The organism is Streptomyces sp. XM4193 (assembly GCF_023072595.1).
Taxonomy (GTDB): Bacteria; Actinomycetota; Actinomycetes; order Streptomycetales; family Streptomycetaceae; genus Streptomyces.
Window position 1 is genome coordinate 341,756 of sequence record NZ_JALLGK010000005.1, and the last position, 48,219, is coordinate 389,974.

38 protein-coding genes (1 of these 38 running past the window's edge) are annotated in these 48,219 nt (G+C 71.0%); 28 read left to right on the top strand and 10 right to left on the bottom strand.

Annotated features, from left to right (window positions below; translation table 11 throughout):
• Positions 1 to 111, bottom strand: the start of a protein-coding gene (ligD, locus tag MTQ01_RS16700; protein ID WP_247491211.1) for a non-homologous end-joining DNA ligase. 780 nt of this gene lie to the left of the window's left edge; only the first 111 of its 891 coding nucleotides appear in the window; it begins with the start codon at positions 109 to 111; its stop codon lies off the left edge, out of view.
• Between the two features lie 40 nt (positions 112 to 151).
• Between ligD and MTQ01_RS16705 the strand changes: the two genes are divergently transcribed.
• Positions 152 to 1,216 carry a Ku protein gene (locus MTQ01_RS16705; RefSeq protein ID WP_247491213.1) on the top strand — a complete coding sequence of 355 codons (1,065 nt, stop codon included), beginning with the start codon at positions 152 to 154 and terminating at the stop codon, positions 1,214 to 1,216.
• 83 nt (positions 1,217 to 1,299) lie between these two features.
• On the opposite strand, the gene MTQ01_RS16710 is transcribed toward MTQ01_RS16705, so the two are convergent.
• The 3 genes from MTQ01_RS16710 to MTQ01_RS16720 all read right to left on the bottom strand — a co-directional run bounded on the left by MTQ01_RS16710 (position 1,300) and on the right by MTQ01_RS16720 (position 3,838).
• The gene (locus MTQ01_RS16710) at positions 1,300 to 1,941 is read right to left on the bottom strand and encodes a DUF1963 domain-containing protein (protein WP_247491216.1); all 642 of its coding nucleotides are present in this window, start codon (positions 1,939 to 1,941) and stop codon (positions 1,300 to 1,302) included.
• Positions 1,942 to 2,151: 210 nt separating this feature from the next.
• The gene (locus tag MTQ01_RS16715; protein WP_247491311.1) at positions 2,152 to 2,625 is read right to left on the bottom strand and encodes a Dps family protein; all 474 of its coding nucleotides are present in this window, start codon (positions 2,623 to 2,625) and stop codon (positions 2,152 to 2,154) included.
• Between the two features lie 190 nt (positions 2,626 to 2,815).
• The gene (locus tag MTQ01_RS16720) at positions 2,816 to 3,838 is read right to left on the bottom strand and encodes a rod shape-determining protein (RefSeq protein WP_247491217.1); all 1,023 of its coding nucleotides are present in this window, start codon (positions 3,836 to 3,838) and stop codon (positions 2,816 to 2,818) included.
• Between the two features lie 178 nt (positions 3,839 to 4,016).
• On the opposite strand from MTQ01_RS16720, the gene MTQ01_RS16725 reads away from it, so the two are divergent.
• The 10 genes from MTQ01_RS16725 to MTQ01_RS16770 all read left to right on the top strand — a co-directional run bounded on the left by MTQ01_RS16725 (position 4,017) and on the right by MTQ01_RS16770 (position 18,238).
• Complete coding sequence (locus tag MTQ01_RS16725; protein WP_247491219.1) at positions 4,017 to 4,730, top strand: SDR family oxidoreductase; 714 nt, start codon at positions 4,017 to 4,019, stop codon at positions 4,728 to 4,730.
• A 173-nt stretch (positions 4,731 to 4,903) separates the two neighbouring features.
• Positions 4,904 to 5,926, top strand: coding sequence for a methionine synthase (locus tag MTQ01_RS16730; protein WP_308294408.1), 1,023 nt, complete (start codon positions 4,904 to 4,906; stop codon positions 5,924 to 5,926).
• Positions 5,927 to 5,941: 15 nt separating this feature from the next.
• Positions 5,942 to 8,119, top strand: a complete 2,178-nt coding sequence (ligA, locus tag MTQ01_RS16735; RefSeq protein ID WP_247491221.1) for an NAD-dependent DNA ligase LigA — start codon at positions 5,942 to 5,944, stop codon at positions 8,117 to 8,119.
• Between the two features lie 224 nt (positions 8,120 to 8,343).
• A complete protein-coding gene (locus MTQ01_RS16740) occupies positions 8,344 to 10,629 on the top strand; it encodes a putative bifunctional diguanylate cyclase/phosphodiesterase (protein ID WP_374207770.1) in 2,286 nt (761 codons plus the stop codon).
• 134 nt (positions 10,630 to 10,763) lie between these two features.
• The gene (gene gatC / locus MTQ01_RS16745) at positions 10,764 to 11,060 is read left to right on the top strand and encodes an Asp-tRNA(Asn)/Glu-tRNA(Gln) amidotransferase subunit GatC (protein WP_211038694.1); all 297 of its coding nucleotides are present in this window, start codon (positions 10,764 to 10,766) and stop codon (positions 11,058 to 11,060) included.
• 5 nt (positions 11,061 to 11,065) lie between these two features.
• Entirely contained in the window at positions 11,066 to 12,568 is a 1,503-nt protein-coding gene (gene gatA / locus MTQ01_RS16750) for an Asp-tRNA(Asn)/Glu-tRNA(Gln) amidotransferase subunit GatA (protein ID WP_247491223.1), read from the top strand.
• Complete coding sequence (locus MTQ01_RS16755; RefSeq protein WP_247491225.1) at positions 12,565 to 12,813, top strand: hypothetical protein; 249 nt, start codon at positions 12,565 to 12,567, stop codon at positions 12,811 to 12,813. The genes gatA and MTQ01_RS16755 overlap by 4 nt, the downstream gene beginning before the upstream one ends.
• Before the next feature lie 66 nt (positions 12,814 to 12,879).
• A complete protein-coding gene (gatB, locus tag MTQ01_RS16760) occupies positions 12,880 to 14,388 on the top strand; it encodes an Asp-tRNA(Asn)/Glu-tRNA(Gln) amidotransferase subunit GatB (protein WP_247491227.1) in 1,509 nt (502 codons plus the stop codon).
• 486 nt (positions 14,389 to 14,874) lie between these two features.
• Positions 14,875 to 15,045, top strand: a complete 171-nt coding sequence (locus MTQ01_RS16765; protein ID WP_211039594.1) for a hypothetical protein — start codon at positions 14,875 to 14,877, stop codon at positions 15,043 to 15,045.
• Positions 15,046 to 15,115: 70 nt separating this feature from the next.
• Positions 15,116 to 18,238, top strand: a complete 3,123-nt coding sequence (locus tag MTQ01_RS16770; protein WP_308294410.1) for an AAA family ATPase — start codon at positions 15,116 to 15,118, stop codon at positions 18,236 to 18,238.
• Here the strand turns inward: MTQ01_RS16770 and MTQ01_RS16775 are convergent.
• The 3 genes from MTQ01_RS16775 to MTQ01_RS16785 form a co-directional block, all read right to left on the bottom strand.
• The gene (locus MTQ01_RS16775; protein WP_247491317.1) at positions 18,138 to 18,368 is read right to left on the bottom strand and encodes a DUF6191 domain-containing protein; all 231 of its coding nucleotides are present in this window, start codon (positions 18,366 to 18,368) and stop codon (positions 18,138 to 18,140) included. The two genes, MTQ01_RS16770 and MTQ01_RS16775, sit on opposite strands and share 101 nt — an antisense overlap.
• Positions 18,369 to 18,455: 87 nt before the next feature.
• On the bottom strand, positions 18,456 to 19,634 hold the full coding sequence (locus tag MTQ01_RS16780) for a PQQ-dependent sugar dehydrogenase (protein WP_247491230.1): 1,179 nt from the start codon (positions 19,632 to 19,634) through the stop codon (positions 18,456 to 18,458).
• Positions 19,635 to 19,925: 291 nt separating this feature from the next.
• Positions 19,926 to 20,963 carry an aldo/keto reductase gene (locus MTQ01_RS16785; RefSeq protein WP_247491232.1) on the bottom strand — a complete coding sequence of 346 codons (1,038 nt, stop codon included), beginning with the start codon at positions 20,961 to 20,963 and terminating at the stop codon, positions 19,926 to 19,928.
• 152 nt (positions 20,964 to 21,115) lie between these two features.
• Between MTQ01_RS16785 and MTQ01_RS16790 the strand changes: the two genes are divergently transcribed.
• The 7 genes from MTQ01_RS16790 (at position 21,116) to MTQ01_RS16820 (ending at position 32,103) form a co-directional block, all read left to right on the top strand.
• Positions 21,116 to 22,054 (top strand): 2-hydroxyacid dehydrogenase, encoded by a 939-nt coding sequence (locus MTQ01_RS16790; RefSeq protein WP_247491234.1) that lies wholly within the window; start codon positions 21,116 to 21,118, stop codon positions 22,052 to 22,054.
• Positions 22,055 to 22,537: 483 nt separating this feature from the next.
• On the top strand, positions 22,538 to 25,462 hold the full coding sequence (locus tag MTQ01_RS16795) for a putative bifunctional diguanylate cyclase/phosphodiesterase (protein WP_374207771.1): 2,925 nt from the start codon (positions 22,538 to 22,540) through the stop codon (positions 25,460 to 25,462).
• A gap of 530 nt (positions 25,463 to 25,992) precedes the next feature.
• Entirely contained in the window at positions 25,993 to 27,849 is a 1,857-nt protein-coding gene (locus MTQ01_RS16800) for an acetolactate synthase large subunit (RefSeq protein ID WP_247491236.1), read from the top strand.
• A gap of 24 nt (positions 27,850 to 27,873) precedes the next feature.
• Positions 27,874 to 28,398 carry an acetolactate synthase small subunit gene (gene ilvN, locus MTQ01_RS16805; RefSeq protein ID WP_247491238.1) on the top strand — a complete coding sequence of 175 codons (525 nt, stop codon included), beginning with the start codon at positions 27,874 to 27,876 and terminating at the stop codon, positions 28,396 to 28,398.
• A 179-nt stretch (positions 28,399 to 28,577) separates the two neighbouring features.
• The gene (ilvC, locus tag MTQ01_RS16810; protein WP_247491240.1) at positions 28,578 to 29,576 is read left to right on the top strand and encodes a ketol-acid reductoisomerase; all 999 of its coding nucleotides are present in this window, start codon (positions 28,578 to 28,580) and stop codon (positions 29,574 to 29,576) included.
• 215 nt (positions 29,577 to 29,791) lie between these two features.
• Entirely contained in the window at positions 29,792 to 31,381 is a 1,590-nt protein-coding gene (gene serA, locus MTQ01_RS16815; protein WP_247491242.1) for a phosphoglycerate dehydrogenase, read from the top strand.
• A gap of 233 nt (positions 31,382 to 31,614) precedes the next feature.
• Positions 31,615 to 32,103, top strand: a complete 489-nt coding sequence (locus tag MTQ01_RS16820; RefSeq protein WP_247491244.1) for a glutathione peroxidase — start codon at positions 31,615 to 31,617, stop codon at positions 32,101 to 32,103.
• A gap of 50 nt (positions 32,104 to 32,153) precedes the next feature.
• Here the strand turns inward: MTQ01_RS16820 and MTQ01_RS16825 are convergent, their stop codons facing one another.
• Entirely contained in the window at positions 32,154 to 33,341 is a 1,188-nt protein-coding gene (locus MTQ01_RS16825) for a CdaR family transcriptional regulator (RefSeq protein WP_247491245.1), read from the bottom strand.
• Positions 33,342 to 33,523: 182 nt separating this feature from the next.
• Between MTQ01_RS16825 and MTQ01_RS16830 the strand changes: the two genes are divergently transcribed.
• Together MTQ01_RS16830 and pruA are read left to right on the top strand one after the other, a co-directional pair.
• The gene (locus tag MTQ01_RS16830; protein ID WP_247491247.1) at positions 33,524 to 34,450 is read left to right on the top strand and encodes a proline dehydrogenase family protein; all 927 of its coding nucleotides are present in this window, start codon (positions 33,524 to 33,526) and stop codon (positions 34,448 to 34,450) included.
• A 149-nt stretch (positions 34,451 to 34,599) separates the two neighbouring features.
• Positions 34,600 to 36,231 (top strand): L-glutamate gamma-semialdehyde dehydrogenase, encoded by a 1,632-nt coding sequence (gene pruA, locus MTQ01_RS16835; protein WP_247491249.1) that lies wholly within the window; start codon positions 34,600 to 34,602, stop codon positions 36,229 to 36,231.
• Positions 36,232 to 36,403: 172 nt separating this feature from the next.
• Here pruA and MTQ01_RS16840 read toward each other — a convergent pair whose 3' ends face one another.
• Complete coding sequence (locus MTQ01_RS16840) at positions 36,404 to 36,922, bottom strand: GNAT family N-acetyltransferase (protein WP_247491251.1); 519 nt, start codon at positions 36,920 to 36,922, stop codon at positions 36,404 to 36,406.
• Positions 36,923 to 36,987: 65 nt separating this feature from the next.
• On the opposite strand from MTQ01_RS16840, the gene MTQ01_RS16845 reads away from it, so the two are divergent.
• The 7 genes from MTQ01_RS16845 (at position 36,988) to MTQ01_RS16870 (ending at position 45,045) form a co-directional block, all read left to right on the top strand.
• Positions 36,988 to 37,812: an HAD family hydrolase gene (locus MTQ01_RS16845; RefSeq protein ID WP_247491253.1), complete on the top strand. Its 825-nt coding sequence runs from the start codon at positions 36,988 to 36,990 to the stop codon at positions 37,810 to 37,812.
• Between the two features lie 201 nt (positions 37,813 to 38,013).
• Positions 38,014 to 38,142 (top strand): hypothetical protein, encoded by a 129-nt coding sequence (locus tag MTQ01_RS24985; protein ID WP_268980880.1) that lies wholly within the window; start codon positions 38,014 to 38,016, stop codon positions 38,140 to 38,142.
• 97 nt (positions 38,143 to 38,239) lie between these two features.
• Positions 38,240 to 39,283: a 3-isopropylmalate dehydrogenase gene (locus MTQ01_RS16850; protein ID WP_247491255.1), complete on the top strand. Its 1,044-nt coding sequence runs from the start codon at positions 38,240 to 38,242 to the stop codon at positions 39,281 to 39,283.
• A gap of 274 nt (positions 39,284 to 39,557) precedes the next feature.
• Complete coding sequence (locus tag MTQ01_RS16855; RefSeq protein WP_247491257.1) at positions 39,558 to 40,661, top strand: branched-chain amino acid aminotransferase; 1,104 nt, start codon at positions 39,558 to 39,560, stop codon at positions 40,659 to 40,661.
• Between the two features lie 421 nt (positions 40,662 to 41,082).
• Positions 41,083 to 42,711, top strand: a complete 1,629-nt coding sequence (gene cimA / locus MTQ01_RS16860; RefSeq protein WP_247491259.1) for a citramalate synthase — start codon at positions 41,083 to 41,085, stop codon at positions 42,709 to 42,711.
• A 397-nt stretch (positions 42,712 to 43,108) separates the two neighbouring features.
• On the top strand, positions 43,109 to 44,692 hold the full coding sequence (locus tag MTQ01_RS16865) for an acyl-CoA carboxylase subunit beta (protein WP_247491261.1): 1,584 nt from the start codon (positions 43,109 to 43,111) through the stop codon (positions 44,690 to 44,692).
• Between the two features lie 143 nt (positions 44,693 to 44,835).
• Positions 44,836 to 45,045: an acyl-CoA carboxylase epsilon subunit gene (locus tag MTQ01_RS16870; RefSeq protein ID WP_247491263.1), complete on the top strand. Its 210-nt coding sequence runs from the start codon at positions 44,836 to 44,838 to the stop codon at positions 45,043 to 45,045.
• Between the two features lie 132 nt (positions 45,046 to 45,177).
• Here MTQ01_RS16870 and MTQ01_RS16875 read toward each other — a convergent pair whose 3' ends face one another.
• A complete protein-coding gene (locus MTQ01_RS16875; protein WP_211039610.1) occupies positions 45,178 to 45,360 on the bottom strand; it encodes a hypothetical protein in 183 nt (60 codons plus the stop codon).
• A 540-nt stretch (positions 45,361 to 45,900) separates the two neighbouring features.
• On the opposite strand from MTQ01_RS16875, the gene MTQ01_RS16880 reads away from it, so the two are divergent.
• A partial coding sequence (locus MTQ01_RS16880; protein WP_247491265.1) for a nitrate- and nitrite sensing domain-containing protein occupies positions 45,901 to 48,219 on the top strand: 2,319 nt, incomplete at its 3' end.

The window sequence follows — 48,219 nt, forward strand, 5'->3', positions numbered from 1 at the left end:
GGCGGCATGGAAATGCAGCAGCTCCCCCTTGGTGGTGCCGTCCGGATACAGCACCTTCTCCAGGTTGCTCAGCGCAACCCGTCGACCCTCCACGACCGTCATCGGCGACATACCCTGAGAATCGCACAAAGCGGTCAAGTGAGGTGATCTCGTGCGATCGATCTGGAAGGGGTCTCTCTCCTTCGGGCTGGTCAGCATCCCGATCCAGCTGTACGGCGCCACCGAGAACCATCGGGTCAGCTTCCACCAGGTGCACACCAAGGAGGGCTGCGGCGGCCGTATCCGCTACCGGAAGTTCTGCGATCTGGAGGACGTCGAGGTCCAGTCCGACGAGATCGGCAAGGGCTACACGGCTGACGACGGGTCCACCGTCGTGCTCACCGAGGAGGACCTGGCCTCGCTGCCGCTGCCCACCGCCAAGACCATCGAGATCCTGAGCTTTCTGCCGGCCTCCGAGATCGACCCGATCCAGCTGGACAAGCCCTACTACCTGGCGACCGACCACGCGGCCGCGGCGAAACCGTACGTGCTGCTCCGCTCGGCACTGACCCGCTCGGGCAAAGCCGCCGTCGCCAAGTTCGCGCTGCGGGGGAGGGAGGCGCTCGGCCTGCTGCGGGTGGTGGACGACACGCTCGTACTGCACTCGATGCTCTGGCCCGACGAGGTCCGCTCCGCCGGCGGGATGGCGCCCGATGCCTCCGTGACCGTGCGCGAGGCGGAGCTGGACATGGCGGAGACGCTGATGGAGTCGCTCGGCGAGCTGGACTGGAGCGAGCTGCACGACGAGTACCGGGAGGCGGTGCAGGAGCTCGTCGCGGCCAAGCAGCAGGGCCGCTCGCCCTCGGAGCCGGCAGCGGCGCCGAGCGGCGGCAAGGTGATCGATCTGATGTCCGCGCTGGAGAGCAGCGTCGCCGCCGCGCGGGAGGCCAGGGGCGAGTCCGAGGCGACCGTGACGGAGCTGAAGTCGCCGCAGAAGAAGGCGACTTCGGCGCTGCCCTCGGCCGGCGGGTCGGGCGGGCGCGGGAAGAAGGGGGCGTCCGCGAAGACCGCCAAGCGGCCCGCCGCGAAGGCGTCCAAGGCGGCGAAGAAGTCCGCGACAGGCGGCGGGCGCTCCGCGACCACCAAGAAGGCCGCTGCCCGCGGCAGCGCCAAGAAGACCGCGGCCAAGCGCACCGAGCCGGCGAAGAAGGCCGCGAGCCGCAAGCGGGCCTCCTGACCGTGCGCCGCCGCGGCACACCTCCCGCCGAGGCTGCCGCCGGAGCGCCGGCGGGACGCCTCGCAGGATGCCCCCGCGGGCCGTCAGCACTGCCAGAGGAACGCGGCCTCGCCGCACGGCGAGCAGAAGAACGCGTAGCCGCACCCGCCACCGCCGAACCCCAGGTCCGACTCGTGGTCGTGGCCCTCCTCCAACTGCGCCGCGAAGGACATCCGACCCTCGCACGCCGGACACTCGGGCACTTCCTCGCCCTGGAGCCAGCTGGGCTCGCCGCCCCACGCTCCGAGCACCTGCCGCGGCGACACGCCTCGGCTCTCGGCCCAACTGCCTCTCGCCTCGTCGTAGTTGGCGGCCTCCACCTGCTGGTGGGCGACGGCGGCGCTCGCGGCCACCAGCGTCTCCCCCCGAGGCGGCTCGGCGGCCGTGAGCGCCGCCTCGGCAGGGAAGAGCCTCGCGGTGTTGCCGCCCGAGGCCGGGTCCCACTCGTCGCACATCCCGGGGTCGTTCTGGCACATCCAGACGGCGAGCGTGCCGCTGCCCTCGGCGGATCCCTTCGGGCCCTGCTCCGCCAGCTCGTCCAGGCGCAGTTGGGCGATGAACCGCATGGGCAGCCCGCACTCGCCGCAGGACGGCCACTCGAACCCCGGGGGCACCAGCGGGACACCGCCGGTGCGGGTCACATGGGCGGTGTCCTCGGGGCCTGCGTAAGTCATCAGTGTGAACACGCGACCCAACCTAGCCACCGCCACTGACAACGGCCCCGACGGGCGGTCGGCTCGCGCCGTCGTTTCCCGTGCGCCCCTGACGCCTCTGTCACTCCTGACGTCTCTGCCGCCGACCGCCCGCACGACCGCGCCCGGCGGCCGTGGTGTAAGCACGGCCGCCGGGCGCGGTCTCGTATCGGCCCGGCCGCTCTCGACGCGGCGAGCGCGGCGTCAGCTGCCGTTCTCGGCCTGGAACATCCAGTGGTGCTTCTCCAACTCGCCGGTGAGGCTGATGAAGATGTCCTCGGTGACCGGGTCGGCCTTGCCCGCGGCCTTCATCCGGTCGCGCATGCGGCTGACGACCCCGCTCAGCGAGTTGACCATCGCGTCGACCGCGTCGGTGTCCTGCTGCCAGCCCTCCGCGACGGTGCTGATGCCCGTCGTCGCGGCGACGGTCCCCACCCGGCCGTCGGGGGACACCCCGAGGGCCGAGGCGCGCTCGGCGACGGTGTCGCTGTACTGGCGCGCGGTGTCGACCACCTCGTCGAGCTGGAGGTGGATCGAGCGGAACCGCGGGCCGACGATGTTCCAGTGGGTCTGCTTGGCGACCAGCGACAGGTCGACGAGGTCGACCAGCGCGCCCTGCAGGACCCCGGCCACCACCTTGAGGTCTTCGTCCGGAAGCGTGCTCTTGACGGCGTACATCCTTGGACCACTCACTTTCGTGCTGCTCGTGGATTCTCGGACCCCGTTCGCCAGCGTACGACCTGCCGACGGCACGCGCGTGTGCGCGGCTCGTGCACCGGGCGCGCGGCGAGGGGGCCCGGGCCGGCGGGACGCAACCGGGGGAACGGCACGTCGGGGGACGGGGGCGGAGAGGCCGGGCGGTGGCGGCTCAGGCGGCGTGTGCCAGCAGTCGCGGACGGCCGAAGAGAGCGGCCAGTTGGTCGTACTCGGCCAGGCAGCGCGCGGTGCCCAGGGCCACGCAGGTCGTCGGATCGTCGGCGACCACCACCGGCATCCCGGTGGTGCGGGAGATGCGCTCGTCCAGGCCGCGCAGCAGGGCGCCGCCGCCGGTGAGGACGATGCCGCGCTCCATGATGTCGCTGTAGAGCTCGGGCGGGCACTCGTCGAAGGCCGAGGTGACCATCTCGGTGATGGCCTCCAGCGCCGGCTCGACGACCTCCAGCAGTTCGGCGGTGCTGAGGTCGGCGTACTTGGGCATGCCGGTCGACTTGTCGCGTCCGTGCACCTGGACGCCCGCGCCGCGGCCCAGCTCCAACTTGACCCGTTCGGCGGTGCTTTCGCCGATGGTCACGGAGTGCTCGCGGTCGGCGTGCGCGACGATCGCCGCGTCCAGCGAGTCGCCGGCGATCCGGCAGGACCGCGAGATGACGGTGCCGCCCAGCGAGATGATCGACAGTTCGGTGGTGCCGCCGCCCAGGTCCACGACCATCGACCCCTGGGGCTCGTACACCGGCAGACCGGCGCCGATCGCGGCGGCCATCGGCTGCTCCACCAGATGGACGGACCTGGCCCCGGCCCGTGCGGTGGTCTGGAGCACGGCCTGTCGTTCGACCTCGGTGATGCCCCGGGGGACCGAGACGATCGCACGGGGTGCGCGGGCGCGGGCGGTGCGGGCCCTGCGCAGACAGCGCCTCAGCAGCGCCTCCGCCGCGTCCAGATCGGTGATGACTCCTTTGCCGAGCGGCCGGGACGCGACCACCGAGCCCGAGGCGCGGCCCACCGCGTCCGCTGCTTCCCTGCCGACGGCCCTCACCTTGCCGTTCGCGGAGTCGACCGCGACGACTGACGGTTCGTTCAGGATGATCCCTCTGCCTCGGCTGCAGACCAGGGTGTTGGTGGTGCCGAGGTCTATGCCGATGTCCCGGGTGCTGAACGACGTGCGCTTTGCCATTTCGACCCCGCTACTCCGTGGGATTTGCGCTTTATGTCGGAACTGCTCGTGCAGCATACCGAGCGGGCCCGCGACGCGCTGGCTGACCAGCAAGTTGCTCCGCCTCCCGCACTCCGACGCCGCGCTCGCATATGGGTGCCCGTCACGACGCCGGCTGCCGGTGCGTCATCATGTGGACATGGCAACGCATCTGATCACGGGAGCCGGCTCGGGCATCGGAGCGGAGGTGGCGCGCGCACTGCTGGAGCGGGGCGACGAGGTCTGGCTGCTCGCCAGGGACGCCGGTCGGGCGAAGGAGACGGCGGCGCAGTTCGCGCCGGTGGCCGAGGAGCACGGCGGGCGACTGCGCACCCTCGTCGGCGATCTGGCCCAACCGTCCCGGCTCTCCTGGGCGTTCGGCCACCAGACGATGCCCGCCGAGCTGGACTCGCTGCTGCACATCGCGGGAGTCGTCGACCTCGGCCGGGTGGACGAACTCACCCCGAAGGTGTGGGACGCGACGCTTGCCGCCAATCTGGTGGCGCCGGCCGAGCTGACCCGCCTGATGCTCCCGCAGGTGCGACTGGTCCGCGGTCACGTCGTCTTCGTCAACTCCGGCGCAGGCCTCCACGCGCACCCGCACTGGAGCGCCTACGCCGCGAGCAAGCACGGGCTCAAGGCGCTCGCCGACTCGCTGCGGGGCGAGGAGGCAGCCGCGGGCGTACGTGTCACCAGCGTCTATCCGGGTCGCACCGCCACCCCCATGCAGGCCAAGGTGCACCGGCAGGAGGGCAAGGAGTACGACCCGCAGTCGTGGATCGACCCGGCTTCGGTGGCCAGGACCGTCCTCGCCGCGATCGACCTGCCGCGCGACGCTCACCTGACCGACCTCACGGTGCGCCCCGGCTCCTGACGGCGTCCGGCCGGATGGCCCGGCAGCGGGCGACCGTAGGCGCCCGGGCCGGCCGAACCGGTGGCGGCGTGCGTTCGGCGGGGCCCCGGCTGCTGCCGCGACCGACTGCCGGCGGGCCGGCCGAAGGGGCCGGTGGGGACGGGGCCGCTGCGGGATTCCGTAGGCTTCCGGGCGTGAGTGAGACAGGGAAGTTCAGCTGGGGCCCCGGCGCCGCCACCGGGATCGGTTCGATGCCGGGCGAGGACGTCAGAGAGTCGGTCAGGACCGTCGTCGAGAGCCTCGAGGCGCTGCCGTATCTGCCCGAACTGCCCTCCCGGGGGCCGGGCGCCGACATGGTGGGCCGGACCGCGGGGCTGCTGGTGGAGCTGTACGCGCACCTCCAGCCCAGCGGCTGGCGGATCGCCGACCGGCCCGGGCGGGACACCCGGCGGGCGCGCGCCTGGCTGGGCGAGGACCTGGACGCGCTGGAGGAGTTCACCCAGGGCTACCGGGGCCCGCTGAAGGTCTCCGCCGTCGGACCGTGGACGCTCGCCGCCTCGATGGAGCTGCGCGGCGGGGAGGCGATGCTCTCGGACGCCGGCGCCTGCCGGGACCTGGCCGGTTCGCTCGCCGAGGGGCTGCGCGGCCACCTCGCCGAGCTGCGGCGCCGGGTGCCCGGCGCCGAGCCCGTGCTCCAGCTCGACGAGCCCTCGCTGACCGCGGTGCTGGCCGGTCGGGTGGCGAGTGCGAGCGGCTACCGCACCCACCGTGCGGTGGACCGCGCGGTGGTGGAGGGCGTGCTGCGGGACTTCGTCGCGGTGGCCGACGGGGCGCCGGTGGTGGTGCACTCCTGCGCTCCGGACGTGCCGTTCGCGCTGCTGCGCAGGGCTGGGGTCACCGGCATCTCCTTCGACGCGGCTCTGCTGACCGAGCGTGACGACGAGGCGCTGGGCGAGGCCGTCGAGGGCGGCACTGCATTGTTCGCGGGCGTCGTACCGGGCGCCGGGAGCGACGCGGCGGAATTGTCAGACCCGGACGGTAGCGTCTCGGGAGTCAGGTCGCTGTGGCGCAGGTTGGGCCTGTCACCGGGGCTGCTCACCGAATCGGTGGTGGTCTCCCCCTCGTGCGGGCTCGCCGGAGCTTCTCCGGCGTACGCCCGGCGTGCCCTCGCCCACTGCGCCCGGTCGGCGAGATCCCTCGCCAACGACCCTGAGTAACGGGAGGAACAGACGGTGGCTGCCGAAGAGACAGGTGTACCGGCCGAGGCACAGCAGCGGCACGCGGCCCTGGCCGAGGAGGTCGACGAGCACCGCTTCCGGTACTACGTGAAGGACGCCCCGGTCGTCAGCGACGCCGAGTTCGACCGGCTGCTGCGGGAGTTGGAGGCGCTGGAGGAGCAGTACGGCTCGCTGCGCACCCCGCAGTCGCCGACCCAGCAGGTGGCCCGCCGCTACGAGACGGAGTTCACCGAGGTCGCCCACCGCGAGCGGATGCTCTCGCTGGACAACGCCTTCGACGAGGAGGAGCTCGACTCCTGGGCGGACCGGATCGCCCGTGAGCTGGAGGGGCTGTCCTACCACTTCCTCTGCGAGCACAAGATCGACGGACTCGCGGTCAACCTCACCTACGAGCAGGGCCGGTTGGTGCGCGCCGCCACCCGGGGCGACGGCCGCACCGGCGAGGACATCACCCCCAACGTCCGCACGCTGGAGGACATTCCGCACCGGCTGAGCGGCGAGCGGGTGCCCGACCTCGTCGAGGTGCGCGGCGAGGTCTACTTCCCGATGGAGAGCTTCGCCGACCTCAACGCCCGGCTGGTCGGCGAGGGCAAGACCCCCTTCGCCAACCCGCGCAACGCCGCGGCCGGTTCACTGCGCCAGAAGGACCCGAAGGTCACCGCCACCCGCCCGCTGCGCATGCTGGTGCACGGCATCGGGGCGCTGGAGGGCGAGAGCATGAGCCGGCTCTCCGAGGCGTACGAGCTGCTGGCCGAGTGGGGACTGCCGACCTCGCGGTACAACCGCGTGGTCGATTCGCTCGAAGGTGTGCGGAAGTTCATCAAGGACGCCGCCGCCAACCGGCGCGGCATGGCGCACGAGATCGACGGCGCGGTCGTCAAGCTCGACGAGATCCCGCTGCAGGGGCGGCTGGGCTCGACCTCCCGGGCGCCGCGCTGGGCGATCGCCTGGAAGTTCCCGCCCGAAGAGGTGAACACCAGGCTCGTCGACATCAGGGTCGGTGTCGGCCGGACGGGCAGAGTCACGCCGTACGCCGTGGTGGAGCCGGTGACGGTGGCCGGCAGCGAGGTGGAGTTCGCCACCCTGCACAACCAGGAAGTGGTGCGCGCCAAGGGCGTGTTCATCGGTGACACGGTGGTGCTGCGCAAGGCGGGCGACGTCATCCCGGAGATCCTCGGGCCGGTGGCGGACCTGCGGGACGGCAGCGAGCGCGAGTTCGTGATGCCCTCCCACTGCCCGGACTGCGACACCGAGCTGCGGGCGATGAAGGAGGGCGACATCGACCTCCGCTGCCCCAACGCCCGTTCCTGCCCGGCCCAGTTGCGCGAGCGGCTCTTCTACCTCGCCGGGCGCAAATCGCTGGACATCGAGCACTTCGGCTATGTGGCCGCAGCCGCTCTGACCCAGCCGCTGGAGCCCGCCGAGCCCCCGCTGCGCGACGAGGGAGGGCTGTTCGACCTGACGGTGGAGCAGCTGCTGCCCATCAAGACGTACGTGCTCGACCAGGACAGCGGGCTGCCCAAGCGCGACCCGGAGTCCGGCGAGCCGAAGGTCGTCACCCTGTTCGCCAACCAGAAGGGCGAGCCCCGGAAGAACACCCTGGCCCTCCTGGAGAACATCCGCGCGGCCAAGGAGCGTCCGCTCGCGCGGGTCATCACCGGGCTCTCCATCCGGCACGTCGGCCCGGTCGCCGCCGAGGCGCTGGCGCGCAAGTTCCGTTCGCTGGAGCGCATCGCCGAGGCGGAGGAGACGGAGCTCGCCGTCACCGAGGGTGTCGGACCGACGATCGCGGCGTCCCTCAAGAGCTGGTTCGCGGAGGAGTGGCACCGAGAGATCGTGGAGCGCTGGCGGGCCGCCGGAGTGCGCATGGAGGAGGAGGGCGGCGAGGAGAGCGGGCCGAGACCGCTGGACGGCCTGACCGTCGTGGTGACCGGCACCCTGGACTCCTACACCCGCGACGCGGCGCGGGACGCGCTCCAGCAGCAGGGCGCGAAGGTGACCGGATCGGTGTCGAAGAAGACCCACTTCGTCGTCGCCGGCGCCAGTCCGGGCTCCAAGTACGACAAGGCCGTCCAGCTCAAGGTGCCCCTTCTGGACGACGCCGGCCTCGGCGTCCTGCTGGCCGAAGGGCCCGATGCGGCCAGGGAAAGTGCGGTAAACCCGACTGAATAGCCTGGGCAGTTGGGTAACGTTCGACTGAACGGCCGTACGGAGCGCCCTGGTTGACTCGCCGTCACCTTTTTCGGTGGACGCGGGAGAGGGGCCTGGTGGAGCGCGTGTCCGGGTCCGCGGGGCCGGGCTTTCGGACACCCGGCGACTGCTGCCCCGAAGCGGGCGCCACCAGCAGCTTCCGCGCGCCCGCCGTGGCATGGCACTGAAGGCCGGGAGAGGGACGCATGCAGCAGAATCCGCAGGACCGGGCGGCGCGAGCGAGAACTCGCCCTCCCCGTCCCGGTTTCGCGGGTCCCCAGGAGCGGCACTCACAGAGAGTGAAGCCTTCTCGGTTGTACGGCGCGCGGGAGGATCAGCGCTTCGCGCTGCCCGCTCTGGTGGTCGTCGGTGCGCTCCTGGCGCTGCTGGTCGGCGTCCTCCGGGTGCTCGACGACGGCCGGGCGCTCTTCCCCGGCAGCACGGTCGGCTGGGGCCTGGCGATCCTGACCGGCATCATCGTCGGCCATCTCGTCGCGCTCGGGCGCGACCGCTGGTGGGGCGGCACCGGTTCGGGTGCCGCCCTCACCCTGGCGGTGCTGCTGCTGTACGGCTGGGTGCCGGCCGCGCTCGTCAGTCTTGTCCTGGTCGTCCTGGTCGCGGTCGCGCGCCGCAGTCGCCGTCGGGAGGCGCTGGTGCACGGCGCCGCGGACATCCTCGGCATCGGCGCCTCGGCGCTCACCATGGCAGCGTTCGGCACCTCCCACTCCGTGGAGTCGCCCTGGACGCCGGGGGACTGGCAGCCGGCAGCCGTGCCCGAAGTGCTCATCGCCGCCTGCACCTATCTGCTGGTCACCCGGCTGCTGCTCTGGTTCTGCCTCTCACCGCGCGGCGGCGGCCTGCCGACCGCGACCCGGGGCGCGCTGGTCCGCCAGGCCCTGCTCTGCGTCGCCCTGCTCGGCCTCTCGCCGCTGATCGTGGTGGTGGCGGTCCACATGCCGTTGCTGCTCCCGCTGTTCGCCATACCGCTCATCGCCGTCGACTCCACCCTGTGGATGGCGCGGGCTCGCGCCGAGGAGCAGCTGCGCGACCCTCTGACGGGTCTGCCGAACCGCATGTGGCTCATGGAGCGGGCCCGGATGGCCTTGGACGAGGCCGAGCGGCAGCAGACCAAGTCCGCTCTCGTCCTGATAGACCTCGACCGGTTCCGCTCGGTCAACGACACCCTCGGCCATCTCGCCGGCGACCGGCTGCTGTTGCAGATCGCCGACCGGCTCCGCCTCGCACTGCCCCGCGGCGCCGAGGCGGCCCGTCTGGGCGGCGACGAGTTCGCCGTGCTGCTGCCGCAGACCCATTCGGCCACGAGCGCCCAGCGCTCCGCCCGCACCCTGGTCGCAGCTCTCGGTTCACCACTGGATCTGGACGGGCTGACCCTGGTCCTGGAGGCGAGCGCCGGTGTCGCGGTCTTCCCCGACCACGCGGACGAGGCCGAGGGGCTGCTGCGCCGTGCCGACGTGGCCATGTACGCGGCGAAGCGGGACCGCAGCGGCGTGGAGGTCTACGACAGCCACCGCGACGGCAACACCCCGGACCGGCTGGGTCTGTTGGGCGATCTGCGCCGCGCCCTGGACGCCGGCGAGGTGGAGCTGCACTACCAGCCCAAGGTGCGGTTCAACGGCGAGGTGGCGGGGCTGGAGGCCCTGGTGCGCTGGCGGCACCCGGAGCGCGGCAGGGTCCCGCCGGACGAGTTCATCGCCATCGCGGAGAGCTCCGGGCTGATGCCGCGGCTGACCGAGTACGTGCTGGAGACCGCACTGCTCCAGGTCGCCAACTGGCGGGCGGCCGGCCTGGACGTCCCGGTCGCCGTCAACGTCTCCCCGAGGGATGTGCACAGTCCCGGCTTCGCCGGCTCCGTCGCGGCCCGGCTCGCCCGGCACGGCGTACCGGCCTCCGCGCTCCAGTTGGAGATCACCGAGCATGTGCTCCTGGAGGAGCCCCAGCAGGCGGCGGCCACCCTGGCGGCACTGACCGGCCACGGGGTGAAGATGTCGCTGGACGACTTCGGCACCGGTTACTCCTCGCTCGTGCATCTGCGGCGGCTGCCGGTCAGCGAGTTGAAGATCGACCGCTCCTTCGTCGCCCGGCTGGCGATCGACACTCAGGACGCCGAGATCGTCCGCTGCACCATCGACCTCGCCCACTCGCTCGGTCTGCTGGTGGTCGCCGAGGGCGTGGAGGACGACGAGACCTGGGAGCGCCTTCGGGACCTGGGCTGCGACGCCGTACAGGGCTGGCTGGTCTCGGCCGCGCTGCCGCCGGCCGAGGCGACGTCCTGGCTGCGCGCCCGCGACTCGGTGCGGGCGCCGGTGCCGCCCGCGCTCGTCCAGGACCCGGAGCGGGCCGAGCCCGCGTCGGTTCCGGCCCCGGCCGAGCCGCCCGCGGAAAGCGCCGGCGCGGAGCGGGACCCCTCCGAGACCCAGCCGATGCGCAAACCGCTGTCGCCGCAGGGCAGAGCGGGTCGCGGCCGGAGCTGAGGCCCGCGTCGGCTCCTTGCCGCGGCCCGCTCCCCACGGGCGGGCGGCATCCAGTGCGCCGCGCGCCATAGGATTGGGCAACCGATCCGGAGTCGCTCCGGACCAGACTGCCAAGAACCCCTAAGGATCGCCGCATGCCTGGCATTACGCGCGAGGAGGTCGCTCACCTCGCCCGGCTGGCTCGCCTGGAGCTGAAGGACGAGGAGCTCGACCACTTCGCCGGACAGCTCGACGACATCATCGGAGCGGTCGCCGCCGTCTCCGAGGTCGCCGACGAGGATGTTCCGCCGACCTCGCACCCGCTTCCACTGACCAACGTGATGCGCCCGGACGAGGTCCGGCCGAGTCTCACCGCGGACCAGGCGCTCTCCGGCGCCCCCGCGCAGGAGCAGCAGCGTTTCAAGGTCCCGCAGATCCTGGGCGAGGAGTGACCGGCATGGCTGATCTGACCAGACTGACCGCGGCCGAGACCGCGGCGCGCATCGCCGCCGGCGACGTCACCGCTGTCGAGGTGACCGAGGCCCACCTGGCCCGCATCGAGGCCGTCGACGAGAAGGTGCACGCCTTCCTGCACGTCGACCGGGAGGGCGCGCTGGCCGCCGCCCGCCGGGTGGACGAGAAGCGGGAGCGCGGCGAGAAGCTCGGCCCGCTGGCCGGCGTTCCGCTGGCGCTCAAGGACATCTTCACCACCGAGGGCGTACCGACCACGGTCGGCTCCAAGATCCTCGAAGGGTGGGTCCCGCCGTACGACGCGACGGTCACCCGCAGGCTCAAGGAAGCCGACGTGGTGATCCTCGGCAAGACCAACATGGACGAGTTCGCGATGGGCTCCTCCACGGAGAACAGCGCGTACGGCCCCACCGGCAACCCCTGGGACCTCACCCGCATTCCGGGCGGCTCCGGCGGCGGTTCCTCCGCCGCGCTCGCCTCCTTCCAGGCCCCGCTGGCGATCGGCACCGACACCGGCGGTTCCATCCGTCAGCCGGCCGCCGTGACCGCGACCGTGGGAGTGAAGCCGACCTACGGGGGCGTCTCCCGCTACGGCATGGTGGCCTTCTCCTCCTCGCTCGACCAGGGCGGCCCCTGCGCCCGCACCGTGCTCGACGCGGCCCTGCTGCACGAGGCGATCGCCGGCCACGACGCGATGGACTCCACCTCCATCGACGCCGCTGTCCCGCAGGTCGTCGCCGCGGCGCGGGAGGGCCGTGAGGGCGGCGTCAAAGGTGTGCGCGTCGGCGTCGTCAAGGAGTTCGCCGGCGAGGGCTATCAGGCCGGTGTGATGCAGCGGTTCGAGGAGTCGGTGGAGCTGCTGCGGGAGCTGGGTGCCGAGATCGTCGAGATCTCCTGCCCGTCCTTCATTAAGGCACTGGCCGCGTACTACCTGATCGCGCCCAGCGAGTGCTCCTCCAACCTCGCCCGTTTCGACGCCATGCGCTACGGCCTGCGGGTCGGCGACGACGGCACGCGTTCGGCCGAGGACGTCACCGCGCTCACCCGTGAGGCGGGCTTCGGCGACGAGGTCAAGCGGCGCGTCATGCTGGGCACCTACGCGCTCAGCTCGGGCTACTACGACGCCTACTACGGCTCGGCGCAGAAGGTCCGCACCCTGATCACCCGGGACTTCGAGCGGGCCTTCGAGTCGGTGGACGTGCTCGTCTCGCCGACCACCCCGACCACCGCCTTCCCGATCGGCGAGCGGGCGGACGACCCGATGGCGATGTACCTCGCCGATCTGTGCACCATCCCGTCCAACCTGGCCGGCAACGCGGCGATGTCCCTGCCGTGCGGTCTGGCGCCCGAGGACGGGCTGCCGGTGGGGCTGCAGATCATCGCCCCCGCCATGGCCGATGACCGCCTCTACCGTGTGGGTGCGGCCGTGGAGGCCGCTTTCCAGGCACGGTGGGGACACCCGCTGCTTGAGGAGGCACCGTCACTGTGAGCAAGATCAACAAGGCCAAGAGCTTCAAGAAGTCCAAGGCCGGCACCTACCTGTCCATCGGCACCACGCTGTTCGGCGCGGTGAGCATCGCCAAGCAGGTGAAGACCGCTCGCCTGGAGCACGACAAGCTCCAGCTCGTGGACGCGGTCGTCTCCGCGGCGGCCGTGGCCACCGGCATCGCGCTGCTGGTGCGCGAGCTGCGCCGGATCAGCAACGAGGGCGACCTCGATGTACTCGCGGACTGAAACGCCCGGCGCGTGGGGCACAGGCCCCGCGCCGAGCGTTTCGAGCAAGGTGAAAGGCAAACTTCCGTGACTGTCACTGACCTGGTGTCGTACGAGGACGTGCTCGCGTCCTACGACCCCGTCATGGGCCTCGAGGTCCATGTCGAGCTCGGCACCAACACCAAGATGTTCTGCGGGTGTTCGACGACGCTCGGCGCCGACGCCAACACCCAGACCTGCCCCACCTGCCTGGGGCTGCCCGGCTCGCTGCCGGTGGTCAACGCGACCGGCGTCGAGTCCGCGATCCGAATCGGCCTCGCGCTGAACTGCGAGATCGCGCAGTGGTGCCGCTTCGCCCGGAAGAACTACTTCTATCCGGACATGCCGAAGAACTTCCAGACCTCCCAGTACGACGAGCCGATCGCCTTCAACGGCTTCCTCGACGTCCAGTTGGAGGACGGCGAGGTCTTCCGCGTGGAGATCGAGCGCGCCCACATGGAGGAGGACACGGGCAAGTCGACGCACATCGGCGGTGCGACCGGCCGTATCCACGGCGCCTCGCACTCGCTGCTCGACTACAACCGGGCCGGCATCCCGCTCATCGAGATCGTCACCAAGCCGATCGTCGGAGCGGGCGCCCGCGCGCCCGAGGTGGCCAAGGCGTACGTCGCCGAGCTGCGCGAGCTCATCAAGGCGCTCGGAGTCTCCGAGGCGCGCATGGAGATGGGCCAGATGCGCTGCGACGTGAACCTCTCGCTGCGGCCGATCGGCCGGGAGAAGTTCGGCACCCGCAGCGAGACGAAGAACGTCAACTCGCTGCGCAGCGTGGAGCGGGCCACCCGCTTCGAGATGCAGCGCCACGCGGGCGTGCTGAACGCCGGCGGCACCATCCTCCAGGAGACCCGTCACTTCCACGAGGAGGACGGCTCCACCACCTCGGGCCGGATCAAGGAGGAGGCGGAGGACTACCGCTACTTCCCGGAGCCCGACCTGGTGCCGGTGGCGCCGAGCCGCGAGTGGGTGGAGGAGCTGCGCGCCACGCTGCCCGAGCTGCCGCGCCTTCGTCGCAACCGCCTGCGCGAGGAGTGGGGCATCTCCGAGCACGAGATGCAGTCGGTTCTGAACGCCGGGGCGCTGGACCCGATCCTCGCCACGATCGACGCCGGTGCGCCGGCCGACCAGTCCCGCAAGTGGTGGATGGGCGAGCTCGCCCGTCGCGCCAACGAGGACGGGGTCGACCTCGGATCGCTGCCGATCACCCCCGAACAGGTCGCGCGACTCTGTGAGTTGGTGGCCGAGGGCTCGCTCAACGACAAGCTGGCGCGGCAGACCATCGAGGGTGTGCTGGCCGGAGAGGGCACGCCCGACGAGGTCGTCGACAAGCGCGGCCTGAAGGTCGTCTCCGACGAGGGCGCGCTAGGCAAGGCGGTGGACGAGGCCATCGAGGGCAACGCGGCCATCGCGGACAAGATCCGCGGCGGCAAGGTCGCTGCGGCCGGAGCCCTGGTCGGTGCTGTCATGAAGGCCACCAGGGGCCAGGCGGACGCCGCGCGGGTCCGGGAGCTGATCCTGGAGAAGCTGGGCGTCGAGGGCTGAGGCTGCTGCCGGGACGTGGTCCCGGCGCGCGGTCGGCGAGGGTCGGGCGGTGTGTCGCACAGCGGCGCACGGTCCGGCCCTCGCGGCGTGGTGGGGCGGGAGTGGTGTGTGGGGTGGGGTTGTTGGGGGTGCAGGGGTGTGATGTGAGGCGTCAGGGGCGTCAAGGGAGGGGTTGGGTGTGAGTGCCGGGTTCGGGTGCCGGGTGCGGCTCCGCGCGCGTGTGGGTCGGGCGCTCGTGGTCGGTCGCGCTGGGCCGCGCCGGGTCGCGGTAAGGCGGTGGACACCAGGCCCTTGTCGGTCAACTAAGGAGGAGAAGCGGCTCAATGCCTAGGTATCTAAGGATGCTTACTCAGTTGATGCGCCTTCTCTAAGGCATATGGCGTCGATAGATCAGGCAGTCGCCCGATGTGACCGGGCCACCTCAGAGGGGATTCTTGAAGCATCGCAACGAGGATCCGGTGAATCCGGTGAAGAGGAGAGCCCGTCATGCAGCAGCACACGATCGTCTACCAGTCCCGTATCGCCGACCTGCACGCCGCGGCAGAGGCGGACCGCCTTGCCCGCGAGGTCGTGCGGGCCGAGGCGGCCCAGTCGCTTGCCGACCGTGTGGCCGAGCGCGTCGCCGAGCGCGCCCGTCGCTGGGTGAAGGCTGCCTGACCGGCGGTCCGGCAGCTCACCCGCGACAGGCCCTGCCGTGTTTCCTGTGCCCCATGCGATGCTCGGACCTGTGCAGGCATCGAGCATCAGCCCCGTATTCGTCGGCCGCCAGGCCGAGTTGTCCACCCTCGAACGAGCCCTCTCCCGTGCCGGCACCGGTGAGCCACAGCTCCTGGTCGTCGGTGGCGAGGCTGGAGTGGGCAAGAGCCGGCTCGTCGAGGAGTTCCTCGATGTCGTGCGGGCGTCCGGTGCCGTTGCCGCTGTGGGCGGCTGCATCGAGATCGGAGCCGAAGGACTGCCGTTCGCGCCGGTGTCGACGGTGCTGCGTTCGCTGCACCGGGAGCTGGGTGAAGAGCTCACCGACGCCGCCGCCGGGCAGGAGGGCGAGCTCGCGCGGCTGTTGCCCGAGCTGGGCGACGCGGCCCGGGAGTTCCGTGAGGAGGACGGCCGCGCGCGACTCTTCGAGTTGAGCGGCCGGTTGCTGGAGGCCCTCGCGCAGGATCGCACTCTGGTGCTCGTGATCGAGGATCTGCACTGGGCGGACCGCTCCACCCGCGAGATGCTCGCCTACCTCCTGCGATCGCTGCACCGTGCGCAGTTGGTGCTCGTCGCCACCTACCGCTCCGACGACATTCACCGGCGGCACCCGCTGCGGCCGTTCCTCGCCGAGCTCGACCGGCTGCGTTCCGTGCAGCGGATCGAGCTGCCCCGGCTCAGCCAGGACGAGGTGCGCGCCCAGATCGCCGGTATCCAGGGAGTGCGCGAGCCCGAGCCCGAGCTGGTGGAGCAGATATTCGAGCGCTCCGAGGGAAACCCGTTCTTCGTCGAGGAGTTGGCCACCAGCAGTGGCGACTCCGACATCAGCGATTCGCTGCGCGACCTGCTCCTGGTCCGGGTCGAGGCGCTGCCCGAGGTTGCCCAGCAGGTGGTCCGGCTGGTGGCCGAAGGCGGCTCCACTGTGGAGTACCAGCTGCTCGCCGAGGTGGCCGAGGAAACACAGAGCGAGTTGATCGGCGCGCTGCGTGCCGCCGTCGAGGCAAAGGTGCTGGCGCCCACTGAGGACGGCGAAGGTTATCGCTTCCGCCACGCCCTGGTCCGTGAGGCGGTCTGCGACGATCTGCTGCCGGGCGAGCGCAGTGCGCTCAACCGCAGATACGCCGAAGCCCTTGAATCAACTCCCGAGCTGGTCCGGCCCGATCAGCGCGCCGCCCGTCTCGCCAGCTACTGGTACTACGCGCACGATGTCGCCAAAGCGCTCCCCGCGGTGCTGGAGGCCGCGGTGCAGGCGAGGCGCCGCTATGCCTTCGCCGAGCAACTCCGCCTGCTGGACAGGGCTCTGGAGCAGTGGGAGGACGCGGACTGGGAGACTCGTCTGGATGTGCGCCCGCCCGATCAGGTCGGTGCGTACCCGGTCTGCGGGGCGACGGACGAGTCGGTTCGCTATCTGGACCTTCTCGCGGAGGCCGCCCATGCGGCGCTCATGGCCGGCGAGCGCAAGCGTGCGCTCGCCGTGATCAAGCAGGCCCAGCGGCTGCTGGACAAGCACGACGATCCGCTGCGCAAGGCGTGGTTCTGGATTCAGCGCTCGAAGTTGATGGAGGGCACCGGAAAGGGCGACGGCTGGCCGGAGTTGAGCCAGGCGCAGGATCTGGTGCACGGGCTGGACCCGTCGCCGGTGCACGCCGAGGTGCTGGCTCACACCGCGGCCTGGGAGGCCAACCACAACCCCCGCGCCGACAATCTGGCCACCGCCCAGCGCGCGGTGGAGCTCGCCTCCGTCGTCGGAGCCGAGAGCATCGAGCTGCATGCCAGGCTGACCCTCGGCGGGCGGATGGTCGACACGGGGGACATCACCGAGGGCCTGGAGGTGATGGCGGAGGCGGTCAGGCGGGTCTGCGAGCGCGGCTATGTGGCGATCCTGGGCCGTGCCCACATCAACTACGCGGGCACCCTGGACCACGTCGGCCGGTACGAGCAGGCACTGGAGGTCCTGGAGGACGGCATCGCGCGCGCCCACCAGTACGGCCTCCAGGACACCAAGGCGTGGCTGCACGGCAACCGCGCCGCGACGCTGTGCATGCTCGGCCGGTGGGACGAGGTGACCGAGGCGATCGAGCAGATCCGCCGGCTGGCTCAGGGGGTCAAGCCCCGCGCCTTCGCGGCGCTGCGTGCCGGTCAGCTCGCCGTCTACCGGGGCGACACCGGCCTCGCCTCGCAGGAGCTCGCCGAGGCGCGGAAGTGGTACGGCCCGCACGATCCGCAGCCGCAGTACGTCATCCCGTTGGCCCGGCTGGAGCTCGAGATCGAGGCGGCCAGGGGCAGGGTCGAGGAGACCCGGGCCATCCTCAGGCAGGCCGTGGAGAACGGCTTCCCCATGGGTATGGAGGGTTACGGCTGGCCGTTGCTCTTCGCCGCTGCCTCCGCCGAATCGGACCTGCGGGGCCTGCCGTCCGCGGAGCCCGGGCGGGCCGAGGTGCTCGAGCTGATCGAAGAGGCGGCTCGGCGGCTGCCCCGGCTGGTCCCGCTCTCCGCCGCCCACGGCCTGCTGACCGATGCGGAGCTGCTGCGGGCGGCCGGGAAGTCGCGTTCGGAGAGCTGGGCGCAAGCAGTGGAGGCGCTGGAGGCGATGCCCTGTCCGTTCCCGCTGGCCCAGGCGCGGTATCGCCTCGCCGAGGCGCTCCTCGGCGAGAAAGAAGGGCCGGAGTGGCGCGAGAAGGCCGCGCGGGTGCTGGTCGACGCCTACCGCGTCTCGTCCCGGTTGGAGGCCCGTCCGCTGAGTGAGCGGATCGAGCAGCTCGCGCTGCGGGCTCGTATCTCGCTGGCGGAGCCGGAGCAGGGCGCAGAGCGGATCGCCGAGACTCCGTGTGAAGAGGTGGAGGATTCCGGCGAGGAGCGGGAGAAGGAGCTGGAGTCGTTCGGCCTCACCCGCCGGGAGCGGGCGGTGCTCGCGCTGGTGGCCGTCGGGCGCACCAATCGTCAGATCGCCCAGGAGCTGTTCATCTCACCGAAGACGGCGAGCGTGCACGTCTCCAACATCCTGTCGAAGCTCTCGGTGACCGGCAGGGGAGAGGCAGCAGCGATGGCGCACCGCCTCAGACTGCTTCCGGCTCCTGCTGCCGAGGCATCTGGCCGGGCTCGGTCTCGGAGAGGCGGGGCCCCGGCAGCGCCGCCTGCTGCCCGGGCAGAGAAATGAGGATGCGGCCGGAGTCCAGATCAACCTGGCCTCTGGCCGGGTCGTTGTTGCCGTCTTCGAAGCGTGTGTGCTCCAGCCGCTGCTTCTCGTCCTCGGCATGCTGGGCACCGGGATTGAACACTTCCTCCATGGGACCGAACACTCTCGGGCTCCTTCCCGCTCGAGGCCGGCGTGGCTGTCCACAGTGCGCGGCCGGGGCCGCGGGCCGGTGTCGGAGTCAGCGCACCTTCAATTTCAGAATACGGTCGTCGCCCTTCTTGGGATCCCCACGGCCGTCTGTGTTGCTGGTCACCAGCCACAGACCGTCGCTTCCGTCCGACACCACGGTGCGAAGCCGCCCGTGATCACCCTCGAGGAACGCCTCGGGCTCGGCCAGTGGCTTCTCGCCGTCCAGAGGGATGCGCCACAGCCGCTCGCCGCCCAGACCCGCCATCCACAGCGAGCCCTTGGCCCAGGCGAGTCCGCTGGGTGAAGCCTCATCGGTGGTCCACTGCGCCACCGGGTCGGTGAAGCCCGACTGCTCGCCGTCGTTCTCGCCCTCGACCTCGGGCCAGCCGTAGTTCTTGCCGGGCTTGACGAGATTCAGCTCGTCCCACTCGTTCTGGCCGAACTCCGAGGCCCAGAGCCGCTTCTCGCGATCCCAGGCGAGCCCCTGCACATTGCGGTGGCCGAGTGAGAGGACGACCGACTCGTCCTCCGCGTTGCCGTCCTCGGGCGGAGATCCGTCCGGCTGCATCCGCAGGATCTTGCCGGCGGGGGATTCCTTGTCCTGGGAGCGGTCGGGCGCCCCCGCGTCCCCGGTGCCGACGTAGAGCATCTCGTCGGGGCCGAAGGCGATACGGCCGCCGTTGTGCGTGCTGGACTTGGGGAGGTCGCTGAACACCTTGCTGGGCGCGCCCAGTTGCTGGCCCTGCGACTTCTTGGGGTTGTAGAGCATCCGCACGATCCGGTTGTCGGACGCGCTGGTGTAGTAGGCGTAGACGTAGTTGTCCTTCACCGCGAGGCCCAGCAGGCCGCCTTCGCCCTGTGCCTCCACGCCGGGGACCTCGCCCAGCTCGGTCTTCTTGCCGCTCTCCCCGTCGACCCGGACGATCTTGCCGCTGTCGCGGGAGGAGACCAGGAGATCTCCTTCCGGCAGCGCGGCGAGTCCCCAGGGGGAGTCGAGGCCGGTGGCGACCGTGGTGGTGACCTCCACCTTGCCCTTGGCGGGGGGCAGGCTCCGGTCGGCGGAGGGGGAGTCCTCCGGGGCCGCCTCGGGGCTGCTCTGCTGCTCGGAGGGTTTGGGCGGGCTCTCGGCCTCGCCGTCCTCGTCCTTCGCGGCCGGACCGCCGGCGCACGCGGTGGCGGCCAGCATGACGGCGGCGGCCAGCAGCGCGGTCGAACCAGAGCGTCGCACAGCGTGATCCTCTCCTCGGGCGGTGGCCTCCAGCACACCACACGAGGGGTACGTCCGGTGGGCCTGCGGAAGTTCCCGAGCCGCGTCGCTCTCTGCCGCTCCCTTCCGGAGGTACGCCCCGTACGGCGCCGGCCCGGGCACCGCACGGGCTCCGGGGCGGTGCCGCACCACCGGACTGCCCCGGGGCCCGCAGCGCTCGTCCGGCAGCGGCGCTCATCCGACCCGCGGCGCCTGCTCGCCGCGGCGCTGACCGGCGTCGCGTCCGCTGGGGCACAACTGGGGCGGGGTGGTTCAGTCCCAGGAGCCGCGGGCGGCGGGGAGTTCGGCTATCTCCTGCAGATCGGCCTCGGTCAGCCGCACCGCGGCGGCCCCGGCGTTCTCGCTCGCCCAGGCCGCTCGTTTGGTGCCCGGTACGGGGATGACCGCCGCCCCCTGGGCCAGCAGCCAGGCCAGCGCGATCTGCGCGGTGGTGGTCTCGGTGCCGGCCGCGCTGTGCCGTTCGGCGATGCGCCGCAGACCGGCGACGATGGGCTGGTTCTCGGCCATCATCTCGGCGGTGAAGCGCGGGTGTCGGGCCCGCAGGTCGTCGGGTTCGAAGCCGCTGCCGGGTGTCAGCCGCCCGGTGAGGAAGCCGTTGCCGAGCGGCATCGCGGCGAGCAGCGTCACGCCGCGCGCCGAGCACCAGGGCAGCAGCGCCCCGAGGGCGTCCGGCGACCACACCGACAACTCGGCCTCCACGGCACTCACCGGGAACACCTGCTGGAGCCGTCCGAGCAGCGTCACGGTCGGGTCGTGCAGCGTGCCACCTCGTGCGCGGCGGTGCGCACGCGCACCGACCGCGCACAGGCCCAGCGCGCGCACCTTGCCGGCCTGTACGAGCTCGGCCATCGCGCCCCAGGTCTCCTCGACCGGTACCTCGGGGTCGACCCGGTGGAGCTGGTAGAGGTCGATGACATCCGTGCCGAGCCGTCGCAGGGAGGCGTCGCAGGCGCGCCTCACATGGCTCGGGCGGCCGTCGGCGACCAGATGCTGTTCGCCCACCAGGAGCCCGACCTTGGTGGAGACGAACACCTCCGACCGTCGCGCCCTCAGCAGCCTTCCCACCAGCAGCTCATTGGTGAACGGCCCGTACATGTCGGCCGTGTCGAGCAGTGTGGGCACCGCTGCGCCCTGCCGCACCCGCGCGTTGGCGTCCAGCATCGCGTTGAGTGCGCGCAGCGACTCCTCACCGCTCTGCTGGGAGGTCGTGTACGCCCAACTCATCGGCATACAGCCCAGACCGATCGCCGCCACCTCCAGCGCCCCCGCACCGATCGTTCTGCGCTCCACCTGGACGTGCTCCCTCCCTGGCCGTTCGAGGCCCCAAACTAACCGGTCGTTCCGCGCCGTCCCGTGGTGCCCTCGGGAGAGCCCGGGTGCCCGCCCCCGCACGCTCCCGTGCAGCCCTGCCCGCTGTCGGCAGGGACGGTTAGCCTGCTGGCATGTCCCCACTTGACGTATGGCTTCCGTTCCCGGCCTCTGAGACAGAGGGCCTGCCGTCCTCCTTCCAGTACCGCTTCTGGGACGGCTCGAAGGAGTTTCCCGCGGACCCCGCGGAGTGCGCGTTCTACGTGGTCCCCTACATGAAGGGGCCGGAGGTCGCGGTGCGTCCGCTGCCGGAGATGAAGCAGCTCCGGGTGATCCAGACGGTGACCGCGGGCATCGACCATGTCACGCCGGGGCTGGCGGGGTTGGCGCCGGGGGTGCGGTTGTGCAACGCCCGCGGTGTGCACGACGCGAGCACCTCCGAGCTCGCCCTCACGCTCACTCTCGCCTCGCTGCGCGGGGTGCCCGGGTTCGTGCGGGACCAGGCGGAGAGGCGCTGGCAGGCGGTGAGACTGCCGGCGTTGGCGGACAAGCGGGTGCTGATCGTCGGTTACGGCTCGATCGGCCGTGCGGTCGAGGAGCGGCTGATCCCCTTCGAGGTGGCCCGCGTCGACCGGATCGCGCGCACGGCCCGGGAGTCGGTGCACGGTCCGGTGCACGGTCTGGGCGATCTGGCCGATCTGCTGCCCACCGCGGACGTGGTGATCCTGGTGACTCCGCTCACCGAGCAGACACGGGGGATGGTGGACGCCGCGTTCCTCGGCCGGATGAAGGACGAGGCGCTGCTGGTGAACGTCGGTCGCGGCCCGGTGGTGGACACCGACGCGCTGCTCGCGGAGCTGCGTTCCGGTCGGCTGAGGGCAGCGCTGGATGTGACGGACCCCGAACCGCTGTCGGTCGACCATCCGTTGTGGGATGCGCCCGGTCTGCTGCTCACTCCCCATGTCGGCGGGCTGTCGTCCGCGTTCATGCCTCGTGCGCGGCGGCTGCTGGCCTCCCAGCTCGGCCGGTTCGCAGCGGGCGAGGAGCTGGAGCACGTGGTCGCCACGACCTGATGGGCCCGACGGACCCGACGTGCCCGACAGGCCGCCCGGAGCAGGGCCGGCCGCTCGGCTACCCGGGGCCGGGGGCGTGCGGACGGCCCCGAGACAGAGGCGCCGGACGCGTGACGGACCGTGCCGGGTGCCGTTGACCCGGTACGCGCGGTGACGAACGGCCCGCTGTCGAGGTGCCGTTCGCCGAAGCCCCGGCGGACGGGCACAGCGCGCTGACATGGGGCGGACGGGGGCTTACACCCGCCCCTATAGCACGCTTCGAACGCGAATGTGTGCGCTGCGTAGCAGAATACCCCGAGTAAGTCACGCTGCGTAGAGGTGCTATGTCCCTGAGTGACGGTTCTGGTGTATCGTCCGGACGGGTCGATACCGGGACACCCAGGGGGGCGACGGGCGAATGTGTGGCCAATGGACGAACTGCCGGATAAGGGCGGGCGGTTGGGTGACGCCAGGCGCACGTCCACCATGCGGGGAGGCGACGCGATGAGTGCTCAGCAGCCGGCCGTGGTGCGCCACGCAGTGGGCTTTCCGCCGCCGCTCGCGCTTCAGTGGATGCTGATCGTCGCCTGCGCGGGCTACGCCGCGGGCGCCTCGATGGGCTGGGGATCGGACCGACTCGCCCTGGTGATGGGCGACTTCGGCCTCGCTGCCGCGGCCCTGGTCGCCGCGTGCTCCTGCCTGCTCTACGCGCGCAGGTCGCGCGACCGTCACCGTACGGCGTGGCTGCTCTTCGGTTTCTCGTCCTCGATGGTCTGCCTGGGCAACGCCGTCTGGGGCTGGTACGAGGTCGTCCTCGGCCTGCCCGTGCCCACCGTCTCGCTGGCCGACTTCTTCTTCCTGGCCTTCGCGCCCTCGGCGGTCATCGGCCTGCTGGTGCTCGCCAAGCGTCCGGCGAACAGGGCCGGTTGGCTCTGCCTGGGCCTCGACGCCTGGCTGATCGCCGGCTCCCTGGTCACTCTCTCCTGGAGCCTGGCGCTCGCCCACGGCGACACCTGGCGGCACGGCTCGATGGTGCACGCCTCTCTTCAACTGGCCTACCCGCTCATGGACATCGCGCTGGTCAGCATGGTCCTGGCGCTGCACTTCCGACGCACCGGCGCACACCGCTCGGCGATCAACACCGCAATCGGCGCGCTCGCGCTCACGGTGCTGTGCGACGCCCTCTTCACCACGCCCCTGTTCCAGCAGAGCTACCAGTCCGGGCAGTTGCTGGACGCGGGTTGGTTCGCCGGTTCGCTGCTGCTGGCCTACGCGCCCTGGGCGGGCGGGCCCTCCGGCGGCTCGGGTGCGCCGGCCGGCGCCGAGCAGGCCGAGGCCGGCCCGGGCGATCCGCGGCCGGCGACCAGTCCGCTGGCCGCGCTCACCCCGTATCTCGCCGCCGCGGTCTGCACCCTGGGAGTGCTCTACAACTTCGGCGACGGCCGCGAGGTCGACCACGTCGTCATCGTGACGGCCTGCAGCGTCGTGCTGGCGCTGGTGGTCCGGCAGGGGGTGATGCTGCTCGACAACGTGCGCCTCACCCGTGAACTGGCCCAGAAGGAGAGCCACTTCCGGTCGCTGGTGCAGGGCTCCAGCGATGTGATCATGATCGCCTCCTCCGACGGCGTCCTGACCTATGTGAGCCCTGCCGCCGCCGGTGTGTACGGTCGCCCGGCCGACGAGCTGGTGGGCTCGCCGCTGTCCGTGCTCATCCACCACGAGGATCTGGGCCGCTTTCTGCACGAGGTGCGCCGCTACCTGACCACTCCGCCCGAGCGGGAGACCTCCGCCCGGATCGAGTGCCGTTTCCAGCACGGCAACGGCAGCTGGCTCAACGTCGAGTCCACCGTCAGCCGCTACCGGGACGGCCTGATCTTCAACAGCCGCGACGTCACCGAACGGGTCCGCCTCCAGGCACAGTTGCAGCACAGCGCCTCGCACGACGCGCTCACCGACCTCCCCAACAGGGCGCTGTTCACCGAGCGGGTCAAGCAGGCGCTGAGCGGACGCCGGGGCAGCGACGGCCCCGACCGGGACGCCGCCGTCCTCTACATCGACCTCGACGGCTTCAAGGCGGTCAACGACACCGTCGGCCACCAGGCGGGCGACGAGCTGCTGGTGCAGGCCGGCCGCCGGCTGCTGGACTCGATCCGCGCCCAGGACACCGCGGCCCGTCTCGGCGGGGACGAGTTCGCCACCCTGATCCTGGGCGAGGGCGAGTACGACCGGGCCGAGCGCGAGATGCGGGTGCTGGAGATCGCCGACCGGCTGCGGGTCAAGCTCAGTGAGCCCTACCGCCTGGAGGGCGACCACGAGGTGCGGGTCGCCGCCTCGATCGGTGTCGCCTTCGCCGAACCCGGCATCGAGCCCGCGGAGCTGACGCGCAACGCCGATCTGGCCATGTACCGCGCCAAGCAGGCCGGCAAGGGGCGCGTGGAGCTCTACGCGCCGCAGCTGCAGGCCGAGATGGCCCGTCGCACCCAGCTGACCAGCCGGCTGCGCACCGCGCTGAGCGAGGGCGAGTTCGTACTGCTGCACCAGCCGGTGGTCTCGCTGAACACCGGCGAGGTGTCGGCGGTGGCGGCCCAGGCGCGGTGGCGCTCCTCGCAGGGGGTGCTCTTCACCCCGGCCGAGTTCCTGCGGGAGGGGGAGCGGCGCGGCAGTTCGGGGCGTGCGGCGGACCGTGTCGCCGAGGTCGACCGGTGGCTGCTGCGGGAGGCGGTGGCGATGGCGGCCGCGCGCCGCGGCAGGGGTGCCGAGGTCCCGGTCGCCGTGCGGGTGCCCACCGCGCGGCTTGCCGACCGTGCGCTGGACCGCGCCGCCTTCGAGCAGCTGCTCACCCGCCACGGGCTGGCTCCGGAGTCGGTGATGCTGGAGCTGTGCGAGCACGATCCGCGGGTGCCGCTGGAGGACCTGGAGTCCAGGCTGACGGCGCTGCGCCGGCTCGGGGTCCGTATCTCCGTGGACGCGTTGGGCAGCGGCTACGGCACCGTGGCCGCGCTGCGGGCGCTGCCCGTGGACGTGCTGCGACTCGACCGCGACCTGGTGCAGGGCGTCATCGAGTCGCCGCGGCTGCGGAAGCTGACCTCGGGGCTGCTGAGGATCGCCGGCGAGCTGGGGGTCGACTCCTATGCCGACGGTGTCGATCTGCCCGAACAGGCCGCCGCGCTGCGGGCGATGGGCTGTACGCACGCACAGGGGGAGGTCTTCACCGGCCCGTTGGACGAGCATCGGCTGCGGCGGGCGCTGACGTCCGGCGTCTACCCGCTGCCGCCCGTCGGAGTGCCCACGCAGCCGGCCCGCGGCGGTGGTCGCTCGGTGGTGGTCGCGGGCGCGCTCCCGGTCCGCCGGGGCGGTGCGGCCAGCCCCGATCCCGTCATCCACTCCCCGCTGCGCCCACATTCTGAGACGCCGGTCCCACCCACTTGACACTGAGTGCCTGCTCAGAGGAAGGTCTGTGGCATGCGCACCCGACTTCTCGTAATTGGAAAGCGCGTCGGCTGAGCCGGACACACCCGTCTGGATCTCACAGCGGACGCGCTCCCCTCGCTTGCCTCACGGCACGAGGGGTTTTTTGTTGCACCAACGACCTGGAGCAACTACCCCAAACCACCATCCTTCACCCAGGGTTGGTCTCGAGGAGCCGTACGGTGCGTGACACTCGGTACCGGAGTTGTGCCTCACCGCAGTTTCGCGGCAGGCGGTTTCGGGAGAGCCGAACCACAGCGGCGGCTCCTGAAGCGCGGGTTCCGGTACCGGGAGCCCGAACGGGCGGTTCCGTACCGGCAGTTCGGGGTCCGCGGGCCGCACCCTCCGCAGCGCCGCGGCACACCTTCCGACCGCAACACCGCAACACACCGCGACACCGCAAGACACGGCAACACCGCAGGACACGGCAACACCGCAACACCGCAGGACCGAAGCGTCACCACCCTCACTCAGCCGGGAAGAGAAAAGCGATGACCGAGCAGGCCACCGGGGCACCGAGGCCGCAGCCGCGGGCCCGTAGCGGCGGACAGCAGTCCGCCCCCCTCGAGCACCTCACGGGCGCCCAGTCCCTCATTCGTTCTCTTGAGGAGGTCGGCGCCGAGACCGTATTCGGCATCCCGGGCGGGGCGATCCTGCCCGCCTACGACCCGATGATGGACTCGGCCAAGGTCCGTCACGTCCTCGTCCGGCACGAGCAGGGCGCCGGGCACGCCGCCACCGGTTACGCGCAGGCCACCGGCAAGGTCGGTGTGTGCATGGCCACTTCGGGCCCCGGCGCCACCAACCTCGTCACCCCGATCGCGGACGCGCACATGGACTCCGTCCCGCTGGTCGCGATCACCGGCCAGGTAGCGTCCCGTGCGATCGGCACGGACGCCTTCCAGGAAGCGGACATCTGCGGCATCACCATGCCGGTCACCAAGCACAACTTCCTGGTCACCGACCCGGCCGACATTCCCCGCACGATCGCGGAGGCCTTCCACATCGCCTCCTCGGGCCGTCCGGGCCCGGTGCTGGTCGACATCTCCAAGGACGCCCTCCAGGCCCGTACGACCTTCAGCTGGCCGCCCACGCAGGACCTGCCGGGGTACCGGCCGGTCACCAAACCGCACGCCAAGCAGATCCGGGAGGCGGCCAAGCTCATCGCCGAGGCCCGTCGGCCGGTCCTCTACGTCGGCGGCGGGGTGCTCAAGGCGCACGCCACCGCGGAGCTGAAGGTCCTGGCGGAGCTGACCGGCGCGCCGGTGGTCACCACGCTGATGGCGCTCGGCGCCTTCCCCGACAGCCACCCGCAGCACGTCGGAATGCCGGGCATGCACGGCGCGGTCGCCGCGGTCACCGCGCTGCAGAAGTCGGACCTGATCATCGCGCTCGGTGCCCGCTTCGACGACCGGGTGACCGGCAAGCTCGACTCCTTCGCCCCGTACGCCAAGGTCATCCACGCCGACATCGACCCGGCCGAGATCGGCAAGAACCGGATGGCGGACGTCCCGATCGTCGGCGACGCCCGCGAGGTCATCGCGGACATCGTGGTCGCCGTGCAGACCGACCACGCGGCGGACGGTCCGGCGGACTACTCGCAGTGGTGGGCGCTGCTCAACCGCTGGCGCGAGACGTACCCGCTCGGCTACGACCAGCCGGAGGACGGCTCGCTCTCCCCGCAGCAGGTCATCCAGCGCATCGGCCAACTCGCCCCGCAGGACACGATCTTCGCCGCGGGCGTGGGCCAGCACCAGATGTGGGCGGCGCACTTCATCGACTACGAGCAGCCGGCGACCTGGCTGAACTCCGGCGGCCTGGGCACGATGGGCTACGCCGTGCCCGCGGCGCTCGGCGCCAAGGCGGGCGCGCCCGACCGCACGGTCTGGGCGATCGACGGCGACGGCTGCTTCCAGATGACCAACCAGGAGCTGGTCACCGCAGCGCTGAACAACATCCCGATCAAGGTCGCCATCATCAACAACGGCGCCCTGGGCATGGTCCGCCAGTGGCAGACCCTCTTCTACAACCAGCGCTACTCCAACACCGTGCTGCACAGCGGACCGGGTGCGGAGCAGGCCGCCGACGCCCCGCCGCAGGGCACCCGCTGCCCCGACTTCGTCAAGCTCGCCGAGGCCATGGGCTGCGTCGGCATCCGCTGCGAGAGCCCGGACGACCTGGACTCGGTGATCGAGAAGGCGAACGCCATCAACGACCGTCCGGTGGTGATCGACTTCATCGTCCACGAGGACGCGATGGTGTGGCCGATGGTCGCCGCAGGCACCTCCAACGACGAGGTCATGGCCGCCCGGGGCGTGCGCCCCGACTTCGGCGACAGCGACGACTGACAGCGAGCGAGAGAGCAGACCGACATGTCCAAGCACACCCTCTCCGTCCTGGTGGAGAACAAGCCGGGCGTTCTGGCCCGCATCACCGCGCTCTTCTCCCGTCGCGGCTTCAACATCGACTCCCTCGCGGTCGGTACGACCGAGCACCCGGAGATCTCCCGGATCACCATCGTGGTGAACGTCGAGGGCCTTCCGCTGGAGCAGGTGACCAAGCAACTCAACAAGCTGGTCAACGTGTTGAAGATCGTGGAGCTCGAACCGTCAGCCGCCGTCCAGCGTGAACTCGTTCTGGTGAAAGTGCGCGCGGACAACGAGTCGCGTTCCCAGATCGTGGAGATCGTCCAGCTCTTCCGCGCCAAGACCGTCGACGTCTCCCCGGAGGCAGTGACCATCGAGGCCACCGGCAGCAGCGACAAGCTGGAAGCAATGCTCAAGATGCTGGAGCCCTACGGCATCAAGGAACTCGTGCAGTCCGGCACGATCGCCATCGGGCGCGGCGCGCGTTCCATCACCGACCGTTCGCTGCGCGCCCTGGAGCGGACCGCATAGCGAGACCTTCGACCGCGTCCGCCCCGGCCGGGCATACGGTGTCCCCAAGCGGCGGACGCGGTCGGCAATCTCGCGCAGTCCCTCGCGCGCCCGCGCCCGAGCGGCGCCCGGCGTGCGAGGACACGAGCCTCACCGAATCCCCGTGCAAGACGGGCACGACAATCAAGGAGACATCCCAAGTGGCCGAGCTGTTCTACGACAATGACGCCGATCTCTCCCTCATCCAGGGACGCAAGGTGGCGGTTCTCGGCTACGGCAGCCAGGGCCACGCCCACGCGCTCTCCCTGCGCGACTCCGGCGTCGACGTCCGCGTCGGGCTCCACGAGGGTTCCAAGTCCAAGGTGAAGGCCGAGGAGCAGGGCCTGCGGGTGGTCACTCCCGCCGAGGCCGCGGCCGAGGCCGACGTCATCATGGTGCTGGTCCCGGACCCGATTCAGGCCAAGGTCTACGAGGAGTCCATCAAGGCCAACCTCAAGGACGGCGACGCGCTGTTCTTCGGCCACGGCTTCAACATCCGCTTCGACTTCATCCAGCCCCCGGCCGGCGTCGACGTCTGCATGGTCGCGCCGAAGGGCCCGGGCCACCTGGTCCGCCGCCAGTTCGAGGAGGGCCGCGGCGTTCCGTGCATCGCCGCCGTCGAGCAGGACGCCACCGGCAACGGTTTCCCGCTCGCCCTCTCCTACGCCAAGGCCATCGGCGGCACCCGCGCGGGCGTCATCAAGACGACCTTCACCGAGGAGACCGAGACCGACCTCTTCGGTGAGCAGGCCGTGCTCTGCGGTGGCACCGCGGCGCTGGTCAAGGCCGGCTTCGAGACCCTCACCGAGGCCGGTTACCAGCCGGAGATCGCGTACTTCGAGTGCCTGCACGAGCTCAAGCTCATCGTGGACCTCATGTACGAGGGCGGCCTGGACAAGATGCGCTGGTCCATCTCGGAGACCGCGGAGTGGGGCGACTACGTCACCGGCCCGCGGATCATCACCGACCAGACCAAGGCGGAGATGAAGAAGGTCCTCGCCGAGATCCAGGACGGCACCTTCGCCCGCGAGTGGATCGCCGAGTACAACGCCGGTCTGCCCCGGTACAACGAGTACAAGAAGGCGGACAGCGAGAGCCTCCTGGAGACCACGGGCAAGGAGCTCCGCAAGCTGATGAGCTGGGTGGACGACGAGGTCTGAGCCTCGTAAGTCAAGCCCCGCACGGCCATGTGGCCTGTTCGTGCGGCGGTCCGGGGAATGCGTTCCCCGGACCGCCGCAGCTGACTACACTGCACCCCATAAAGCGCGTCACAGGCCCACAGCGTCGTGCGTCTCCACGCGGCTGCCAACCTCCACCGCCTTCGGCCGTCGGGACGCGGCCGTCCGCAGAGGACTGAGTGAGGACTGAGACCGAAGTGAGCAAGCCTGTAGTTCTGATCGCCGAGGAGCTCTCCCCGGCCACCATCGACGCCCTCGGCCCCGACTTCGAGATCCGGCACACCAACGGTGCCGACCGAGCGGAGCTGCTCACCGCCATCGCGGATGTCGACGCCATCCTGATCCGCAGTGCCACCAAGGTGGACGCGGAGGCCGTCGCCGCCGCCCGTCGCCTCAAGGTGGTCGCCCGCGCGGGCGTCGGCCTGGACAACGTCGACGTCGCCGCCGCCACCAAGGCCGGCGTCATGGTCGTCAACGCGCCCACCTCCAACATCGTCACCGCCGCGGAGCTCGCCTGCGGGCTGATCCTGGCGACCGCGCGCAACATCCCGCAGGCCAACGCCGCCCTCAAGGACGGCGAGTGGAAGCGCAGCAAGTACACCGGTGTCGAGCTCTCCGAGAAGGTCCTCGGCGTCGTCGGCCTCGGCCGCATCGGCGTGCTGGTCGCCCAGCGGATGTCCGCGTTCGGCATGAAGGTCGTGGCGTACGACCCGTACGTCCAGCCGGCGCGCGCCGCGCAGATGGGCGTCAAGCTCGTCACGCTCGACGAGCTGCTGGAGGCCTCGGACTTCATCACCGTGCACCTGCCGAAGACCCCGGAGACCCTCGGTCTGATCGGTGACGAGGCGCTCGCCAAGGTCAAGCCCTCGGTCCGCGTCATCAACGCGGCCCGCGGTGGCATCGTCGACGAGAACGCGCTGGCCGCGGCGCTCAAGGAGGGCCGGGTCGCCGGCGCCGGCCTGGACGTCTACGCCACCGAGCCCTGCACCGACTCCCCGCTGTTCGCCTTCGACCAGGTCGTCGCCACCCCGCACCTGGGCGCGTCCACCGGCGAGGCGCAGGAGAAGGCCGGTGTCGCGGTCGCGCGTTCGGTGCGGCTGGCGCTCGCCGGCGAGCTGGTGCCGGACGCGGTCAACGTCCAGGGCGGGGTCATCGCCGAGGACGTACGCCCCGGGCTTCCGCTCGCCGAGCGGCTCGGCCGGATCTTCACCGCGCTCAGCGGCGAGGTCGCGGTCCGGCTCGACGTCGAGGTGTACGGCGAGATCACCCAGCACGATGTGAAGGTGCTCGAACTCTCCGCGCTCAAGGGCGTGTTCGAGGACGTCGTGGCCGAGACGGTCTCCTACGTCAACGCTCCGCTCTTCGCGCAGGAGCGCGGCGTCGAGGTGCGGCTGACCACCTCCAGCGACTCGCCGGACCACCGCAACCTGGTCATCGTGCGCGGCACGCTCGGCAGCGGCGAGGAGATCTCGGTCTCCGGCACGCTCACCGGTCCCAAGCACTGCCAGAAGATCGTCGGTGTCAACGAGCACGACATCGACCTCAACCTCGCCGACCACATGGCGTTCCTGCGCTACACCGACCGGCCGGGAGTCGTCGGCACGCTCGGCCGGGTGCTGGGCGAGGCCGGTCTGAACATCGCCGGAATGCAGGTGTCCCGCGCGGAGGAGGGCGGCGAGGCACTCGTCGCGCTCACCGTCGACGACGACATTCCGCAGCCGGTGCTGGCCGAGATCGCCGAGGAGATCGGCGCCACCTCCGCCCGTGTGGTCAATCTGGACCGCTAGGCGCGTACGCACCGTCCACCGCCCCGGAGCCGAGAGGCGCCGGGGCGGTGTCGTGTCGTGCCGTTCCGGTGTCGGGCGGGCCGTGCCGGGCGGGCCGTGTCGGGGCGTGGCCGGAAACCCAACCCCCTGCCGGGGGCGGGGCGTTGGGCGGGCGTCCGCGTTCCGCGTGCGGGCGCGCTACTGTCGCACCGAGGCACCAGAACCGGATCCCGTTCGCACGCTCCAGGAGTGACATGTCCGTCTTCGACGTCGAAATCGATTCCCTCACCGGCGGCCCCGCCGCCCTCGACCAGTACCGCGGCAAGGCCGTACTGGTCGTCAACGTCGCCTCCCGGTGCGGTCTGACCCCGCAGTACGCCGCGCTGGAGAAGCTCCAGCAGGCCTACGCCGACCGCGGGTTCACCGTTCTCGGCGTGCCGTGCAACCAGTTCATGGGCCAGGAGCCGGGCACCTCCGAGGAGATCGCCACCTTCTGCTCCGCCACCTACGGCACCACCTTCCCGATGACGGCGAAGACCGACGTCAACGGCGAGAACCGGCACCCGCTCTACGCCGAGCTGACCCCGGCGGCCGACGCCGAGGGCCACACCGGCGACATCCGCTGGAACTTCGAGAAGTTCCTGGTCGCCCCCGACGGCTCTGTCGCCGCCCGGTTCGCACCGCAGACCGAGCCCGACGCCCCCGAGCTCGTGCGCGCCCTTGAGGACGTCCTGCCCGGCTGATCCGGACACCGCACCGGCGACCGGCACCAGCGGGTCGTACCCGCCGGACCTCAACGCCCCTGCAGCCGGGCCGACTTGAGCGCCATGTGGAGCAGCAGCCGGGCCTCGCCGTCGGACAGGTCCAGGTCGGTCAGCTGCTCGACGCGCGAGAGCCGGTAGTACAGCGTCTGCCGGTGTATCCCCAGCTGCGCGGCGGTGCGTCCGGCCTGGCCCGCGCAGTCCAGATAGATCTCGGCGGTACGTGCCATCTCGCGGTGCGCGGGCTCCAGCAGCCGCGCCACCGCGGGGTCGACCGCGCCGCCGGTGGGCAGCGCGGTGAGCATCCGGTACGCCCCCAGCTCGGCCCAGCGCGCCACCGGGCCGAGCTGCGGTTCGGCCCGTGCCGCCCGTGCCGCCGAACGCGCCTCGCGCCAGAGGGCGCCCAGCTCGCCGAGCCCCTGGCGGGGAGCGCTCACGCCGGCGAACGCCCGTACCCCCGCGGGCTGTTCAGGGGTCTGCACTGCTCGCAGCAGCCGCTGCGCGGCCCCCTGGGCGGCGTCGAGCGCGCCCGGAGCTCGCAGCCGTACCAGTGCGGCGACCAGCCCCGGCTGCTCCCGCCCGGAGGGCAGCACGGCGAGCACCGGCACCTGCGGTACGGCCGCGGGCCCCGCGGTGCCGGCGGCGAGCGGCCAGGGCCCGACCGCCAGCGCCGCGAGCGGGCCCTCCGCCACCGGACCGAGCGCGCGCCGCAACTCGTCCCTGGCCTGCTCCGCCTCCTGCCGGTCGGTGGCGGTCAGCGCCGCCCGCAGCAGATCGCCGAGCCAGGCGCCGGTGCGCGCCTGGGAGGCGAGCAGCGCGCCGATCCGCGCGGCGAGGTCCATGGCGTCGAGCAGCCGGGGGTCGTCGGGAGTGGGCAGCCCCTCGTCGAGCAGCCACACATAGCCGTGGACGACTCCGCCGTGGCGGGCGGGCAGACAGATCCGGCCCTTGACGACCCCGGCCGCGGGCTCTGCCGGGATGCGCACCGGGGCGGCGGCACGGGTGATGCCGAAGCGTTCGAACCAGGCACGCACCGCCGCGGTGGACCGCCGCTGCATGATCGTGCGGGTGCGCACCGGGTCCTGCACGAGCTCCGCGTCGTCGCCCGCGCTCTCGTGCGCGCCGAAGGCGATGAGCTCGAAATCGCGGTTCTCCAGCGTCGCGGGGGTGCCGAGCAGCGCCGACACCTCGTCGATCAGGGTCTGGAAATCCTCGCTCATGGGGTGCGTCTCTTCCTGCCAGGGGCGCTTCGTCGCGCCGTGCCGCTCGACCCATTCTCATACAGGTGTCTGAGATCGGGGACACGGATGCGTGACAGCTGTCGATGGCAGTACGACAGCGCGATCCTTAGGTTTCACGGTGGCTGACCTTGGCCGTTCCCGCTCGATCCTGGAGGTGCCCCGTGCTGGGTCCCGTGCTTCTCGCGGCCGCGCGCAGCGACAGCATCCGCCGGCTGGTCTCGGCCGCGCCCATCACCCGTCCCGTGGTGAACCGCTACATCGCGGGCGAAAGCCTCGACCAGTGCCTGGAGTCAGTGCGCACGCTCGCCGACCGCGGCATCGAGGTCACCATCGACTTCCTGGGCGAGGACATCACCGAACGCTCCGAGGCGCTGCGCAACCGCGACGCCTATCTCGCCCTCACCGAGGCGCTGGCCGTCGAGGGGCTGGGGGAGCGGGCCGAGATGTCGGTGAAGCTCTCCGCCTTCGGGCAGGCGCTGCCCGGCGGGCACGACCTCGCCCTCGCCAATGTGGTCCCGGTGGTCGAGGCGGCCGCCGAGGCCGGCACCACGGTGACCCTCGACATGGAGGACCACACCACCGTCGACTCCACTCTCGCGATCCTCTCCGAGCTGCGGCGCAGCCACCCGGAGACCGGTGCGGTGGTGCAGTCCTATCTCTTCCGGACCGAGGAGGACTGCCACGCGCTCGCCGGGGAAGGCTCACGGGTGCGGCTGGTCAAGGGCGCGTACAACGAGCCCGCCGAGGTCGCCCACCAGGACAAGCGCGAGGTGGATCTGGCGTTCGTCCGGTGTCTGAAGATCCTCATGGCGGGCAAGGGCTACCCCATGATCGGCTCGCACGACCCGCGGATGGTCGCCATCGCCGAGGAGCTCGCCCGCCGCCACGGCCGCAAGCCGGGCGAGTACGAGTTCCAGATGCTGTACGGCATCCGCGAGGCCGAGCAGGACCGCCTCGTGGCGGAGGGACACCGGATGCGCGCATACATTCCCTACGGCACCGACTGGTACGGATACTTCATGCGACGCCTCGCGGAGCGCCCGGCGAACCTCGCCTTCTTCCTCCGCTCGCTGGTCAGCCGGGGCTGATCCGGGGCCGCTGCCCACCCGTACAACGGAACGCCACAACGGAACACCTGTACAACGGAACACCTCCGGCGAGACACACCCCCGGCCCGCCGAGACCGCACAAGATCTGCTCGCACCCCCTTCCCGACCCCGAAGGAGACATGGCAACCATGGACGCTGTGACCCACGTCCCCGCTCCGTACAACGAGCCGGTGCACTCCTACGCGCCCGGCAGCCCGGAGCGCGCCCGCCTGGAGCGCAAGCTCAAGGAGCTCGCGGACAACCCGATCGATCTCCCGATGACGATCAACGGCGAGAAGCGCATGGGCGGTGGCGAGCGGTTCGACGTCGTACAGCCGCACAACCACCGCGCGGTCCTCGGCACGTACGCCAACGCCACCCGTCAGGACGCCCAGGACGCCATCGACGCGGCGCTCGCCGCCGCCCCGGCCTGGCGCGCCACCTCCTTCGACGACCGTGCGGCGATCCTGCTCAAGGCCGCCGACCTGCTCTCCGGCCCCTGGCGCGAGACGATCGCCGGCTCGACGATGCTCGGCCAGTCCAAGACCGCACAGCAGGCGGAGATCGACGCTCCCTGCGAGCTGGTCGACTTCTGGCGCTTCAACGTGCACTTCGCCCGCGAACTGCTCACCGAGCAGCCCCCGATGCAGCCCCACGGCATCTGGAACCGGATGGACCACCGTCCGCTGGAGGGCTTCGTCTACGCCATCACACCGTTCAACTTCACCGCCATCGCCGGCAACCTGCCGACCGCTCCGGCGCTGATGGGCAACGTGGTGGTCTGGAAGCCGTCCCCGACCCAGACCCACTCGGCGATCCTGCTGATGGAGCTGCTGGAGGAGGCCGGGCTGCCCAAGGGCGTCATCAACCTGGTCACCGGCGACGGCAAGGACGTCTCCGAAGTGGCCCTGCCGCACCCGGAGTTGGCCGGTGTCCACTTCACCGGCTCGACCGCCACCTTCCAGTACCTCTGGCAGCAGGTCGGCAACAACATCTCCGGCTACCGCTCCTACCCGCGCATCGTGGGCGAGACCGGCGGCAAGGACTTCATCGTCGCCCACCCGACCGCCGACCCGGCGATCCTGAAGACCGCCATCACCCGCGGTGCCTTCGAGTACCAGGGCCAGAAGTGCTCGGCCGCCTCGCGCGCGTACGTGCCGCGCTCGATCTGGGAGGGCGGGCTGCGGGACGAGCTGGCCGCCGAGACCGACAGCCTGACCATGGGCGACGTCTCGGACCTGAGCAACTTCGTCGGCGCCGTCATCGACGACCGGGCCTTCGCCAAGAACAAGGCCGCGATCGACCGTGCCAAGCAGGCCCCGAACTGCGAGATCGTCGCGGGCGGCAGCTACGACGACTCGGTCGGCTACTTCGTCCGTCCGACCGTCATCGCCTGCTCCGACCCGGACGACGAGCTCTTCAAACAGGAGTACTTCGGCCCGATCCTGGCCGTCCACGTCTACGAGGACGAGGACTACGACCGGGTCGTGGACCAGATGGAGTCCGTCTCCGCCTACGCGCTGACCGGCGCCGTGCTGGCCAAGGACCGGGCCGTGCTGGCCAGGACCTCGGAGAAGCTGCGCTTCGCGGCGGGCAACTTCTACCTCAACGACCGTCCGACCGGCTCCATCGTCGGCCAGCAGCCCTTCGGCGGCGGCCGTGCCTCCGGCACCAACGACAAGGCCGGCTCCAAGTTCAACCTGATCCGCTGGATGTCGCCGCGCGCCATCAAGGAGACCATGGTGGCGCCGACCGACTACCGGTACCCGCACATGGGCTGACCCCCCGGCCCGGTGCGTACCGAGGCCCGCCGTCGCGCACACCCCCCCGTGCGCCGCGGCGGGCCTCGCCTCTTGCCTCCCGGCCCGCGTCACGCCCGGCCTTTCGCCCGCCCGGCACCTGCCCGGCATCCGTACGGTGCGTCCGTCCCGCGTGCCGGCCCCGCGCTCGCCGTCACCCGCCGTGCGGGCGGAGCACGTGGACCTGTTCGCCGTCCTCCCACTCGCCGGTCGGGACGAAGCCGAGCGAGGGGTAGAGCCGCGCCGCCACCCCGTTCTCCGGGTGGTGGGAGAGCCGGATCTCCCGGCAGTCGGGTCGCTCCGCGAGCAGGTGCAGCAGCAGCCGCAGCGCGACCCGCCCGACCCCGTCCCCCTGGCGTTCGGCGTCGACCATCACGCCGCCGATCCAGTACGTGCCGTCGTCCGGGTCCCGGCCCCACATCAGATGCCCGACCACCTCGTCGTCGGCCAGGACGCCCAGGGAGTTCCACACCTCCTCGCGCAGCGAGAGCAGTACATAGCGCGCGGCCAGTGCCGCCACGTGCTCGCGCTGGTCGTCGCGGGGGCGCACATCGGCGATCGCCCGCCAGTTGTCCTCGTCCACCGGGACGAGCGTCACGGTCCTGCCCAGCCGGTCGTGCGGTGCGCCGCGGAAGGGGCCGGAGAAGTCGTCGTACGCGGTTGTCTCTGTCACGGCGAGGCATACGATCACAGGGGGAGCTCGTACGCATCTGCTTTACGAAGGGCGGCCAGACCTCCATGCCGATTCGCGCCGTGCTGTGGGACGTTGACGACACCCTCTTCGACTACACCAACTGCGACCGGGCCGCGGCCCTGGAACATCTGGCAGCCGAGGAGCTGCTGGCGCGCTACCGCTCGGCGGACGCGGCGCTCGGCCACTGGCAGGAGGTGATGCGGGAGTGCTACTCCCGTTTCGCCGCCGGTGAGCTGAGCTTCGCCGCGCACCGCCGCGAACGCGCCAGAGCAGTGGCTCGCGGACCTCTCACCGACACCGAGGCGGACCAGTGGTTCGGCCGCTATGTCGAGCGCTACGAAGCGCGCTGGGCGCTCTTCCCCGACGTGCTGCCCGCGCTGGACACGGTGGCCCGCACCAGGCGCCAGGGGGTGCTCTCCAACTCCTATGCGGCGAACCAGGACCGCAAGCTGCGCCGGCTGGGCATCAGGGACCGTTTCGAGGTGCTGGTCTGCTCCGCTGAGCTGGGGTGCGCGAAGCCGGAGCCGGAGGCGTTCGAGGCCGCCTGCCTGGCGCTCGGCCTGGAGCCGGACGAGGTGGCGTACGTCGGCGACCGGCTGGACATCGACGCGGGCGCCGCCGCGGAGGCGGGCCTGAGCGGGATCTGGCTGGACCGGTACGGGTCCTCGCGCGAGCCCGTTCCGACGGGTGTCCGGCGCATCGGGACGCTCGCCGAACTGCCCGCGCTGCTCGGTGAGTTGGACGACGACCGGCGGGCTTCCGAGGCGCTCCCGGACGGCTTCTGGGCCCGTACCGCCTCCGCGGAAGGCGTGGGGCCCGTCGAGCCCTCCGGGATCACCGCAGGTCAGCCGGGGTCGCGTCTCACATAGTAGGAAGGCCAACTAACTGGCGGGACATCGGGGCGATTCGCTTCTACCTTTGGAGACAGCCGAATGGCTCGCTCCACCAGCGACTGGCGGTCGAGGCGCGGTGCTCACGCGGGTGACCCCCGCAGCGCCGCACGCCCCCGCCCCTTTGCGGCACGAAACGAACCGCTTGTTCTCCGGTCCTTTCTGCTGAAGGAGCTCATCATGGATGCCACGACTCGTCGTCGTACCCGCCGCGTTGCCCGTACCGACCAGGCCGACCGCAAGAACGCCGCCGCGGCGCTGCAGCGGGCGCTGGACCGTCGCGACAACGGCGGCTCCACCGGCCACTGACGGCGGTGCGGCGCCGCCGCGCCACACGCACCGACACCGTGCGTCCGTATCGCGGACGCACGGTGTCACCACCTGGGACGAGGAGTAGGGTCGCCGCATGGCGCGCAGCATCAATCTCGCAGTAATTCCCGGCGACGGCATCGGCACCGAGGTCGTGTCCCAGGGGCTCAAGGTCCTCCGTGCGGTGCTTCCGCAGGAAGTGAAGCTGGAGACCGAGGAGTACGACCTCGGGGCGCGCAGATGGCACGCCACCGGCGAGACCCTGCCGGACTCGGAGATGGAGCGGCTGAAGGCGCACGACGCCATTTTGCTCGGCGCCATCGGCGACCCGTCCGTCCCCTCCGGGGTCCTGGAGCGGGGGCTGCTGCTCAAACTCCGGTTCGCCTTCGACCACTTCGTGAACCTGCGGCCGTCCAGGCTGTTCCCGAACACCGCGACCCCGCTGGCCGGTGACCCGGAGATCGACTTCGTGGTCGTCCGCGAGGGCACCGAGGGCCCGTACGTCGGCAACGGCGGCAGCCTGCGCACCGGCACCCCCGCCGAGGTCGCCACCGAGGTCAGCCTCAACACCGCACACGGCGTCGAGCGCGTCGTGCGCGACGCCTACGAGCGGGCGAACGCCCGCCCGCGCAAGAAGCTGACCCTGGTCCACAAGAACAACGTGCTCGTGTACGCGGGCCACCTGTGGAAGAACATCTTCGACCGGGTCGGCCGGGAGTACCCCGAGGTCACCACCGACTATCTGCACGTCGACGCGGCGACCATCTTCCTGGTCAACGACCCCGCACGGTTCGACGTGATCGTCACCGACAACCTCTTCGGCGACATCCTCACCGATCTCGCGGCAGCCATCACCGGCGGCATCGGCCTCGCGGCCTCGGGCAACATCAACCCCACCGGCGAGTTCCCCTCGATGTTCGAGCCGGTGCACGGTTCCGCGCCGGACATCGCGGGCACCGGCAAGGCCGACCCGACCGCGACGATCCTCTCCGTGGCGCTGCTGCTCCAGCACCTGGGGCTGACCGCCGAGGCGGCCCGGGTCGAGGAGGCCGTCACGGCCGATCTGCACGAACGTGCCGCGCTGGGCGCACGCACCACCGACGAGATCGGTGACGCCGTCGCCGTACGGGTATCCGGCTGACGCCGGCGCCGTACTGCGACCCCGTACTGATCGACGCGGATCACGTATCACTCACAGCACAGCAGCCGGAACCACGCCCTCCGGGAGGGCGAACGCATCCGGCTGCTGTGCTATTCGGCGGTTGGGTGCGACCATCAACCCGGGACCGCCACCCCACTCCCGTATGCGACCACCGGCGCGCGATAATCGAACCGCGGGCCGCGGCAACAGGAGACTCCCGGACGCCGAACACACGTGAGCGGTCCACAGGAACACGGAAGTGAAGGACGCGCTCATGACGACGGCCCGTATCGGATTCGACCTCAAGCCCTCCGCGCAGCCGCTGCCGGACGAGGAGCGGGAGGCGGTCCTCGCCAACCCCGGCTTCGGACGCCACTTCACCGACCACATGGTCACCATCAAATGGAGCGAGGGCAAAGGCTGGCACGACGCCCAGCTGGAGCCGTACGCCCCGCTGCAGATGGACCCGGCCAACATGACGCTGCACTACGGGCAGTCGATCTTCGAGGGCCTCAAGGCGTACCGGCAGACCGACGGTTCGGTCGCGCTCTTCCGTCCGGACGCCAACGCCCAGCGCTTCCAGCGCTCGGCCCGGCGGCTGGCGATGCCGGAGCTGCCGGTCGAGGCGTTCATCGAGGCGTGCGAGCTGCTGGTGCGCCAGGACCGGTCGTGGGTCCCCGGGGTGGGCGAGGAGTCGCTGTACCTGCGTCCGTTCATGTTCGCGAGCGAGGTCGGGCTCGGGGTGAAGCCGGCCAACGAGTACCTGTTCATGGTGATCGCCTCCCCGGCCGGTGCGTACTTCCCCGGCGGCATCAAGCCGGTCTCGGTGTGGCTGTCCGAGGAGTACACCCGGGCCTCTCCCGGCGGCACCGGTGAGGCCAAGTGCGCGGGGAACTACGCCGCTTCGCTCGTCGCGCAGGCCGAGGCCGCCCAGCAGGGCTGCGACCAGGTCGTCTGGCTCGACGCGGTGGAGCACCGGTACGTCGAGGAGATGGGCGGGATGAACCTGTACTTCGTGCAGGGTTCGGGCGCGGACGCCCGTGTCGTCACGCCCCGCCTCACCGGCACGCTGCTGCCGGGCATCACCCGCCACTCGCTGCTCACCATCGCCGAGGACCTCGGCTACGCCACCGGCGAGGTCCAGCTCTCCACCGAGGACTGGCAGCGCGGGAACGCCGACGGCAGCATCTCGGAGGTCTTCGCCTGCGGCACGGCGGCCGTCATCACGCCGGTCGGCACCGTGAAGTCGGCCCGGGCGCAGTGGACGGTCGGCGACGGCGAGCCCGGCGAGTTGACCCGCAAGCTCCGCGAGACGCTGCTCGCCCTCCAGTCCGGCTCGATCGAGGACCGGCACGGCTGGCTGCACCGGGTGGCCTGAGCGCGATCCGTCCGTGCGGGCGTCCCCGGCGCAGATGTGCCGGGGGACGCCCGCACGCGCACGTTCCCGAGTCGGCCGTGTCGCTGCACCGCCGCTTCGCCGCCGACTCGCGCCCGCCCGGGCCCCGTTCCGGATGATGAGACGTCGTCCCGGGGGCGGTTGCGGTGTGCAAGACTTCCCGTGTGCTTTCGACCGTCATGATTATTGGCGACAGCGCGCCGGTCCGCAGTGACCTCTGACCGCAGGGAAACCCAGGCGGCAGCGGACACCGTGCCCCAGACCCGCGCGCAGACCTCTCGCACCCGCGAGGGGTCTTTTCGTTTTACGGCCCACCTTCGCCGTACCGGAAAGCGCACGGGATGATGGGGCAAGTGGAGCCATCTATTCCGGTCCCACTCCCATCCGTAGGAGCCAGAGCAGCATGACCACGGACGTCACCGACTCATTCCACGTCTTCGACACCACGCTCCGCGACGGCGCGCAGCGCGAGGGCATCAACCTCACCGTCGCGGACAAGCTCACCATCGCCCGCCACCTCGACGACTTCGGCGTCGGCTTCATCGAAGGCGGCTGGCCCGGCGCCAACCCGCGCGACACCGAGTTCTTCCAGCGGGCCCGCGAGGAGATCGACTTCCGGCACGCACAGCTCGTCGCCTTCGGCGCCACCCGCAGGGCCGGTACGCGCGCGGCGGACGATCCGCAGGTCGTCGCGCTCGCGGACTCCGGCGCCCCGGTGGTGACCATCGTCGCCAAGTCCCACGACCGCCACGTGGAGTTGGCCCTGCGGACCACGCTGGAGGAGAACCTGGCGATGGTCGCGGACACGGTCGGCTACCTCCGCGAGCGCGGCTGCCGGGTCTTCGTGGACTGCGAGCACTTCTTTGACGGCCACCGGGCCAACCGCGCGTACGCCACCGAGGTCGTCGCCACCGCGCACCGGGCCGGCGCCGATGTCGTCGTCCTGTGCGACACCAACGGCGGGATGCTGCCCTCCCAGGTGCACCGAGTCGTCGCCGAGGTGCTGGCGGACACCGGCGCCCGCCTGGGCATCCACGCCCAGGACGACACCGGCTGCGCGGTCGCCAACACCCTCGCCGCGGTCGAGGGCGGCGCCACCCACGTCCAGTGCACCGCCAACGGCTACGGCGAGCGGGTCGGCAACGCGAACCTCTTCCCGGTCGTCGCGGCGCTCCAGCTCAAGCACGGGCGCACCGTCGTGCCGCCTGCCGCGCTGCCGGAGATGACACGCATCTCGCACGCCATCGCCGAGGTCGTCAACCTCACCCCCTCCACCCACGAGCCGTACGTCGGAGTCTCCGCCTTCGCCCACAAGGCCGGACTGCACGCCTCCGCGATCAAGGTCGACCCCGACCTCTACCAGCACACCGACCCCGAACTCGTCGGCAACTCGATGCGCATGCTGGTCTCCGACATGGCCGGCCGCGCCTCCGTCGAGCTCAAGGGCAAGGAGCTCGGCTACGACCTCACCGGCGACCGCGACCTCGTCGGCCGGGTCGTCGCCCGGGTCAAGGAGCAGGAGCTCAAGGGCTACACCTACGAGGCCGCCGACGCCTCCTTCGAGCTGCTGCTGCGCGACGAGGTGCACGCGAGCCCGGAGAGCGGAGGCAGCCGCCACGGCGGTGCCAAGCGCTACTTCCGGGTGGAGTCCTGGCGCGCCATCGCCGAGGAGCGGCCCGACGGTTCGCACGCCAACGAGGCGACCGTACGGGTGTGGGCGAAGGGCGAGCGCGCGGTCGCCACCGGCGAGGGCAACGGTCCGGTGAACGCGCTGGACCGGGCCCTGCGCGTCGCGCTGGAGAGCGTCTACCCGCAGCTGGCGCGGCTGGAGCTGGTCGACTACAAGGTGCGCATCCTGGAGGGCCGGCACGGAACGAACTCCACGACCCGGGTCCTCATCTCCACCAGTGACGGGAGCGCGGAGTGGTCCACCGTCGGCGTCGCGGAGAACGTCATCGCCGCCTCCTGGCAGGCGCTCGACGACGCGTACACCTACGGGCTGCTGAAGGCCGGCGTCGAGCCCACCGAGTGAACGGACGGGCCGGGCGCCGCCGGGAGAGAAGACGACATTTGTCAGTCCGTGGCGCGGCTGCGGGTACGGGCCGAGGGGCCGGGCGGGTTGTCGGGCTCGAACAAAGGGCTCCGAGCCCCGTCCGGCCCGGCGGCCCGGCCCGGTTCCCGACGTGCACGACACCTCCCGGGGCTCGGGCCGAGCCCGCTCGGCGTACCCGACCAGGCAGAACCGAGGGTTACGGTCCGGTGATCGGCAGCTGTGGAACCCCTACAGCGCAGATGACAGCGAATTGCAGATGTCCGGCATCGACCGTCCGCCCGTGCGGCGGTTCTGTGCAGCACAGCCATGAAAGCCCGGCCGAGACTGTACGAATCTGACGAGGGCGTTTGGCGAGCCTGTTTCGTAGGGTCTGTACATGACCGATCTCGCCCAGGACACCGCCGCCCCGATCGACGCCCGTGGCCGCACCGCAGAACTGCACGCCATCCGCGCGCAGGCCGTCGCGGGGCCCGGTGAGCGCGCCACCCAGGCGCAGCACGCCAAGGGGAAGCTGACGGTCCGGGAGCGGATCGCGCTGCTCCTGGACGAGGACTCCTTCCACGAGGTGGAGACCCTGCGCAGGCACCGGGCGACCGGCTTCGGCCTGGAGGACAAGAAGCCGTACACCGACGGTGTGGTGACCGGCTGGGGCACGGTCCACGGCCGCACGGTCTTCGTCTACGCCCACGACTTCCGCATCTTCGGCGGTGCGCTCGGCGAGGCGCACGCGCAGAAGATCCACAAGCTGATGGACATGGCGATCGCCGCCGGTGCGCCGCTGGTCTCGCTGAACGACGGAGCGGGCGCCCGTATCCAGGAGGGCGTCTCGGCGCTGGCCGGCTACGGCGGCATCTTCCAGCGCAACACCCGCGCCTCGGGCGTCATCCCGCAGATCTCGGTCATGCTCGGCCCCTGCGCGGGCGGCGCCGCCTACAGCCCGGCGCTGACCGACTTCGTCTTCATGGTGCGGGACACCTCGCAGATGTTCATCACCGGCCCGGACGTCGTCCAGGCGGTGACGGGCGAGGAGATCTCGCAGAACGGGCTGGGCGGCGCCGACGTCCACGCCGGCACCTCGGGTGTGGCGCACTTCGCCTACGACGACGAGGAGTCGTGCCTGGAGGAGGTGCGCTTCCTGCTCTCCATGCTGCCGCAGAACAACCGCGAGAACCCGCCGGTCGTCGAGAGCGAGGACCCGGCGGACCGCAGCGGTGACTCCCTGCTGGAGCTGGTGCCCGCCGACGGCAACCGCCCCTACGACATGCACAAGGTGATCGAGGAGCTCGTCGACGACGGCGACTACCTGGAGATCCACGAGCGCTGGGCGACCAACATCATCTGTGCGCTGGCGCGGATGGACGGCCAGGTCGTCGGCATCGTCGCCAACCAACCGCAGTCCCTGGCCGGGGTGTTGGACATCCACGCCTCGGAGAAGGCCGCGCGCTTCGTGCAGATGTGCGACGCCTTCAACATCCCGATCCTGACCCTGCTGGACGTGCCCGGATTCCTGCCCGGCGTCGACCAGGAGCACGGCGGCATCATCCGCCACGGCGCCAAGCTGCTCTACGCCTACTGCAACGCCACGGTGCCCCGGATCTCGGTGGTCCTGCGCAAGGCGTACGGCGGCGCCTACATCGTGATGGACTCCCAGTCCATCGGCGCCGACCTCACCTACGCCTGGCCGACGAACGAGATCGCGGTGATGGGCGCGGAGGGCGCGGCCAACGTCATCTTCCGCCGGCAGATCGCCGCCGCCGACGATCCGGAGGCGATGAGGGCGCGGATGGTCAAGTCGTACAAGGCCGAGCTGATGCACCCGTACTACGCGGCCGAGCGCGGCCTGGTGGACGACGTGATCGACCCGGCGCAGACCCGGCACGTGCTCATCAACTCGCTGGCGATGCTCCGCAGCAAGCACGCGGATCTGCCGTCCCGCAAGCACGGCAACCCGCCGCAGTGAGCGTGTCCGACACACACCCGCAGGAACAGGCAACACCGAGCAGCACGGACAGCGATCAGCTGTACAGCTGAAGAGCAGTCACCGCCGCGGCGCCCGAGCGTCGCGCACCGATCCTCATCACCGCCGCGCGAAGGAGAGCCGAAATGAGCGTTCCGCAGACGTCCAGCCTGGTCCGGGTCGAGAAGGGCACCGCGAGCGACGAGGAGCTCGCCGCCGTGACGGCGCTGCTGCTGGCCAGGGCGGCGCACGGCCGGCCGAGCGAGCCGCAGGGCCCGCACCGCCGCAGCGTGGCGGGCTGGCGTCGACTGGAGCGTGCCGGCGGCTTCCGGGCCCCGCACAGCTGGCAGGGCTGAGCGCCGGGTCCCACGAAGGATCCAGCACCGGGACCACACGAAAGAGCGGTGTGCGACGGCTTCCCCGCAGGGGCTGTCGCACACCGCTCTTTCGTGTCCCGCGGGCTCCGCGAGGCGGAGCCGAGGAGACTCTCAGCTGTCCGCCGGAGCCTCCATGAGTATGGTGCGCTCGGGATTGGCCGTGGCGGCCGGCAGTACGACACCCGGGGCCTCGTACGGGCTCTGGTGCGGGGTGAGCTCGTCGGCATCGGTGAGATGGGCCAAGGTGGTGCGCCGGGGGTTGGCCGTGTTGCGCATGATCATGGTCGTCTTCACTGGGAGTTATGCCTTCGCTTGTCTATGCTGGGCGAGCTGTAAATCTCGAGAATATGCCCGCTTTCCCGCTCGCCGGGCGACGCGGAGGAATCCCCGCCTGTGAGCTTCCTCACCAACAGGCGGGCATTCGCGTCAATTCGGACGGTATCCCGGAGGGCTCGAAGGGACATCCCCGTATCAATGCGCGCAGAACGCCGAGGGGTATCCCTACCGGGACAGCTTGCCACGCAGGTCGTTCGCTCGTAAACGCCCGAATTGCTCCTGGTTCATACTCACGATCCGTCACATCGTGATCTCTCAGTGTCACCTATGTCACAGGTCGATTCCCGGCCCTTGTTGGACATCCGGCACTGTGCTGGAATTCCACGGACCGCCGTGGGACAACAACCGGCGCGCACGGGGCGCAGAGCAGCGCCGCGCGGCGGCCCTGGGGAAGCACGTCGGTCACTCACGACCGCCGGAAGGCCCTGTGAAAGCTTCCGGCTCAACACCGTCCCGCCGCACTCCGGCGGGGCGCCCGGTCCAGAGGTTGCGACGCTAGTGCAGGGACGTTTCAAAAGGGACAGCAAGGCTGCAGCGGCTTCGGAGCTGCGCGGGTCCAACGACCGCGGCTCTGCTCCACAGCGTGCGCAGGAAGACGACCAGTCACCGCTCGTGCGGAATCTCGACGGTGCGGGCGCGGACAGCGCCGCCGCCGAGGAGAAACCCCAGGGCGGGGCCACGGCCGAGGCGGAGCCCAGCGCGGGCTCCCGGCTTCTGCTGCGCAACTGGCGGATCAGCACCCGGCTCGTCTCCCTGCTCGCACTGCCCGTCGTCGCCGCGACCGCCCTCGGTGCCTTCCGTGTCGTCGACGCCAACGAAGAGGCCGCGCAGCTCGAGAACATGCAGCTGCTGACGGAGATGACGCAGCAGGCCACCGCGCTGGCCGCCGCCCTCCAGGAGGAGCGCGACCGCTCCGCGGGCCCGATGACGGCGCACGGCAACGCCAAGGACGACGCGGTCGCCGCCCCCAGGGAGCGCAGCGACCAGGCGAAGAAGGCCTTCGACGAGAAGAGCAAGGAGTTCTCGGGCGACAGCCAGGAGCTGGCCGGCGTCCGGGCCACGGTCGTGAGCATCGGCAGCCAGCTCGGCCTGCTGAAGGACATCAGGGACCGCTCCTACGAGAACGACGCCGCGATCGCCGAGACCGTCAGCGACTACAACCGCATCATCGAGTCGCTGCTCACGCTCTCGCAGGACATGGCACAGGCCACCAGCAACCCGGAGATGATCAACAGCACCCGGGCGCTGGCCGCGTTCTCCACCTCCAAGGAGTACGCCTCCATCCAGCGCGCGATCATCAGCGCCGGACTGGCCAACCCCGACGGCGCCAAGCTCTCGGAGAACGACCGCCGCTTCGGCGGCACCGCCAAGGACAACGAGGACGCCGCCCTGGCGCGGTTCACGGTGATCTACGGCGACGGCGCGGAGCAGCTCATCAAGTCGCTGACCGGCGGCATCGTCAACATCGCCTCCGCGGACGCGTACGCCAGCCGGGTCTTCAAGAGCGCCGACGGCATCAGGGCCGACCAGCGCTCGTACATGGACTGGTACGACCAGGACCGCACGAAGATCGACGAGATGGAGAAGATCGAGACCACTCTCCTGACGGAGATGGAGCAGCAGGCCCGTCAGCTGGGCAAGGAGGCGGAGCGGGAGGTCATCCTCAACATCGCCTTCATCGTCCTGGTCCTCGGCATCTCGCTCATCGGCGCCTTCGTGGTGGCCCGCGCGATGGTCAAATCGCTGCGCCGCCTCCAGGACACGGCGCAGGAGGTCTCCCGCCGGCGGCTGCCCGAGCTGGTCAAGCAGCTCTCGGAGTCGGACCCGCAGGAGGTCGACACCACCGTCGAGTCCGTCGGTGTGCACAGCCGGGACGAGATCGGCCGGGTCGCCGCGGCCTTCGACGACGTGCACCGCGAGGCCGTCCGCCTCGCAGGTGAGCAGGCCCTGCTGCGGGGCAACGTCAACGCGATGTTCACCAACCTCTCGCGCCGCAGCCAGGGACTCATCCAGCGCCAGCTCTCGCTGATCTCCGAGCTCGAATCCCGCGAGGCCGACCCCGACCAGCTGGCCTCGCTGTTCAAGCTCGACCACCTCGCGACCCGTATGCGCCGGAACGGCGAGAACCTGCTGGTCCTCGCCGGCGAGGAGCCCGGGCGCCGCTGGACGCGTCCCGTACCGCTGGTCGACGTGCTGCGCGCCGCCGCGTCCGAGGTGGAGCAGTACGAGCGCATCGAGCTGAGCGGTGTGCCGACCATCGAGGTCGCCGGACGCGTGGTCAACGACCTCGTGCACCTGCTCGCCGAGCTGCTGGAGAACGCCACCTCCTTCTCCTCGCCGCAGACCAAGGTCAAGGTCACCGGGCACACGCTGCCCGACGGGCGGGTGCTGGTGGAGATCCACGACACCGGCATCGGCCTCTCTCCCGAGGACCTCTCCGCGATCAATGAGCGGCTCAACAGCCCGCCCACCGTGGACGTCTCGGTCTCCCGCCGGATGGGCCTGTTCGTGGTCGGCCGCCTCTCGCTGCGGCACGGCATCCGCATCCAGCTCCGCCCCTCCGACTCCGGCGGTACGACCGCGCTGGTCATGCTGCCCGTCGACGTCACCCAGAGCGGCCAGGCAGCCAGGGACAAGGCCGGACCCGGCGGCGCCGGCGCGCCCGCGCCCCGGCTCCAGAAGCCGCAGGGCGGCACCCCCGGCACCAGCAGGCTCGGCGCACTGCCCACCCGCGGCCAGGTCGGCGGCGGCGGAGCGCGCCCCGCGCTGCCCGGTGCCGGGCGGCTCGGTGGCGGTCCGGGCGGCCCGGGCGGGCCG

Coding starts and splice junctions, on each gene's coding strand:
- MTQ01_RS16715 (WP_247491311.1), bottom strand. CDS start 2,625: ATGTACGCCGTCAAGAGCACGCTTCCGGACGAAGACCTCAAGGTGGTG.
- MTQ01_RS16720 (WP_247491217.1), bottom strand. CDS start 3,838: ATGGCAAAGCGCACGTCGTTCAGCACCCGGGACATCGGCATAGACCTC.
- MTQ01_RS16725 (WP_247491219.1), top strand. CDS start 4,017: ATGGCAACGCATCTGATCACGGGAGCCGGCTCGGGCATCGGAGCGGAG.
- MTQ01_RS16740 (WP_374207770.1), top strand. CDS start 8,344: ATGCAGCAGAATCCGCAGGACCGGGCGGCGCGAGCGAGAACTCGCCCT.
- gatC (WP_211038694.1), top strand. CDS start 10,764: ATGCCTGGCATTACGCGCGAGGAGGTCGCTCACCTCGCCCGGCTGGCT.
- gatA (WP_247491223.1), top strand. CDS start 11,066: ATGGCTGATCTGACCAGACTGACCGCGGCCGAGACCGCGGCGCGCATC.
- MTQ01_RS16765 (WP_211039594.1), top strand. CDS start 14,875: ATGCAGCAGCACACGATCGTCTACCAGTCCCGTATCGCCGACCTGCAC.
- MTQ01_RS16775 (WP_247491317.1), bottom strand. CDS start 18,368: ATGGAGGAAGTGTTCAATCCCGGTGCCCAGCATGCCGAGGACGAGAAG.
- MTQ01_RS16790 (WP_247491234.1), top strand. CDS start 21,116: ATGTCCCCACTTGACGTATGGCTTCCGTTCCCGGCCTCTGAGACAGAG.
- MTQ01_RS16795 (WP_374207771.1), top strand. CDS start 22,538: ATGAGTGCTCAGCAGCCGGCCGTGGTGCGCCACGCAGTGGGCTTTCCG.
- MTQ01_RS16800 (WP_247491236.1), top strand. CDS start 25,993: ATGACCGAGCAGGCCACCGGGGCACCGAGGCCGCAGCCGCGGGCCCGT.
- ilvN (WP_247491238.1), top strand. CDS start 27,874: ATGTCCAAGCACACCCTCTCCGTCCTGGTGGAGAACAAGCCGGGCGTT.
- MTQ01_RS16820 (WP_247491244.1), top strand. CDS start 31,615: ATGTCCGTCTTCGACGTCGAAATCGATTCCCTCACCGGCGGCCCCGCC.
- MTQ01_RS16825 (WP_247491245.1), bottom strand. CDS start 33,341: ATGAGCGAGGATTTCCAGACCCTGATCGACGAGGTGTCGGCGCTGCTC.
- pruA (WP_247491249.1), top strand. CDS start 34,600: ATGGACGCTGTGACCCACGTCCCCGCTCCGTACAACGAGCCGGTGCAC.
- MTQ01_RS16845 (WP_247491253.1), top strand. CDS start 36,988: ATGCCGATTCGCGCCGTGCTGTGGGACGTTGACGACACCCTCTTCGAC.
- MTQ01_RS24985 (WP_268980880.1), top strand. CDS start 38,014: ATGGATGCCACGACTCGTCGTCGTACCCGCCGCGTTGCCCGTACCGAC.
- MTQ01_RS16850 (WP_247491255.1), top strand. CDS start 38,240: ATGGCGCGCAGCATCAATCTCGCAGTAATTCCCGGCGACGGCATCGGC.
- MTQ01_RS16855 (WP_247491257.1), top strand. CDS start 39,558: ATGACGACGGCCCGTATCGGATTCGACCTCAAGCCCTCCGCGCAGCCG.
- cimA (WP_247491259.1), top strand. CDS start 41,083: ATGACCACGGACGTCACCGACTCATTCCACGTCTTCGACACCACGCTC.
- MTQ01_RS16865 (WP_247491261.1), top strand. CDS start 43,109: ATGACCGATCTCGCCCAGGACACCGCCGCCCCGATCGACGCCCGTGGC.
- MTQ01_RS16870 (WP_247491263.1), top strand. CDS start 44,836: ATGAGCGTTCCGCAGACGTCCAGCCTGGTCCGGGTCGAGAAGGGCACC.